The 54304-nt window shown below is 40.9% G+C and carries 69 protein-coding genes, 2 tRNA genes and 1 pseudogene (1 of these 72 cut by a window edge); 23 read left to right on the top strand and 49 right to left on the bottom strand.

The window, feature by feature from the left end; all coding sequences use genetic code 11:
- The 6 genes in view from era to ABWK04_04365 are tightly spaced (at most 13 nt apart) and all read right to left on the bottom strand, a layout consistent with a single transcriptional unit that may run on beyond the window.
- Positions 1-779 carry the 5' portion of a GTPase Era gene (era, locus tag ABWK04_04390; protein ID MEZ0361126.1) on the bottom strand. Its footprint begins 130 nt before the window's first position, so 779 of the gene's 909 nt are visible here — the first part of the coding sequence; its start codon is at positions 777-779; the stop codon falls past the left edge of the window.
- Positions 776-1231 carry a hypothetical protein gene (locus ABWK04_04385; GenBank protein MEZ0361125.1) on the bottom strand — a complete coding sequence of 152 codons (456 nt, stop codon included), beginning with the start codon at positions 1229-1231 and terminating at the stop codon, positions 776-778. Before ABWK04_04385 ends, era begins: the two co-directional genes overlap by 4 nt.
- Positions 1232-1244: 13 nt before the next feature.
- Positions 1245-1544 (bottom strand): hypothetical protein, encoded by a 300-nt coding sequence (locus ABWK04_04380; GenBank protein MEZ0361124.1) that lies wholly within the window; start codon positions 1542-1544, stop codon positions 1245-1247.
- A 2-nt stretch (positions 1545-1546) separates the two neighbouring features.
- Positions 1547-2083 (bottom strand): F0F1 ATP synthase subunit delta, encoded by a 537-nt coding sequence (locus ABWK04_04375; GenBank protein MEZ0361123.1) that lies wholly within the window; start codon positions 2081-2083, stop codon positions 1547-1549.
- Positions 2080-2574 carry an ATP synthase F0 subunit B gene (locus tag ABWK04_04370; GenBank protein ID MEZ0361122.1) on the bottom strand — a complete coding sequence of 165 codons (495 nt, stop codon included), beginning with the start codon at positions 2572-2574 and terminating at the stop codon, positions 2080-2082. The genes ABWK04_04375 and ABWK04_04370 overlap by 4 nt, the downstream gene beginning before the upstream one ends.
- Positions 2571-3011 carry an ATP synthase F0 subunit B gene (locus ABWK04_04365; GenBank protein MEZ0361121.1) on the bottom strand — a complete coding sequence of 147 codons (441 nt, stop codon included), beginning with the start codon at positions 3009-3011 and terminating at the stop codon, positions 2571-2573. Before ABWK04_04365 ends, ABWK04_04370 begins: the two co-directional genes overlap by 4 nt.
- An 87-nt stretch (positions 3012-3098) precedes the next feature.
- Here ABWK04_04365 and ABWK04_04360 point away from each other — a divergent pair, with 87 nt between their 5' ends.
- Genes ABWK04_04360 through ABWK04_04345 form a run of 4 tightly spaced genes read left to right on the top strand, consistent with a single transcriptional unit; the run spans position 3099 to position 7530 of the window.
- Positions 3099-4241, top strand: a complete 1143-nt coding sequence (locus tag ABWK04_04360) for an O-antigen ligase family protein (protein ID MEZ0361120.1) — start codon at positions 3099-3101, stop codon at positions 4239-4241.
- Positions 4242-4274: 33 nt separating this feature from the next.
- Entirely contained in the window at positions 4275-5930 is a 1656-nt protein-coding gene (gene argS, locus ABWK04_04355; protein MEZ0361119.1) for an arginine--tRNA ligase, read from the top strand.
- An 11-nt stretch (positions 5931-5941) separates the two neighbouring features.
- Positions 5942-6469 carry an SPOR domain-containing protein gene (locus ABWK04_04350; protein MEZ0361118.1) on the top strand — a complete coding sequence of 176 codons (528 nt, stop codon included), beginning with the start codon at positions 5942-5944 and terminating at the stop codon, positions 6467-6469.
- Positions 6466-7530, top strand: coding sequence for a tetratricopeptide repeat protein (locus ABWK04_04345; protein ID MEZ0361117.1), 1065 nt, complete (start codon positions 6466-6468; stop codon positions 7528-7530). Before ABWK04_04350 ends, ABWK04_04345 begins: the two co-directional genes overlap by 4 nt.
- Here the strand turns inward: ABWK04_04345 and ABWK04_04340 are convergent, their stop codons facing one another.
- Genes ABWK04_04340 through tilS form a run of 4 tightly spaced genes read right to left on the bottom strand, consistent with a single transcriptional unit; the run spans position 7531 to position 12165 of the window.
- The gene (locus ABWK04_04340; GenBank protein ID MEZ0361116.1) at positions 7531-7986 is read right to left on the bottom strand and encodes a Mut7-C RNAse domain-containing protein; all 456 of its coding nucleotides are present in this window, start codon (positions 7984-7986) and stop codon (positions 7531-7533) included.
- Positions 7970-9256 carry a 3-isopropylmalate dehydratase large subunit gene (gene leuC / locus ABWK04_04335; protein MEZ0361115.1) on the bottom strand — a complete coding sequence of 429 codons (1287 nt, stop codon included), beginning with the start codon at positions 9254-9256 and terminating at the stop codon, positions 7970-7972. The genes ABWK04_04340 and leuC overlap by 17 nt, the downstream gene beginning before the upstream one ends.
- A 31-nt stretch (positions 9257-9287) precedes the next feature.
- Positions 9288-11168: an ATP-dependent zinc metalloprotease FtsH gene (ftsH, locus tag ABWK04_04330; protein MEZ0361114.1), complete on the bottom strand. Its 1881-nt coding sequence runs from the start codon at positions 11166-11168 to the stop codon at positions 9288-9290.
- Between the two features lie 40 nt (positions 11169-11208).
- Positions 11209-12165 (bottom strand): tRNA lysidine(34) synthetase TilS, encoded by a 957-nt coding sequence (tilS, locus tag ABWK04_04325; protein ID MEZ0361113.1) that lies wholly within the window; start codon positions 12163-12165, stop codon positions 11209-11211.
- A gap of 45 nt (positions 12166-12210) precedes the next feature.
- Here tilS and ABWK04_04320 point away from each other — a divergent pair.
- A tRNA-Ile gene (locus ABWK04_04320) sits at positions 12211-12282 on the top strand.
- Here ABWK04_04320 and ABWK04_04315 read toward each other — a convergent pair.
- From ABWK04_04315 to sucC, 7 genes are all read right to left on the bottom strand, one after another.
- A complete protein-coding gene (locus ABWK04_04315) occupies positions 12283-12759 on the bottom strand; it encodes a VTT domain-containing protein (GenBank protein ID MEZ0361112.1) in 477 nt (158 codons plus the stop codon).
- Positions 12756-13514 (bottom strand): MBL fold metallo-hydrolase, encoded by a 759-nt coding sequence (locus tag ABWK04_04310; protein MEZ0361111.1) that lies wholly within the window; start codon positions 13512-13514, stop codon positions 12756-12758. The genes ABWK04_04315 and ABWK04_04310 overlap by 4 nt, the downstream gene beginning before the upstream one ends.
- Positions 13507-13710 (bottom strand): ferredoxin, encoded by a 204-nt coding sequence (locus tag ABWK04_04305; protein ID MEZ0361110.1) that lies wholly within the window; start codon positions 13708-13710, stop codon positions 13507-13509. Before ABWK04_04305 ends, ABWK04_04310 begins: the two co-directional genes overlap by 8 nt.
- Positions 13707-13925, bottom strand: a complete 219-nt coding sequence (locus ABWK04_04300; protein ID MEZ0361109.1) for a ferredoxin — start codon at positions 13923-13925, stop codon at positions 13707-13709. Before ABWK04_04300 ends, ABWK04_04305 begins: the two co-directional genes overlap by 4 nt.
- A gap of 73 nt (positions 13926-13998) precedes the next feature.
- A complete protein-coding gene (sucD, locus tag ABWK04_04295; GenBank protein MEZ0361108.1) occupies positions 13999-14880 on the bottom strand; it encodes a succinate--CoA ligase subunit alpha in 882 nt (293 codons plus the stop codon).
- A 2-nt stretch (positions 14881-14882) separates the two neighbouring features.
- Complete coding sequence (locus ABWK04_04290; protein MEZ0361107.1) at positions 14883-15806, bottom strand: restriction endonuclease; 924 nt, start codon at positions 15804-15806, stop codon at positions 14883-14885.
- Positions 15807-15832: 26 nt separating this feature from the next.
- Entirely contained in the window at positions 15833-16990 is a 1158-nt protein-coding gene (gene sucC, locus ABWK04_04285) for an ADP-forming succinate--CoA ligase subunit beta (GenBank protein ID MEZ0361106.1), read from the bottom strand.
- A gap of 66 nt (positions 16991-17056) precedes the next feature.
- Between sucC and ABWK04_04280 the strand changes: the two genes are divergently transcribed.
- Positions 17057-18691, top strand: coding sequence for an AarF/ABC1/UbiB kinase family protein (locus ABWK04_04280; GenBank protein ID MEZ0361105.1), 1635 nt, complete (start codon positions 17057-17059; stop codon positions 18689-18691).
- A gap of 72 nt (positions 18692-18763) precedes the next feature.
- Here ABWK04_04280 and ABWK04_04275 read toward each other — a convergent pair whose 3' ends face one another.
- The 6 genes from ABWK04_04275 to ABWK04_04250 form a co-directional block, all read right to left on the bottom strand.
- Positions 18764-18910, bottom strand: a complete 147-nt coding sequence (locus ABWK04_04275; GenBank protein MEZ0361104.1) for a hypothetical protein — start codon at positions 18908-18910, stop codon at positions 18764-18766.
- A 42-nt stretch (positions 18911-18952) separates the two neighbouring features.
- The gene (locus ABWK04_04270) at positions 18953-20566 is read right to left on the bottom strand and encodes a cbb3-type cytochrome c oxidase subunit I (protein MEZ0361103.1); all 1614 of its coding nucleotides are present in this window, start codon (positions 20564-20566) and stop codon (positions 18953-18955) included.
- On the bottom strand, positions 20566-21270 hold the full coding sequence (gene coxB, locus ABWK04_04265; protein MEZ0361102.1) for a cytochrome c oxidase subunit II: 705 nt from the start codon (positions 21268-21270) through the stop codon (positions 20566-20568). Before coxB ends, ABWK04_04270 begins: the two co-directional genes overlap by 1 nt.
- 2 nt (positions 21271-21272) lie before the next feature.
- Entirely contained in the window at positions 21273-22037 is a 765-nt protein-coding gene (locus ABWK04_04260; GenBank protein ID MEZ0361101.1) for an SCO family protein, read from the bottom strand.
- Positions 22034-22810, bottom strand: a complete 777-nt coding sequence (locus tag ABWK04_04255) for a heme-copper oxidase subunit III (protein ID MEZ0361100.1) — start codon at positions 22808-22810, stop codon at positions 22034-22036. The genes ABWK04_04260 and ABWK04_04255 overlap by 4 nt, the downstream gene beginning before the upstream one ends.
- Before the next feature lie 97 nt (positions 22811-22907).
- Positions 22908-23927, bottom strand: a complete 1020-nt coding sequence (locus tag ABWK04_04250; GenBank protein ID MEZ0361099.1) for an OmpA family protein — start codon at positions 23925-23927, stop codon at positions 22908-22910.
- Between the two features lie 41 nt (positions 23928-23968).
- Between ABWK04_04250 and dtd the strand changes: the two genes are divergently transcribed.
- From dtd to ABWK04_04210, 8 genes are read left to right on the top strand one after another with little or no spacing between them, the layout of a single operon-like run.
- Positions 23969-24412 (top strand): D-aminoacyl-tRNA deacylase, encoded by a 444-nt coding sequence (gene dtd, locus ABWK04_04245; GenBank protein MEZ0361098.1) that lies wholly within the window; start codon positions 23969-23971, stop codon positions 24410-24412.
- A 1-nt stretch (position 24413) separates the two neighbouring features.
- A complete protein-coding gene (locus ABWK04_04240) occupies positions 24414-24971 on the top strand; it encodes a bifunctional precorrin-2 dehydrogenase/sirohydrochlorin ferrochelatase (GenBank protein MEZ0361097.1) in 558 nt (185 codons plus the stop codon).
- Positions 24972-24980: 9 nt separating this feature from the next.
- Positions 24981-25925, top strand: a complete 945-nt coding sequence (cysM, locus tag ABWK04_04235) for a cysteine synthase B (GenBank protein ID MEZ0361096.1) — start codon at positions 24981-24983, stop codon at positions 25923-25925.
- Positions 25926-25950: 25 nt separating this feature from the next.
- Positions 25951-27378 carry an NADPH-dependent glutamate synthase gene (gene gltA / locus ABWK04_04230; GenBank protein ID MEZ0361095.1) on the top strand — a complete coding sequence of 476 codons (1428 nt, stop codon included), beginning with the start codon at positions 25951-25953 and terminating at the stop codon, positions 27376-27378.
- The gene (locus ABWK04_04225) at positions 27375-27803 is read left to right on the top strand and encodes a DUF4878 domain-containing protein (protein ID MEZ0361094.1); all 429 of its coding nucleotides are present in this window, start codon (positions 27375-27377) and stop codon (positions 27801-27803) included. Before gltA ends, ABWK04_04225 begins: the two co-directional genes overlap by 4 nt.
- On the top strand, positions 27800-28750 hold the full coding sequence (locus ABWK04_04220; protein MEZ0361093.1) for a glycosyltransferase family 9 protein: 951 nt from the start codon (positions 27800-27802) through the stop codon (positions 28748-28750). Before ABWK04_04225 ends, ABWK04_04220 begins: the two co-directional genes overlap by 4 nt.
- On the top strand, positions 28750-29613 hold the full coding sequence (rsmH, locus tag ABWK04_04215; protein ID MEZ0361092.1) for a 16S rRNA (cytosine(1402)-N(4))-methyltransferase RsmH: 864 nt from the start codon (positions 28750-28752) through the stop codon (positions 29611-29613). The genes ABWK04_04220 and rsmH overlap by 1 nt, the downstream gene beginning before the upstream one ends.
- Complete coding sequence (locus tag ABWK04_04210) at positions 29610-29873, top strand: hypothetical protein (GenBank protein MEZ0361091.1); 264 nt, start codon at positions 29610-29612, stop codon at positions 29871-29873. The genes rsmH and ABWK04_04210 overlap by 4 nt, the downstream gene beginning before the upstream one ends.
- Here the strand turns inward: ABWK04_04210 and ABWK04_04205 are convergent.
- Complete coding sequence (locus ABWK04_04205) at positions 29815-31011, bottom strand: FoF1 ATP synthase subunit gamma (protein MEZ0361090.1); 1197 nt, start codon at positions 31009-31011, stop codon at positions 29815-29817. The two genes, ABWK04_04210 and ABWK04_04205, sit on opposite strands and share 59 nt — an antisense overlap.
- A complete protein-coding gene (tyrS, locus tag ABWK04_04200; protein MEZ0361089.1) occupies positions 31008-32192 on the bottom strand; it encodes a tyrosine--tRNA ligase in 1185 nt (394 codons plus the stop codon). Before tyrS ends, ABWK04_04205 begins: the two co-directional genes overlap by 4 nt.
- A gap of 61 nt (positions 32193-32253) precedes the next feature.
- Between tyrS and ABWK04_04195 the strand changes: the two genes are divergently transcribed.
- Positions 32254-33201, top strand: a complete 948-nt coding sequence (locus ABWK04_04195) for a UDP-glucuronic acid decarboxylase family protein (GenBank protein MEZ0361088.1) — start codon at positions 32254-32256, stop codon at positions 33199-33201.
- Here ABWK04_04195 and ABWK04_04190 read toward each other — a convergent pair.
- The 6 genes from ABWK04_04190 to bcp are packed head-to-tail and all read right to left on the bottom strand — an operon-like array spanning position 33196 to position 37433.
- Complete coding sequence (locus ABWK04_04190; protein ID MEZ0361087.1) at positions 33196-34056, bottom strand: AEC family transporter; 861 nt, start codon at positions 34054-34056, stop codon at positions 33196-33198. The genes ABWK04_04195 and ABWK04_04190 overlap by 6 nt on opposite strands.
- Positions 34049-35011: a DNA double-strand break repair nuclease NurA gene (locus ABWK04_04185; GenBank protein MEZ0361086.1), complete on the bottom strand. Its 963-nt coding sequence runs from the start codon at positions 35009-35011 to the stop codon at positions 34049-34051. The genes ABWK04_04190 and ABWK04_04185 overlap by 8 nt, the downstream gene beginning before the upstream one ends.
- Positions 34995-35714: a hypothetical protein gene (locus tag ABWK04_04180; protein MEZ0361085.1), complete on the bottom strand. Its 720-nt coding sequence runs from the start codon at positions 35712-35714 to the stop codon at positions 34995-34997. Before ABWK04_04180 ends, ABWK04_04185 begins: the two co-directional genes overlap by 17 nt.
- Positions 35715-35722: 8 nt before the next feature.
- Entirely contained in the window at positions 35723-36409 is a 687-nt protein-coding gene (locus ABWK04_04175) for a YggS family pyridoxal phosphate-dependent enzyme (protein ID MEZ0361084.1), read from the bottom strand.
- A gap of 49 nt (positions 36410-36458) precedes the next feature.
- Entirely contained in the window at positions 36459-36938 is a 480-nt protein-coding gene (locus ABWK04_04170; GenBank protein ID MEZ0361083.1) for a TlpA disulfide reductase family protein, read from the bottom strand.
- A gap of 15 nt (positions 36939-36953) precedes the next feature.
- Positions 36954-37433 (bottom strand): thioredoxin-dependent thiol peroxidase, encoded by a 480-nt coding sequence (bcp, locus tag ABWK04_04165; GenBank protein ID MEZ0361082.1) that lies wholly within the window; start codon positions 37431-37433, stop codon positions 36954-36956.
- 143 nt (positions 37434-37576) lie between these two features.
- On the opposite strand from bcp, the gene ABWK04_04160 reads away from it, so the two are divergent.
- The 5 genes from ABWK04_04160 (at position 37577) to nfi (ending at position 40635) form a co-directional block, all read left to right on the top strand.
- Complete coding sequence (locus ABWK04_04160; protein ID MEZ0361081.1) at positions 37577-39163, top strand: S1 RNA-binding domain-containing protein; 1587 nt, start codon at positions 37577-37579, stop codon at positions 39161-39163.
- A 1-nt stretch (position 39164) separates the two neighbouring features.
- Entirely contained in the window at positions 39165-39461 is a 297-nt protein-coding gene (locus ABWK04_04155; protein ID MEZ0361080.1) for an HU family DNA-binding protein, read from the top strand.
- A gap of 7 nt (positions 39462-39468) precedes the next feature.
- Positions 39469-39541: transfer RNA gene (locus ABWK04_04150), tRNA-Pro, on the top strand.
- Positions 39542-39617: 76 nt separating this feature from the next.
- Entirely contained in the window at positions 39618-39995 is a 378-nt protein-coding gene (locus tag ABWK04_04145) for a hypothetical protein (protein ID MEZ0361079.1), read from the top strand.
- Positions 39985-40635 carry a deoxyribonuclease V gene (gene nfi, locus ABWK04_04140; GenBank protein MEZ0361078.1) on the top strand — a complete coding sequence of 217 codons (651 nt, stop codon included), beginning with the start codon at positions 39985-39987 and terminating at the stop codon, positions 40633-40635. Before ABWK04_04145 ends, nfi begins: the two co-directional genes overlap by 11 nt.
- 99 nt (positions 40636-40734) lie before the next feature.
- Here the strand turns inward: nfi and ABWK04_04135 are convergent, their stop codons facing one another.
- Positions 40735-41412, bottom strand: a complete 678-nt coding sequence (locus ABWK04_04135) for a gamma-glutamyl-gamma-aminobutyrate hydrolase family protein (GenBank protein MEZ0361077.1) — start codon at positions 41410-41412, stop codon at positions 40735-40737.
- 44 nt (positions 41413-41456) lie between these two features.
- Between ABWK04_04135 and ABWK04_04130 the strand changes: the two genes are divergently transcribed.
- Positions 41457-42554 (top strand): RNA ligase, encoded by a 1098-nt coding sequence (locus ABWK04_04130; GenBank protein ID MEZ0361076.1) that lies wholly within the window; start codon positions 41457-41459, stop codon positions 42552-42554.
- 1 nt (position 42555) lies between these two features.
- On the opposite strand, the gene ABWK04_04125 is transcribed toward ABWK04_04130, so the two are convergent.
- The 12 genes from ABWK04_04125 to ABWK04_04070 form a co-directional block, all read right to left on the bottom strand.
- Positions 42556-43140, bottom strand: coding sequence for an RNA ligase partner protein (locus tag ABWK04_04125; GenBank protein MEZ0361075.1), 585 nt, complete (start codon positions 43138-43140; stop codon positions 42556-42558).
- A 4-nt stretch (positions 43141-43144) separates the two neighbouring features.
- Positions 43145-43957 (bottom strand): shikimate dehydrogenase, encoded by an 813-nt coding sequence (aroE, locus tag ABWK04_04120; GenBank protein ID MEZ0361074.1) that lies wholly within the window; start codon positions 43955-43957, stop codon positions 43145-43147.
- Positions 43954-44205 (bottom strand): NifU family protein, encoded by a 252-nt coding sequence (locus tag ABWK04_04115; protein MEZ0361073.1) that lies wholly within the window; start codon positions 44203-44205, stop codon positions 43954-43956. The genes aroE and ABWK04_04115 overlap by 4 nt, the downstream gene beginning before the upstream one ends.
- A gap of 2 nt (positions 44206-44207) precedes the next feature.
- A complete protein-coding gene (locus ABWK04_04110; protein MEZ0361072.1) occupies positions 44208-44444 on the bottom strand; it encodes a DUF1858 domain-containing protein in 237 nt (78 codons plus the stop codon).
- Complete coding sequence (locus tag ABWK04_04105; GenBank protein MEZ0361071.1) at positions 44441-44692, bottom strand: sulfurtransferase TusA family protein; 252 nt, start codon at positions 44690-44692, stop codon at positions 44441-44443. The genes ABWK04_04110 and ABWK04_04105 overlap by 4 nt, the downstream gene beginning before the upstream one ends.
- A complete protein-coding gene (locus tag ABWK04_04100; GenBank protein MEZ0361070.1) occupies positions 44689-45732 on the bottom strand; it encodes a hypothetical protein in 1044 nt (347 codons plus the stop codon). The genes ABWK04_04105 and ABWK04_04100 overlap by 4 nt, the downstream gene beginning before the upstream one ends.
- Positions 45729-46190 (bottom strand): iron-sulfur cluster assembly scaffold protein, encoded by a 462-nt coding sequence (locus ABWK04_04095; protein ID MEZ0361069.1) that lies wholly within the window; start codon positions 46188-46190, stop codon positions 45729-45731. Before ABWK04_04095 ends, ABWK04_04100 begins: the two co-directional genes overlap by 4 nt.
- A 72-nt stretch (positions 46191-46262) precedes the next feature.
- The gene (locus tag ABWK04_04090; GenBank protein ID MEZ0361068.1) at positions 46263-46967 is read right to left on the bottom strand and encodes an alpha/beta hydrolase; all 705 of its coding nucleotides are present in this window, start codon (positions 46965-46967) and stop codon (positions 46263-46265) included.
- A gap of 14 nt (positions 46968-46981) precedes the next feature.
- Positions 46982-48112 carry a tRNA guanosine(34) transglycosylase Tgt gene (gene tgt / locus ABWK04_04085; GenBank protein ID MEZ0361067.1) on the bottom strand — a complete coding sequence of 377 codons (1131 nt, stop codon included), beginning with the start codon at positions 48110-48112 and terminating at the stop codon, positions 46982-46984.
- An 11-nt stretch (positions 48113-48123) separates the two neighbouring features.
- Entirely contained in the window at positions 48124-48642 is a 519-nt protein-coding gene (locus ABWK04_04080) for a phosphatase PAP2 family protein (GenBank protein ID MEZ0361066.1), read from the bottom strand.
- The gene (locus ABWK04_04075) at positions 48643-49068 is read right to left on the bottom strand and encodes a hypothetical protein (protein MEZ0361065.1); all 426 of its coding nucleotides are present in this window, start codon (positions 49066-49068) and stop codon (positions 48643-48645) included.
- Positions 49069-49153: 85 nt separating this feature from the next.
- Positions 49154-50518: a YchF/TatD family DNA exonuclease gene (locus ABWK04_04070; protein MEZ0361064.1), complete on the bottom strand. Its 1365-nt coding sequence runs from the start codon at positions 50516-50518 to the stop codon at positions 49154-49156.
- Positions 50519-50742: 224 nt separating this feature from the next.
- Between ABWK04_04070 and ABWK04_04065 the strand changes: the two are divergent.
- Positions 50743-51000 (top strand): annotated as a pseudogene (locus ABWK04_04065) (RpiB/LacA/LacB family sugar-phosphate isomerase).
- Here ABWK04_04065 and ABWK04_04060 read toward each other — a convergent pair.
- The 5 genes from ABWK04_04060 to ABWK04_04040 are packed head-to-tail and all read right to left on the bottom strand — an operon-like array spanning position 50989 to position 53736.
- Positions 50989-52113: a hypothetical protein gene (locus tag ABWK04_04060; protein ID MEZ0361063.1), complete on the bottom strand. Its 1125-nt coding sequence runs from the start codon at positions 52111-52113 to the stop codon at positions 50989-50991. The pseudogene ABWK04_04065 and the gene ABWK04_04060 overlap by 12 nt on opposite strands.
- Positions 52110-52586 carry a DUF1858 domain-containing protein gene (locus tag ABWK04_04055; GenBank protein MEZ0361062.1) on the bottom strand — a complete coding sequence of 159 codons (477 nt, stop codon included), beginning with the start codon at positions 52584-52586 and terminating at the stop codon, positions 52110-52112. Before ABWK04_04055 ends, ABWK04_04060 begins: the two co-directional genes overlap by 4 nt.
- Entirely contained in the window at positions 52576-52830 is a 255-nt protein-coding gene (locus tag ABWK04_04050) for an iron-sulfur cluster assembly protein (GenBank protein ID MEZ0361061.1), read from the bottom strand. Before ABWK04_04050 ends, ABWK04_04055 begins: the two co-directional genes overlap by 11 nt.
- A 1-nt stretch (position 52831) precedes the next feature.
- Positions 52832-53245, bottom strand: coding sequence for a hypothetical protein (locus ABWK04_04045; protein MEZ0361060.1), 414 nt, complete (start codon positions 53243-53245; stop codon positions 52832-52834).
- Positions 53242-53736 carry a DUF2249 domain-containing protein gene (locus tag ABWK04_04040; protein ID MEZ0361059.1) on the bottom strand — a complete coding sequence of 165 codons (495 nt, stop codon included), beginning with the start codon at positions 53734-53736 and terminating at the stop codon, positions 53242-53244. The genes ABWK04_04045 and ABWK04_04040 overlap by 4 nt, the downstream gene beginning before the upstream one ends.
- A 244-nt stretch (positions 53737-53980) precedes the next feature.
- On the opposite strand from ABWK04_04040, the gene ABWK04_04035 reads away from it, so the two are divergent.
- On the top strand, positions 53981-54304 hold a 324-nt coding region (locus tag ABWK04_04035), incomplete at its 3' end, for a transposase (GenBank protein MEZ0361058.1).

The following is a 54304-nucleotide window of genomic DNA, read 5'->3' as shown; positions in this document are numbered from 1 at the left end:
CCTATAACTTTTAGCCTTTGCCCACCCCTGCCTATAATTATGGGTTTATAATTTTCCCTGTCCACCACTATCTCACCCTTTATCACAAGAACCGAAGGATCATGTTTCCCTTCGGAGATCTCATTAATCACAACTGCAACACCCTGAGGTATCTCTTGATGTACTTTCATAAGCACTTTTTCCCTGACTATTTCAGCTGCTAAAAGACGGAGGGGAAGGTCGGTCAACATATCCTGAGGGAATAGAGGTTCACCTTCGGGAAGGTACTTAAGGATTGTTTTTAAAAGCTCATCCGTGTTGTACCCTTTCAGAGCGCTCACAGGTATCACTTCCTTAAATTCACCGTGCTTCTTGGTGATATTTCCAGCTAATGGAAGAACCTCACTTACGTGTCCTATCTTATCCACTTTATTTATAACTAAAAATACATGCTTTTGGTTTGCCAAAGGTTTTATATAGTTGTTAAATACAAGTTCGTCATCCTCCTTCCATCCATCCTCTGCGTCTATCATAAAAAGTATTATGTCCGCATCATCTAAGGAGGCACTTGCCACTTCTACCATAGCCTCTCCTAAGGCGTCCCTCGGTCTATATATGCCGGGTGTGTCAAGAAAAACTATCTGTGCTTGATCGGGTATATTTTTAACACCAAGCACCCTTATACGTGTGGTACCGGGTTTTGGAGAAACTATGGAAACCTTCGTACCTATTATCTGATTGAGAAGGGTGGACTTACCCACATTTGGTTTCCCAACTATAGCTACGTAGCCAAACTTCATCCCATACCTAAAAGTTTCTTTATGCGTTTTATTAGTCCTGATCTTCTTCTCATTTCGTAGCTTAACCTTTCCAGAGTATCTCCTATCCTACCTGATACTGCCGAAAGACTCCCTTTGTCTTTTATCCTGTCTTCGTAAAGGAACTCTTTAAGTACTTCGTTAGTCTGCTCTAATACTTTTGTGGCTCTCTCTAACTCCTTTTCGTTTTCAAGGTTTAGCTTATTAATAGCGTCTTCCAATGCCTTCCATGTAGCTTCCACTGCGCTATTAAAACTCTTGCTACCAGTTTCGTAATCTCCAGCAAACTGACTCAATATTTGAGTAAGTTTGGACTTAAGACTGAACCTATATTGGGAAAGCTCCATATAAAAAGGTTCCTTTTTATCTATATCTTTAAAGAAGTTCTCTACTATACTGACCAAACTATCTTCTATACTTGGAACTCTGTCCATGATTTTACCTCCACTACTCTCCTTCAAAGGACTGAAGCTCTTCCATAAGTGATTTTACCTGGTGCATAACTGCACCTTTTAACTGCTCTACGCTTGATCCCCAATAAGCTTCGTTAAAAACGATTTTCTTTTCCGGACCTTCTTCACCAAAGCTTCCCGTATAACGTACTATCACCGTAGGATAAGCGGCGTTTTCCTCACAATCATCCTCTTCAATACCGGGAAAGCAGATGAGTAGTTCTATCTCAGGTGGTATAGCCATGCTTTTTAACTCTTTTGCAAGATTTATAAAAATTTCCCTTGGATATTCCATTTTTAGCTCCTTAGGACATCTTGCAAGCTCTTTTTCACAGACGCATCAAGTAAAAAGCCGTAAGTTTTTACAACAAATCCCCCTATAAGGGAAGCATCTTCAGTAACTTCAAACTCCAGCTCTCTTCCAAGCAATTTACCAATAACCTCCCTTATCCTTTCAAGCACCGATCCGTCAGTTTTTTTTGCCAGTATTAAAAATGCTTTGGAAAACCTCAATGTCTTCTCAACTTCGTGATCATATAGCCTTTTTATTTCGGATATTAGAGGAAAGGCGTTTAGCTCAATTATGTAAGATAAGATTGTATCTATCTCCTTAAGTATGTTCAGCCTTTCCCTAATAGCTTTCAGATAAGATAGCTTAGCATCTGAAGGTACTAAAGGATTTATCATAAAATCTCTAAAGCTCTTTTCTTTCCTGTAAAGTTCAGACAGCAAGCCCAAAAAGTCTGATACTGCAAGTAATGTTTTTTTCTCTTTAGGTAACGAACTTATAAGCATCTTGGATAACTTTCTTGCAAGATCCACGTTCTTTATCATGTTTCCTCCAAAAACTTGAGGGATCTTTCTATGTATCTCTTTTGTATCTGCGGATCTTCAAAAGCTTTTTGAAGCATTTCTGTAGCCAGCTCTTTAGCTTTCTCCATGCCAAAGTGTAAAAGTTCTTCTTTTGCTCTCTTTGTTTCTATCTGTATGGCTTCCTCAGCTTTTTCCCTAATTCTTCCCGCTATTTGCTGTGCCTTCTTAAGCTCCTCTTCCTTCACGTATTCGGCAGTTTCTTGAGCCAGCTTTATCTGTTCTTTATACCTCCTTTGTGCATCCTCATAACTTTCTTTGGCTCTGTTTAGCTCCTCCTTTGCAAGCTTTAGCTCCTCTTCCGAAGCGTTAAGCTTCTCTGTGAGACTCTTAAAGAAGTTACCGAAAGCTTCGGATATTGGCTTGCGACCAAAGTAGTAAACTATTCCCAAAAATAAGATTATGTTAAAGCCTTTCCAGAAAAGCTCCAGAGCGCTATGTCCGTTTTCCGTCATGCAGCTTCCTCCAGAAGTTTATCCCTTATGAGCTTAGCTATTTCTACTATTCTTTCCTCAAGTTTTCTCTTTTCTTCCTCAAGGGATCTCCTTATTTCTTCAACAGCCTTTAATATTTCCTCCTGAGTTTCCCGCTCTACTCTTTGCAGGATCTCAACTTTCAATTTTTCGGCTTCCTTTCTGGATCTATCAAGTATAGCGTTAGATTCCCTTCTACCTTCCTCCAATATTTTTGTGGCTTCAGACAAAAGTTTTGTAGCTTCCTCTCTGATTTTCTTCGCTTCTTCCAGATTTTTTTCCGTTACGCTTTCCCTCTCTAATATTACCCGGGTGTAAGGTCTTACGAGTATGTAGTTTACAAGTAGCATAAATATCAAAAATAACCCCGCCTGCAACAAAAGTGTAAAATTAGGGTAAAGCGCCTGCTGTATATCCATTATTCAGCCTCCACCTAACCTATTATAACCTCAAAAACTACAAAAGGCAATCAAGCTCTCCTTTTTATTTTATCATATTAAGCAAGAATGAAAAAAGGTATAAACTTGGTCATTTTTCTGATCTCCCTTTCAGCCTTTATATCAATAACCTTATTTGAAGCTTTCCTCGTGATACTGCTCATTTACTATACTCTTTATTTGCTGAAAAATAGGGAACTACCAAAAGGTATTTTATTCAAGCCTCTTGTGATGTACGCTGTTCCGACTTTTTTATCTGCCCTTTTTTATACGCCCTGGTACATCAATAAGGGTATTGAAAGGAGCTTCTTCATGTTCATTTACCCAATCGGTGGATACGCGAGAAGATCCGAGAAGTTTTTCTATAGGCTTAACATGATGCTTCTCTCTATAGGGTATATCCTAATTCCAGTAGTTATATACAGATTTTACAAAACTGGACAGCCCGCTCCTGTCTGGGGAGGGTGGTTTGAAGTTGGTATATTTTACTCTATATTTTCGCTATCCGCTTTATCCCTTTTTATAAAGGATAAGAAGTACGTCTATCTTGTGAGCTTCTTTCTTTTCGTGTGCTTTGTGCTTTTGAGTATGAGAAGATCAGCCATACTCTCTCTCGTAATTTCGCTTTTCATATTCGCATTCCTTATGAGAAAGCACCTATCTTTTAGGTCTGTAGTGATCTCTTCTTTGATGCTCCTCAGCATGGTAGGATTTTCTTTTTACATACTTATTAAAAAGGACGAGAGGTTCAGCACCCTTTATCAGGTTATTACGGGACAAAAGCCCTTAAATGAAGAGACATTAAACAAAATATCAAGTCTCAGGTGGCAAAATTTCAAAGCCGGTGTTGAGGTAATAAAGAGAGATTTATCTGAAAGGAATTTTCTTCCGCTACTCATAGGACACGGCGTAAACCCAGGATTTGAGCTTGAACCGAAATCTCAGATTAGCGGAGCATACGAGTCAGTGCTCTTTATATCAGTACTTATAGAAAATGGCATTTTAGGACTTTCAGGTATAGCGTACCTTTACGCTAAATACTACACCTTTGTAATGAGATTTCGCCTAAGCAGAGAGAATATATTTGTTGTGCCTTTCTTACTTACACCATCCCTTATATTTGTCGGATCTATCTTTACAGGCTTTTGGGATGCCCTTTTACCTCTTTATCTTGTTTGGTTTAGGATAGTAGAGGAAGAGCAAAAAGCTTGACTGTAGCTTGTTTTTATCGTAGTATTTTTACGTGTGAGAGAGATAGTAGAAGCTAACATAAAAGGGATAATAAAGGAGCTTTATGGACTGCATATAGAGGGCTTTGTTATAGACAAACCCAAAGACGAAAAACTGGGTGATTTAGCTACAAATGTTGCCTTTCTCTTATCAAAAGAGCTAAAGCTGGATCCTAAGCAAGTAGCACAAGAGCTTGCAAAAAAATTGAGTGATGAAAATGTATCTGCAAAAGCTACGGGCGGTTTTATAAACTTTACTTTTTCGGAGATGTATCTCAAGGAGGAATTTGAAAGACTCGTTCTGGAGGGAGAAGCATACTTTGTGGAAAACTTAGGCTGTGGAGAAAAAGTGCAGGTGGAATTTGTGAGCGCAAACCCCACGGGTCCTCTTCATTTAGGTCACGGAAGAGGCGCTGTAGTAGGGGATGTACTTGCTAACCTTTTAGAAACCTTTGGCTACAATGTTACCAGAGAATACTACATTAACGATGCGGGCTATCAGGTTTACCTTCTGGGACTTTCCATACTTTATAGATACAAAGATCTTTTGAATCAGCATGATGAGGAGCTTAAGGAGATTTATGAAAGAGAGGGATATAAAGGTGGCTACATTGTACAGCTTGCCAAAGATGCAAAAGCCTTTTACGGCGATACTCTCCTCAAGGAGGATAAAGAAAAAGCTATAGATCTGCTTAAGGATTACGGAGTAAAAAGGCTCTTAGAGGAAATTAAAAGCACTTTAGAACTGTTGAATATAAGATTTGACGTTTGGTATAGCGAAAGAACCCTTTACCAAGGAGGTAAAGTCCAAGAGGTCATAAATGCGCTCACGGAGAAAGGTTATACATACGAAAAGGATGGGGCTTTGTGGTTCAGATCAACTCAATTTGGGGATGATAAAGATAGGGTACTGAGAAGATCTGATGGGACATATACTTACTTTGCCAGTGACGTAGCTTATCACTGGGAAAAATATAAGAGAGGTTTCACTCGTGTGATAAACATCTGGGGAGCTGACCATCACGGATACCTTCCCAGACTAAAAGGAGCGCTTTTGGCTTTAGGTGTACCTCCCGATTGGTTGAGCGTACAGTTCGTTCAGATGGTTAGACTCTTCAGCCAAGGTCAGGAGATGAGGATGTCCAAAAGAACTGGGGAGTTCATAACACTTAAGGAACTTGTAGAAGAAGCTGGACCCGACGCGGTCAGGTTTATCTTTTTGACAAAGAGAAGCGATACACCTCTGGATTTTGATATAGACCTTCTAAAAAAGAAAAGCTCTGAAAATCCAGTTTTTTACGTCCAATACATGCATGCGAGGATAAGAGGAGTTTTCAGGGAAGTACTTTCCAGATTCGGCATAGATGCGGATACGGAAAGGCTTGAAAATCATGTTTATTCTTTAAAAGAAGAACAGGAGATCAAGCTTATAAAAAGGGTGGTATTTCTAAAGGATCAGATAAAGGAAGCTGTTGTTAAGATGCATCCTCATATAATAACTTATGAGCTTATAGAACTCGCAAAAGACTTTCATAATTACTACAATCACTATCGCATTATGGTTGAAAATAGGAGCGTGATGCTTTCCCGCCTTGCTTTACTCAAAGGAATTGAAAGATCCGTAAAATTTGCGCTAAAATTAATGGGGGTAACAGCACCAGACAGTATGTAAAGGAGGAGAAAATGAAGAGGGAAAGGCTCGTAATCCTTCTTGGATTGCTCGTAGCTACAGTTTTTTTCTATCTTGGACTGAATGCCTGGCTTAAAAACAAGGAGGAGAAGGTTGTACCTCCACCTGTAGTCATACAACCCAAACCTAAGGAAGCTACACCTCAAACTCAAACTGCGCAACCTCCAACACCACCTGCTGAAAAGACACCACCTTCAGAAGAAAAACCTCATGAGGAAAAGAAGGAGAGAGAAGTACAAAAAGTTAAAGAGGAGCCTATAGCGCAAAAGATAAAAGAGGAAAAGAAGACGGTAAAAAAAGAGGAGCATAAAAAGAAGACCTACACAGTACAAATAGGAGCCTTTTCTAACGCCGAAAATGCGCGAAAAGCCCTCAAGAAGGCAGAAGAATTGGGATACAAAGGTAGCATAGTGCAGGAGGAAGGTCTTTATAAAGTGAGGCTGAAGGTTGCTACTGCTGATATAAAAAAGGACGTGAGCAGGTTAAAGAGCCATTTTGGAAGTGTTCTTCTTAAGCGATGAAAAGGGTCTTACTTTTGATATTCTTAGCTCTAGTTTCATGTGCAGTCAAAGATCAAAAAGAGACAAAAGAGTGGCAGTATTATTACGATCTTGGTATGTCTTCTTACGTTGCTAAAAACTACTCTGACGCTATAGCAAATTTTTTTAGATCAGCACAGATAGCACCGAAAGAACCGAAAGTGTGGAATGCCTTAGGACTCGCCTATATGGAAGCAAAAGAGTTCCAAAAGGCGGAAAATTCCTTTCGGAAAGCGCTGGAGGTTGACCCTACATACACAGAAGCTAAGATGAATCTTGGCATACTGTACTACAACATTAAGGATTACGAAAAAGCAAAAAGTACCTTGGAAGATACACTCAAGGATGAGACTTTTTCTCAAAAGCATATGGCTTATTACTATCTTGCGAAAGTTTATAAAGCTCTGGGTGAGGATCAAATGTATATAGATAGCTTAGAAAAGGCTACAGCTTATAATCCTATGTTTTTAGAAGCTCAGATGGAGCTTGCGCAAGAATATGAAAGGAGGGGTGATTACGAGAAGGCCAAGGATATTTACAGTGCGTTGCTTAATAATAACGTGGATAATCCTGTAGTTCTTCTCGGTCTTGCAAGAGTAAATTTCCAGCTCGGCAATTACGAAGCCTCAAAGGATATAATAAGGAGCATCCTTGAGAAAAAGGAAAGTGATAATCTAATCAGGAGTCAGGCTTACGAACTTCTAAACAAGGTACTTATAAAGGAACAAGAGAAATATATACGTAGCCTACACAGAGGAGAAAAACCTGAAGAGGTACCTTCTTCAGCGCAGACAAAAAAAGAAGAGCAGCTTCAAATAAAAGAAAAAACGTATGCCATACAGTTGGGGAGCTTTTCCTCTTATGAAAGAGCAGATGCTTTCAAGAAAAAGTTAGAAGGATCTCTCAAAGACGTCAGAGTGATAGAACAATCTGGAATATACAAAGTTATGTATGGAAGATTTACCAGCAAAGAAGAAGCTGAAAAAGAGCGGAAGAATCTTTTAAAAAACTTTAACATCCTTGGTTTTATAGTAGAACAGTGACTAACATCTCTTGAGAGCATCCTTGAGCATACTTTTCATTCTTATAAAGTGAGTACCTTTCCAGAAGATGCTGGCGCATTTTGGGCATTGCGTAAAGTCGTATCCAAATTCGTAAACGATAAGTGGCAGTTTGTCCTTTATTCGGTCCTTGTTTACTTTCTTAAGTTCCGTGTTGCAGTAAGGACATCTGTTTAACAAAAGTTTAGGCTTTATCCGGAAATGTTTTACTATAAGGCATAGCTGAACTTCCCAGTCATCCTTTGGTATAATGATATAAGAAATACCCCAGCTTATAAAATGCCTTTCCCATTTTCTTGAAGTAGTTACAAAAATCCTGTTTGCGTGGCTAACTATATCCTTCTTGTTTATAGCCCCCTTCAATACCTGTACATCTTGACCCAGGAATCTCAACCACTTAGCTAACTTTTCAAGGTCAGATTCAAGTAGAAACTTCAAGTTCCTCCATACTGATAACTTCCTCGGGATGCGCTATTCTCCCAAGTACCGCACTTGCTGCAACAACTGCAGGATTTGCCAAATAAGCTTCACTCTTGGGATGCCCCATTCTTCCCGGAAAGTTTCTGTTGGATGTGGAAATACACCTCTCACCTTCAGCCAAAATACCCATATGCCCACCCAAACATGGACCGCAGGTGGAAACGGAAACTATGCATCCTGCCTCTGTAAAGATGTCTATCAGTCCTTCGTGAAGGGCTTGATGGTAAACAGCCTTTGATGCTGGTATCACTATACAGCGTACGTAAGGATGTACCCTTTTACCTTTCAAGATTCTCGCAGCGATCCTGAGGTCTTCTATCTTTCCATTGGTACAAGAACCTATGAAAGCTTGATCTATGGTTATGTGCGTGGATTCACTTACAGGATGTACGTTAGATGGGAGGTAAGGCCATGCAACGAGCGGTTCTATTTTACCCGCATCCCATTCGTAAACTTCCACATAATTTGCATCCGGATCACTGGTGTATACCTTCCAAGGTTTCTTTGCCCTCTTTGATACATACTCCACAGTCTTTTCGTCAGGCGCTATTATACCATTTTTACCTCCAGCTTCTATAGCCATGTTCGCTATGGTAAGTCTTTGTTCAACGGACAGATCACTTATGGCTTCACCTTCAAATTCCATAGCTCTGTACAGCGCTCCATCAACACCGATTTGACCTATAGTGTAAAGGATAAGATCTTTGCCAGTTACCCAAGGTTTTGTCTTTCCATAGAAAATAAATTTCATAGATTCCGGCACTTTCAACCAGATCTCACCGGTAGCTAAGGCGTAAGCCAAATCAGTAGAACCGACACCTGTAGCAAAAGCTCCTATACCTCCATAGGTACATGTATGGGAATCTGCACCTATAACGAGATCTCCTGGCACTACTATACCCTGCTCTGGAAGTATGGTATGTTCTATCCCCTCACCTTCCTGGAAAAACCACTTTACATTATGTTTTCTCGCGAACTGTCTCACGATCTTTGCCTGCTCGGCGGACTTTATATCTTTAGCAGGAACAAAGTGAGACAGTACCAAAGCAACCTTGTTTGGATCAAATATCTTATCTATACAGTACTTCTCTAAAGTTTTTATGGCAAGTGGTGCGGTCACATCGTTAGCCATAGCAAGATCAATCTTCGCAGTGATCAACTCTCCAGAAAACACTTCCTTTTTTCCCGCGTGCTGTGCAAGTATCTTCTCAGTTATAGTCATACCCATACTTTACCTCCTTCTCGGTTTTTGCTCTCACTCACACCATCCCTCCAACGGGTTCCTCTTGTGTCTTTTTATCAAGATTTATCTCTTCCTTTTTGCACTCATTCTTTATCTCAACACCATATAACTTTAGAACCTCAACAAATTCTTCGCAAGATATGGTTTCCTTCTCAAGCAACTTCTTTACAACAGCTTTAAGAGGTTCTTTGTGCGTCTCTATAGTTTTTCTTGTCTCTTCGTATGCCCAAGTGAGTATGTTCTTCACTTCCTGATCTATTTCCTTCCTCAAATCCTCGCTTATATCCACAGATGTGGTCATGCCCCCTAAGAAGGGATTTACGGTTTTTCTGACAGCAAGGGGTCCTACCCTATCACTCATTCCCCACATGGAAACCATCCTGTAGGCAAGTTCTGTTGCCCTCTGAAGATCATTCTCCGCACCGGTAGTTATACCCTCCTTCCCGTAAAAAACTTCCTCGGCTGCGCGCCCACCCATAAGGGTGAGTATCTTTCCCATAAGGTCCTCTTTATCATACATGTGCTTGTCATCTATAGGGAGCTGTTGAGTCACACCAAGAGCCATACCTCTTGGTATTATGGATACTTTGTGAAGCGCATCTGACCCTGGTACCATAAGGCTCATAAGTGCATGACCTGCCTCATGATACGCTATCTTTTCCTTCTCCTTGGGTGATATGACCATCCCTTTCCTCTCAAGACCCATAGTTACCCTGTCTATAGCTTCCTCTATGTCTTCCATTTCCACATAGTCTTTACCCTTTCTCGCTGCAAGAAGCGCCGCTTCGTTAAGTACATTCTCAAGATCCGCGCCGGTAAAACCCGGAGTAGCTCTTGCAACTATTTCCAAATCAACATTCGGAGCGAGCTTTTTGTCTTTAGCATGAACTTTGAGTATTTCGTATCTACCTCTTACATCAGGTCTTGGAATGAACACCTGCCTGTCAAACCTTCCCGGTCTCAAAAGAGCAGGGTCAAGTATGTCCGGTCTGTTGGTTGCAGCGATGACTATGATACCTTCTGATGTGTCAAAACCATCCATCTCTACAAGGAGTTGATTAAGTGTTTGTTCCCTTTCGTCATGTCCTCCTCCGAGATTCACGACCCCTCTGGATCTGCCTACTGCATCTATCTCGTCTATGAATATGATGCACGGAGCGTGCCTCTTTGCGGTATCAAATAGATCCCTCACCCTTGCAGCCCCGACCCCTACAAACATCTCAACAAAATCAGAACCTGATACGGATATGAAAGGTACGTGGGCTTCACCTGCTATCGCTTTTGCAAGGAGCGTTTTACCTACGCCGGGTTCACCATAAAAGAGAACGCCTTTAGGAGGTCTCCCTCCAAGCCTTTGAAATTTCACAGGATCTTTAAGATACTCTATTATCTCTTTTACTTCTTCTTTAACTTCCTCCATGCCTGCCACGTGATTGAGTGTCACCTTAGGTTTTTCATCTATGTAAACCTTTGCCCTACTCTTTCCAAAGCTAAAAGCTCTAGAATTGGGATTCCCCCCTCCGCTTACCTGCCTCATCATATAAATCCATATACCTATAAAGAGGAGAATGGGAAGCCAAGATACCAAAAAGCTTACAAACCATCCGTTGTGTTCAGGGACAGAAACCTCAACTTTAACACCCTTGTCTATGAGCTTCCCTACTATATCTGATCCCTGAGGTATACCAGTCTCTATCCTTTGACCGTCGGTTGTAACACCTACTATGACGTTGTCCTTGACTTTTACTTCCTTGAGCTTACCTTCATCAGCAAGCTGTAGCACTGTATTTAAAGGGGTTTTTACCACCGTCTCTTTACTCCCTTCAAAGAGGTTAAAGGCGAGTATCATAAAGCCAAGTATAAGTATCCAGACAAAAAGATTCTTTGCCCACTGCATTCGCTAACCTCCTAATAAGGATTAAACATAATCAACCTTCCTATCTTTGCAAGTATAAGTAGTCTCCTTCTACTTTCAGCCTTATGCCTTCACCTAAATCCATACTTCCCCCCCTGATTATGAGGTGCATGGCTTGTTCTATCTTCCTCATATCTTTCACGCCAAGCCATAGAGAAAGCACCCTCCTTTGAAGAGCAGGGTGTAGGGATTTTAATACTCTTCTGCGCAAAGCTTGTCCTTTTGTACATCTTTCTAAAGCTTTGAGGGACTGCTCCCTGATAAAGTCTTCTTCTTCTTTAAGTATGTTTCTCAGCCTAAGCACGGAAGCCTCAAGGTCAGGATTTATCTTTTTTAGTTCTGGCAATACCCTATGCCTTATTCTGTTCCTTGCGTACTTAACATCGTAATTTGTAATGTCCTCCACCCACAACTCCTTTCTTGAGATCACAAATTCCCTTATCTCTTCCTTCGTTACCCAGTAAAGCGGTCTTACAATATCATCTAACTTTTCATCAAAACCCGTAAGCCCATCAAGTCCGCTTCCCCTTACAAGCCAAAGTATTATGGTTTCCACAAGGTCGTTAAGGTGATGCGCAGTAGCTATCAAATCAAAGCCTTTTCTATTTTTTATATCCCTCAAAGCTCTGTACCTTACTTCCCTTGCTAAAGCTTCTAGATTCTCACCGCTATCTTTTGCCATCTCTTTCACTTTAAATTTCTCAACAAATACTTCTAAGCCCTTTCTTTTGGCGAATTCCAAAGCGAACTCTTCATCATTTTCTGAATTTTCTCTTATGCCGTGATTTATATGTGCTAAAGCGAGTCTTTTAAGTCTAAAAAAATCCTTGAGTTCCAGCATAGCCAAGGTTAGAGCCACGGAATCTATGCCTCCTGAGAAGGCTATAAGCACAGAAGCTTCTTCAGGTATGAGTTTTTTTTGCCTCTGAAGTGTAATAACCTTCCTGAGCAGTGTTGAGCGGGTTACTAACTTTTTCATCTTGACATATTTCACCTCAAATGTTTTATAATTTAATACGATAAAGGGCGCGTAGCTCAATGGCAGAGCGGGCGGCTCATAACCGCCCGGTTGGGGGTTCGAGTCCTCCCGCGCCCATTAATTTATAAGTTTTTCTAAGAAATTGCCGAAAAAGACAAAAGCGCCTATTCTTATCCCTCTCGCTATTAAGCTTGCCACGAGAAAGGACAAAAGGGGCATCTTAAAGATACCAGAAAGCCAACAGACGAGTTTATACGGCTCACCTATCAAAACAGCGAAAAATCCATATTTATTAAATACGCTCTCTCCTTTCAGATACATTCTCTCACCAAGAAGACGTTTTACAAAAGCCTCACCAAGAAAACTCGCCATGTAATACGCTACCAAGGCACCGAGCATATTCCCTAAAAGGGCTACAGCGCCAGCTATGTAAGTGCTGAGTTTAAAAAGTGGTGCACCCACAATAAATGGATAAGGTGGTATGGGTTGGATCAGAGACTCTGTAAAGGATATAAGAAATATAGCTGTATAACCGTAACTTGCAACAAAGTTCTGCGCATAACTTTTAAGTTCTGGAAAAAACTGCTCTATCAATGAAGGTAAACCTCCATACCATCAAAAGCAGCGATAGTTTCAACTTGTGTGATAATGCTAACCTGCTTTGCAACCTCTTGGGGATCATAGTGCTTTAAAAATTCGTACCCAAAATGGGTGAGTACAGCCCTTTTAGGCTTTAAACCATTTATAAGTTTAATAGCATCATCTACACAAAGATGCTCTATATACGTCCTTTTACTGTAAAGAGTGGTATTTATGATCATGATATCCACATTTTTAGGGTAAACCTCCAACATCTTCTCTTCAAAAAGTGCGCACGTTACGTAAAGAATTCTATCGTTAAAGAGCAAAGCGTAAGTTTCCGCATTGTGATGCCTGTGTTTCATAACCGCTTTCACTTTTACATCCATATACTTTATAATTTTTCCCTCTTCAAAAAATGCTTCGTAGGCTAACCTTTTTCTCAAATAGGGTAAAAGTATCCTATCTTCTCCCTCAAAGACAGAGCGCGGTGCAAGCAAAGCTGTATGATACCTTTTCCCACCATCCGTTGCGGACTCTAAGATGGAGTTTACATCAGCGGAATGATCAAGATGTACATGGGAGAGTACGACAAGATCAAGATCTCTCGGATCAAAATCCATCTGGTGAAGGTAAACAAAAGCTCCCGGACCAGGATCAACGTGAATCCACCTCCCTGATAGGTTAAGCAAAAAGCCACCCGATCTCCTAAGAAGCCTAAAAGTACTTGCTCTGCCTCCTGCTGTTCCCAAAAACAGTATCTTATCCAACTTCTTCCATTTGTATAGAACCACTAGGACAGCTTTCCATCACCTCTCGTACAGCCCATTTAAGATGATCATCATATCCCTTTTTTATAGGTAACACTAATGGTATACCATCACCTCTATCGGCAAACACCTTGGGAAGCGTATCATAACATAGCCTGCAGGCTGTACATGTATCTATATCAATTAAGATCCTCATTCTTCCTCTGTTATGATAGAACCACTGGGGCATTCATCTGTAACTTCCTTCACTTCTTGCTCAAGCTCTGCAGGCACGAGCATCCAGCCGTCGGGTCCGGGGCTTACCACCTCGGCTATGCCGTCTCCTCTGTTTTTGTAAACCTCTGGAACTCTATCATAACAAAGCTCACAGGAAGTGCAGGTATCAGGATCAACCTTAGTTCTAAGTGCCATACTACTTACCTCCTTAGCAAAGTATTAGGCTATTAAAATATAACACATCTTTAAGTTATCAATATATTCTAAATCATCCTCTTACCAAAAGTTCTTGTACCGTACTCCCGATAAAGGCGGGGTTTTCTATGACATGCACACCTGCTTCTCTCAGAGCTTGCATCTTAGCCTGTGCTGTTCCTTTACCTCCTGTTATTATGGCTCCTGCGTGTCCCATACGTCTGCCGGGTGGTGCGGTAATGCCAGCAATATAGGCAAAAACAGGCTTTCTTACATGAGCCTTTATATATTCAGCTGCTTCTTCTTCCGCGGTACCGCCTATCTCACCAATCATCAGAATGGCTTCCGTTTCTGGGTCTTCGTTAAACATGGCTATTACATCCTTGTGAGAAAGCCCATGCACTGGGTCTCCTCCTATACCTACCGCAGTAGATTGTCCAAGCCCATACTGAGTAAGCTGGAAGGAAGCCTCGTAGGTGAGCGTTCCGCTCCTTGAGGCGATACCTATGCTTCCGCGTCTAAAGATGTGTCCAGGCATTATGCCTACTTTTGCCTCTCCGGGAGTTATTACACCCGGGCAGTTTGGACCTATAAGCTTCGCCTTTGGATAATTTTTGAGCATATAGTGTTTTACCATAAGCATGTCTTTGACAGGTATGCCCTCTGTTATGCAAACAATAAGCTCTATGCCTGCATCAAGAGCTTCCACTATTGCATCTCCTGCAAAGGCTGGAGGGACGAATATGAGGGAACAGTTAGCACCTGTCTCCTTTACCGCCTCTTCCACCGTATTGAAAACGGGTATATCTTCCACCTTCTGACCACCTTTGCCGGGAGTGACTCCTGCTACTACCTTAGTGCCGTAAGCTTTACACTGAAGGGCATGAAAAGACCCTTCCTTTCCAGTTATACCCTGAACTACTACCCTTGTGTCTTTGTTGACGAGTATGGACATCATTAATCCTCCTCAAAGAAGTTTTCGTCAATGTCCTTTATTTCATAGACACTTTTAACATAGACACCTACATTATGCTCTATCATGAGCGTTGCCAATTTATCTCCGTTAATAAGAACTATCTTCTTACCACTTGCCTTAGCCTCCTCAACTGTCCTAAATGCATCCGGAGTAAAATCAGAAGTTGTTATAAGAATACCCACGCTTGCACCTTTTCTTGTAAGGACACCAATAAATTCGTTTACTACCCTTGCACCCACTTTATTATCAGACCATCTTTTAGCCTGAATATATATCTCATCAAGACCTAATTTATCGGACTTCACAATACCATCTACCCCATCATCACGGGTTTGAGGAGTTTCTTTCGGTTCACCGTAGCCCAATTCTCTAAAGAGTTTGAGTATTAGCCCTTCAAAATTCTGCGGACTTATATTTTTTAACTTTTCAAGTAATTTCTGTTTCAGCTCATCCTGTAGTCTTTCATACGCATCTTCTATAGCTTCTTCAGGAGAAATAAGAATTAGACTCTCACCAGTTTTACCTCTATCTTTTACCTCGCTATATGAAGATTTTCCTCCTATCCATTCTTTGTAGTTACGATAGTTCGCCTTTAGGTAATTTATATCTACTTTGATACCAGCTCCTAATACCTTTTTCCCCTCATCAGTAATTCTATAGACACCTCTCCTAACATTTTCAATAAGCCCAGCTTTATTTAAGTGTGATATGGCCCACTCAATAACTTTTGGTATGCGTGGATACCCGCTCTTTAACCTATCCTGTAAATCCCTTTCAGATATGATGCCCTCTTTTAAAAGCTTTTCTATAACAGTTGATTTTATATGCTTTCTATCCGCTCCCGTTTCAGGTTTATCTACAGTAGCAGAAAGCACATGATTAAGAACTTCATTAACGGATAGCATAGTCATCTCCCAAAAACATATCGTAATTACTTGAAAACACTTGCCAGCTCCACAGCCTTTTTTGCTCCATCCCACATATCTTCTGCCGTGATGAAGTTAAGACCTGATTCTTTTAGGAGTTTTTTACCTTCTTCCACATTCGTGCCTTCCATCCTGACTACCACAGGTACCTTTATATCTACCATCTTTGCCGCCTCTATGAGACCCTGAGCCAGCCTGTCGCATCTGAGGATGCCACCAAAGATATTTATGAAAACCGCCTTGACATTTTTATCCGCCATAAGGATTCTAAAGGCATTGGCTATTTGTTCCACATTGGCACCACCACCCACATCAAGGAAGTTGGCAGGATTACCTCCAGCAAGCTTTATTATGTCCATGGTGGTCATGGCAAGTCCCGCACCATTTACCATACAGCCAATGTTTCCATCCAGTTTTATGTAGTTAAGGTTGTAGCGTTTTGCTTCTACCTCAAGAGGGTCAAGCTGGGTGAGGTCTTCCAGCTCTTCAAGATCCTTGTGCCTTATAAGGGCATTGTCGTCCAGCTCCACCTTTGCATCTAAAAGCACGAGATTTCCTTCCTTTGTAAGCACAAGCGGGTTTATCTCCACAAGGCTTGCATCCAAATCCATATATGCTTTGTAGAGAGCCAGAGCTATCTTTACAAATTCATTTATTGGAAGTCCCAGTCTGAAGGCTATTCTCCTTGCCTGAGAAGGCATGAGGCCAAGGGCTGGGTCTATGTGGAACATGATTATGGCTTCTGGCTTTTCTTTTGCTACCTCTTCTATTTCCATACCACCTTCCGCGGAGGCCATCAAGATAGGCTTTGAGACAGACCTGTCAAGGGTTATGGAGAGGTAATACTCCTTTTCAATATTCGTTGCCTTCTCTATCCATACTCTACTTACAGGCTTTCCATCAGGACATTGGAAAGTCTTTAAAACCTTTCCCAGCATTCCCTCCACTGCCTGCTGTAGCTCTTCCATGTTTTTCACAAGCTTTACACCACCAGCCTTTCCTCTACCTCCACAATGCACCTGAGCCTTTACCACGAGGGGAAATTCACCAAGCTCCTCTGCTACTTGACAGGCTTCTTGAAGGCTAAAGGCTACTCTACCCTCTGGTACAGGAAGGCCATACTTTTTTAGAATTTCTTTTGACTGATGCTCGTGCAGTTTCATGCCTGCCTCCAAAAAGGTTTCAAAAGATTATAGCAAAAGTCATAGGCTTTCGTTATGCTTATTCTTATGGGTCATATAAAGAGAAAAGCCCAGATGGCAAAGGTTATGGCAAAGCACGGCTTTGGGCTTTTACTTTTCAGGCTTGGGCTTGGACACCTTGTGCCTTTTCATTGGGGTCTTTTTGGACACAGAAAAAAAGAAAAACCTTACAGACCGGAAGAACATCTAAGGCTTGCCTTTGAAGAGCTTGGTCCCACCTTTATAAAGCTTGGGCAAATACTAAGTGTAAGACCAGACCTGCTACCCGAGGAGTATATTGATGAGCTTTCTAAACTACAGGATAGAGTGCCACCCTCCGATACAGCGTCTATAAAAAAGGTTATGGAAGAGGAGCTCGGTAAAAGTGTAGAAGAGCTCTTTGAATACTTTGAGGAAACACCGATAGCTTCAGCCTCTATAGGTCAAGTGCATAGAGCAATTCTCAAGAGTGGGGAGAAGGTTGTCCTAAAAGTTCAAAAGCCAGAGGTGGAAAAACAGATAATGGAAGACCTTGAAGTTTTTGAAGAACTGATAGAAACAGTTACAAGAAGCGAGCTGGGAAGAAGATGGGATTTAAGATCCCTTTTTGAGGAATTCTCCTACACGATAAAAAATGAGCTTGATTACATAAGGGAAGGTAGGAACTGCGACACCTTTAGAAAGAACTTTAAGGGAGACCCTGACATATACATACCAAAGGTCTTTTGGGAATATACGACAAGGAAAGTCTTATGCCTTGAATATGTGGGAGGAATAAAGATAAACAGCCTTGAAGAGCTTAAAAGGGAGGGACATGACCTTAAAAGGCTTGCAAGGAAAGGCACAGGTATGTATTTGAAGATGATATTCAGAGATGGCTTTTTCCATGCAGACCCGCATCCGGGAAACCTTCTTGTTATGAAAGATGGAAGGATAGCCCTCCTTGACCATGGTATGGTGGGAACCATAGACAGCATGGGAAGGCTAAACCTATTCCAGTTAATGTATGGCATAGTTAAGGGGGATACGGACCTTGTAATGGATGCGGTCTATGACCTTGGCGTGCAGACAAAGAGGGGAAGCGATCAGTTTTTAAAGAGGGAGCTTGAAATCCTATTTTCCTACTACTTTATGCAACCCATAAGGGAAATTAAGCTTTCAAAGATAGTAAATGATACGCTTAAGCTTTCTTATAAATATGGCATGAAGATACCCTCCGACCTTTACCTGCTTTTAAAGACCTTAGCCCTTGCAGAAGGCACAGGCATACAACTTGACCCAAACTTTAGGCTTATTGAAAAGATTGAGCCTGTTGTTAAAAGAGGCTTTAGACAGATGATTCTGCCTATGCTCACTAAGAGAGAAGTTTTAAGAAATACACTAATGGCTACAAAGTTGGGACTACAGGCTGTTTCAAAAACAAAGAAATTCCTGAGAGATTTGGAAAGGGGAGAGGTAAGGGTTTCCGTTGATTACACAGGTGAGGAAAGGCTCATAGAAGACCTCAGGAAGGATATAAACAGGCTTGCCATGAGTGTAATAACCCTCGGCTTCCTTCTTATGACAACCCTTATAGTCCTTTTTGTTGCACCTTACATAATAAAGGAGTATATAGTCTATGCAATTCTCATACTGACCCTCTTCATGCTCATATACGGCTTTATGAAGCTAAAAGCCACATGATTCGATGCCTATAACCTCACTCATAACCTGTGCTTTTAATACAATGAAGATGGAGTAATTCACAGAAAGCTTTCACGACCTGTTTAGATGATACTCCCTTCTAAACTCTTCCCACTTTTTTTGCCTCGCCTCTTTTGAAGAAAAGGCAAGAACACCGAGCAGATAAGATACAGCTATAATCAATATAAAAACCAAAAGAATGATAGTATTTTTGTTCATGTTTTTCTCCCTTTAACCAAAGGGGGCAAAGCCCCCGAGATATCAAGAGTGTTGAGGTTTATGATTATAATCGTAAGGATCCCAGTCAGAAGGTAGTTCGGGAATACGATCAAAGTTGTGAGGAGGTGGTGGTGAAGGTATCTGCCATTCTAAGGAGTTGGAACCCCATGGATTTGAACCGGCTTCTTTACCTTTTACAGCTGAGATTATCCAGTTTATGAGGCTAAGGAAAATACCAAAGGCAAGGATAAAAGCTCCTATCGTCTGTATGTGCTGAAGCTCTATGAATTCGGGTATAGGCGGGTAGTCTGCGTATCTTCTGGGCATACCTTCAAGACCTATGATGAACTGGAAGAAGTAAAAGAGGTTTGATCCTATCATAATTATCCAGAAGCTGATCTTTCCGAGCTTTTCATTGTACATTCTACCGGTAAGCTTAGGAAACCAATAATATATCCCACTAAAGGCTCCAAGGGTTGTAGCCATTCCAAGGACATAATGGAAATGTGCCACAACGAATTGAGAGTCCTGAGCGTTTATGTCAAAGGATGGGAGTGCAAGAGGTATACCGGTAAGACCTCCTATGAGAAACATGAATATACCGCCTAAGGTAAATAGCATCGGTGTAGTGTACCTTATAGAGCCTTTGTGAAGGGTTGCGACCCAGTTAAAGATCTTTATACCTGTTGGAACACCTATGAGAACCGTCGTGTAAGAGAAAACGATCCTCACCCAATCCGGTATCCCTGAGGTAAAGAGGTGATGCACCCAGACCATGAATCCCAGAAGGGCTATCGCCCATATGGCAAATACCATCGTAACTTGTCCGAAGATAGGTTTTCTTGAAAAGGTTGCTATGACTTCCGAAAAAACGCCAAAGGCTGGTAATATCATCACGTAAACCGCCGGATGCGAGTAAAACCAAAATACGTTTTCGTATATGAGGGGATCTCCACCAAGATTCGGATTGAAGAAGTTGGTCCCAAGGTACTTGTCAAGAAAGAGCATGGTAACCGCACCTGCAAAGGAAGGCACGCCTAACAGCTGTATAACGTTGGCAGCCATTATACCGTGAAGTATCAAGTTCATATTTTTGAGTGTTACTCCCGGCGCTCTCATTCTTAGAGTGGTAGTAATAAAGTTAACCGCACCCATAATAGAAGACGCACCTACGAGATGAACTATGAAAACGTAGAGGGCTGTGGTACCTGCATCATCATTCAACGAGTAAGGTGGGTATCCTGTCCACATCATCCTTATGTGATTGGAAGGTATGAGAGTCAAAAGCACAAGTACACTTGCTGCGAAGAATGTCCACCAGCTAAGGGCATTGAGCCTAGGGAAAGCAACATCTCTAGCTCCTATCATTAGAGGGATTAAGAAATTGGCAAAAGCGCTCCACACACCTATCGCCCACCATAAAAGCATAACAACACCATGTCCGGTAAGAAGGTAATTGTATGTTTCTGGAGACATAAACTGAAGTCCAGGTTGCCAAAGCTCCAGTCTTATACCGAGAGCCATCAAGCCCGCAACTATAAAGAAAAGCAGGGTAGTTACGCCGTAAAAAACGGCTATCTTCTTGTGATCAGTTGTAAAGATCCATTCCCTGATACCTGCACTGTACCAGGGTCTGTAAACGCCTACAGCTGCCATCACTGCACCTCCTTTGCGTTACTTGCTAACTCAAGACTACTTGCCGATTGAGTTACACCAGCTCTTACCCACTTATCAAACTCTTCCTGAGGGACCACTTTTATTATAGCAACCATATGCGAGTGTTGTGTACCACAGTACTCTCTACAGAAAGCCCAATATTCACCAGGTTTGTTTATTTGAAACCACAGATGCGTTATCCTTCCAGGCACAGCATCCTCCATAACCTTAGCAGGACGCACATAAAAGGAGTGTATCACATCCCTTGAGGTGAGAAGCACTTTGATTGGTTTGCCAGCGGGAAGGACTATCTTCTGTTCTTCAGGTATCTTGTAGTCGGGACTGAAGAAAGCAAAAACCTTTTTTCCTGTAGGGTAATCCACTTCCCATCCCCACATAAACCCTGTCACTTTAATTTCCATAGCACCCTGCGGTGCGTTCCTTTGCTGTCTGTAGAAAACGAAACTCTGTGTAGCTAAGTATATGACTATGAGGAGAGGTATAACTGTCCACGTAACTTCAAGGGCGTTATTTCCCTCAATATGCTCACCTTCTTCGTTCTTTCCGGGTTTGTATCTGTACTTTATCATAAAGTAAAGCATGGGTATGGCAACTACAAGATAGATCACAATCGCTATAAATAGCCAGATATCGTATATTCTGTCCCACAGATTTGCAGGATAAGCGAGTGGCTCAATGCTCATTTTTATACCTCCTGAACTTTCTTAAAAGTCAAAGTTAATAAGCCTGTAACACCTAAAAGGCTAAAACCCATTACCGCAAAAATCACGAGCGGATCTATGACGTACTTGCTCCTGCTCGGATCGTACCTGTAACAAGCGAGCAGAGCGAGATCCACTATATTGTTGATGGTAGGTTTGTCCCTTTGGGCATCAATAAGCGCAAGTTTTATATCCTTAGTTTTCGGAAAAGTTCCAAAAAGGTATCTCATGACTTTTGCATCAGGAGAGAGAAATATAAGAGTATTCGGATGGATAAAAGTCCTGTCCCTTTCTGAGAAAAAGAACCTGAATCCTACACTCTTTGTAAGATCTTTGATATCCTCCTCCTGTAAAATACCGAAAGTCCAGTTTTGTGGAACTCTCCCAAGCTTTTCCTTAAAAGCCTTCAAAGTATCCATGCTGTCCCTTTTGTCAAAGGAAAGGACAAGCACATTGAAACCATTGCCATCAAGATCCTTCACCGCTTTGAGCAGATTTTCTGTAAGTATGGGGCAGGATGCGTCACACGTATAATAGGCAAGCTGAAGTATGGTGGGTTTTTTATCTACCACCTTGTAAAGACTTGACCACCCTTTGTCTGTAAGTATGGTGTAATCTTTCAATTTCTTGCCTAAATATAGGTCTTGCTGAATCTCCAATACCGAAGGATCAAAGTAAGAGTTTTTGGGAAGTTTGTCGTAAGAGAATGATAAGCTCACAAGGAGAAGGATGAAGAAAAGCCCTTTCACACGAGACCTCCTATGATGTATGCACTGCTTGCAACGAGAAGCCACATGAGGTCTACAAAATGCCAGTATATACTTACAGCTTTGAACATGGTCGTTCTGTGAGAGGACATTCTGCCAGAAAGTAGTAGCCAAAGAACGTAGAGCTGGGATATGAGACCTACGATTACGTGGGATGTGTGTATACCGGTAAGAGCATAAAAACCTGTACCATACATGTTTGAACTTAGTGTAAATCCTTCATGCCACAGGTGTTGCCATTCATTAAAGTGTATGACTACGAAGGCTATGCCTAAAAAAAGTGTAGCTATGAGCCAGAGTATAGACGATCCCCTTTTGCCTCCTTCGGCTGATTTTTCAGAGATTAGTATGGTAAAGCTGGAAGCCCAAAGTATGAGGGTCAGTATGGCAGGTATGACGAAGTTCATATGCGGTACCCAACTGTGCCATATGTCCGCATGCGTAACTCTCGCTGTCCAAAAGGCGGCAAACATAGTACCGAAGATGATCACTTCCGTTGCTATAAAGAGCGTAATGGCAAGGCTACCAAGCCCTTCTTCATGACCTTTCTTAAAAAATTCGTCAGCCCAGCCTATGAGTCCAAAAACCATAAGCAGGACTGATACACCTCCAAGTACGAGTCCAAGTATAGGTTGGTGCCACGCAAAGTAGGAAGTTAGAGCTATGGGTAGCAGAAGGACACCTATACCCACAGGTAGGGGCCAGAAACTCGTTTCGTGTGCCCCAAGGTGATGATGCACCTCGTGTTGTGCCATGAGTTTTACCTCCGCTGATTTTTTTGAAGTATACCACTGCTTATCTTTCTTGGCAATTAAAAATACTTATTATATGTATAAGCCTATCTTATGGAATTTACTGAGAAGAAAGTCTCAAAATGATGAAGTCAGCCCTTCTGTTTGTAAATCTCCCAATGGATGTTCTGTTTTCGGCTATATACCTTTCCTTTCCAAAACCTACCGTATCTATTCTACTTTCTTCTATTCCGTGCTTAACCAGATAATCCTTTACAGCTTTCGCCCTTTTCAAAGCGAGTTTGTCATTGTATGCTTTAGTCCCTATGTTGTCAGTATAACCTTCAATCCTTACCCTTACGTTGGGATTTTCTTTGAGGGTTTTTACCACTTCGTTAAGAAGTGGTATGTAATCCCTCTTTATGTTATACCTATCAAAGTCAAAGTGAATTCTTGCGGTTACCATAAGAGGTTCTTCCTTAGGAGCTTTCTCTTTGGGTCTCTCTTCCTCCTTGGTTGTCTGATATTCTTTTTGTAGTTCAGCTTTTGGCACTTCAACTTTACCTGTATAACACTCTAATTTGTTATCTATTGCGGATCTCAGCTTTTCCTGAGCGATCAAACTGCTATTTACCGCATCATTGTAAAACTTCATAAACGCTATCTGATTTATCTTTTCCTTTTTAATTTCGTATACGAGTGCGTCATAAGCAACTTCTGCCCGCGCAAGCTCTTGAGGTGCGCAATTATCCCCCTTATTTTCCCTCAAATAACGGAGTCTTTCGTTTATTTCCCTTAGGCTCAATCCGCTTGCCTTTTCAAGTTCTTTATTTTCCACAATATCCAGATTATCCAACCCCTTTAGTCCCCCCAGAGCTTTTGATGCGGAACTCATGCTCTTTATAGCAAACATTTTTGAGCCTATACCGTCCTGTTCAGAAGCTAAATATACGGAAACATCGCTGTAAGCTCTTGCCTTCTCAAAATGATACCTATCTTTTTCTTCTGCACCTGATTTGTAGGCTACTTCCACGATTCTAAGAGCTTCGTTTATGCCGTCCATAATGTTGAAACTGTATTCTTGAGCGTATACAACTGCAGAAAATATACATACCAGATATACCATCAGAATTTTTTTCATCTTTCCTCCTCCTTTTGTGTTAATTATAATGTAGTTTAATCGTGAGAGCTATTCTTCAGAGGGTAAAGTCTTCGTGGGTTTTGGTAAATGGAACGGAAGTTGGGAGGATAGGTATAGGTGTAAATGTGCTTCTCGGCGTGGGAAAAACTGATGAAGAAGATGATGCCAGAAAGTTGGCTGACAAGATCCTCAACTTGAGAATTTTTGAAGATGAGAAGGGAAAATTCCAGTACTCTCTCCTTGATGTAAAGGGTTCAGCTCTGATAATTCCCCAATTTACCCTCTATGCGAATGTGAGAAAAGGCAGAAGACCCAGTTTTGAAGAAGCTGAAAATCCCAAAAGGGCTGAGGAGTTATACAACCACTTTGTGGAAATCATGTCCACAAAAGTTCCAGTAAGCACGGGTAAATTTGGAGCTATGATGGAGGTTTACATACTAAATTGGGGTCCTGTGACCATTTTTCTGGACAGTAAGGAGCTTTAATATGCCTCACTTTCCAGCTTTTGTGAATCTTGAGGGTAAACAGATAGTTGTGGTGGGCGGAGGAAAGGTTGCGGAGAGAAAGATAGAAAAACTCCTTCCCTTTAAACCATGTATAAAGGTAGTCTCTCCGAAAGTCACCGAAAATATAGAGAGACTTAGTAAAGAAGGAAAGCTTCACCTTGTGAAGAGAAAATTCCTCTTACCTGACATAAGAAAAGCCTTTATGGTTATAGTAGCTGTTGACGATGTGAATCTTCAGAAGAGAATTTACAATTATTGTAGGAGGAAACATATCTTTTGCAACGCTGTTGATAGTCCTGAGTTTTGTACCTTTATATTTCCTGCACTCATAACGAGAGGTGATGTGATAATAGGTGTATCCACTTCTGGAAAGGTTCCGGCACTTTCGCGCACTCTCAGAGAGTATTTACAAAGGATACTACCTGAGGATCTTGAAAGTATAGAAAAAAAATTAGAAAAGGTAAGGAAAGGACTTCCAAAAGGTAGAGAAAGACAGCAAATTATGATAAGGCTTTCTCGGAAACTTCTTAATTTATAATGTTTCTAAATGTGGGTTTTGGGTCAGCACGACGAACCTTACAAAAAGCATAGAAACTCAATACTCAATCTCGTAGGAAATACACCTTTGGTGAAGATAAGGAAGATGATTCCTAAGGAAATATCTCCTAAGGTGGAAATATACGCAAAGCTTGAGAGTTTCAATCCTGGTGGTTCAGTAAAAGATAGACCCGCTTTGAGTATGTTTCTGTCAGCTGTGCAGGAAGGCATCTTAAAAGAAGGTAAGGTTGTAATAGATGCCACGTCGGGAAATACAGGTATAGCATTGGCTATGGTAGGTGCTGCCTTTGGTGTACCTGTGGAGCTTGCCATGCCAGCAAATGTCAGCGAAGAGAGGAAGAGAATAATAAGGGCTTACGGAGCTAAGGTTTACTTCACGGATCCTCTGGAAGGTACTGATGGAGCCATACTTTTTGTTAGAGAGAAGGTGGCAAAGGAACCAGAAAGGTACGTTTATTTGGATCAGTACAACAATCCCGCTAACTGGAAGGCTCACTTTTACTCCACAGGTATAGAGATATGGTATCAAACGAGCGGGCGTATAACTCACCTTGTTGCAGGTATAGGAACTGGAGGTACTATAATGGGAACAGGAAGAAGATTAAAAGTTTATAATCCTCAAGTACAGGTAGTGGGGGTACAACCTGCATACCCCTTTCACGGCATAGAAGGTCTAAAGCATATAGAAAGTTCCATAAAGCCCGGTATCTTTGATGAGACGTTTTTAGACAGAACGATATTTGTAGAGACAGAACACGCGTACGAAATGACAAAAAGACTGGCAGTTGAAGAAGCTATTTTTGCAGGACAATCTTCTGGTGCAGCCCTTCATGCAGCTTTTGAACTTGCGAAAGATCTTGATGAAGGTGTCATAGTGGTCATCTTTCCCGATGGAGGAGAAAAATATTTGACTACATCACCTTTTAAAGAATAAATATATTAAAATATGGTGAAGAAAGATGGGTAAGAGCATAAGGTACACAGACAGAAACCATGAACCTATGCTTCCCCCTCAGGAAAGGAACAAAACCTTCAGAGAATACGCTCTTGGATTTTCTGTAAGCATAGCGCTTGATGAAGCAAAAAGATGTCTCTTTTGCAAAGATGCTGATAAAAGGTGTATAAAGGGTTGCCCTGTAAACGTGGATATACCAGGATTTATCAGGAAGATAACCGAGGGTGATCTGATAGGTGCTTATAGGAAGATAATAGAAACGGATCCGTTCCCTTCCATATGCGGAAGGGTGTGCCCTCAGGAAAGACAGTGTGAAGGTTCGTGCATACTTTACTACGATACTGTGAGGGGGAAAAAAAATAAAGGATTACCTGTAAGCATAGGTGCTCTTGAAAAGTTTGTAGGTGATTTTGTGCGCGTATCTGGTATAGAAATATATGAAGAGCTAAAAGAACCTACTGGTAAAAAGGTAGCAATTATAGGTGCAGGTCCTGCAGGTCTTGCATGTGCCTATGATCTTCTCAAATGGGGACACGAAGTTCATATCTATGAGGCGCTTCAAAAAGCTGGAGGTGTAATGCTTTACGGTATTCCACCTGCAAGGCTTGATAGGGAAGTGCTTGAGTGGGAGATCAGCAGATTAGAGAAAATGGGTGTAAAGTTCTTTTTTGGGTATGTGGTGGGAAGAACAATTAGTCTAAAGGAGCTTTTGGAAAGTTACGATGCTGTGTTTTTGAGTGTAGGGGCAGGGAGAGGATCTCTTGGCATAAAGGGGGATCATTTAGTAGGTGTTTATTCAGCTATAGAGGTACTTACACGTACAAACCTTATGCGTGCATGGGATTTCCCGCAGGTTTCCACACCTGTAAATTTAGGAAGAAGGACGGTCATAATAGGTGGGGGTTTTACCGCTGTTGATTGCGCAATAACAGCATTACGTTTAGGCATTGAAACGCACATAGTATACAGAAGAACGAGAGAGACGTCCTCAGCCAGAGACGAAGAGTGGGATCACATAAAGGAGGAAGGTGCCGTGATACACTGGCTTACTCAACCTATTGAGATAATTGGCGATGAAGGGGGAAGGGTAACAGGAGTAAAATGCATAAAAATGCAACTGGGTGAGCCTGATGAAAGTGGAAGACCAAAACCCGTACCAGTACCCAATTCGGAACATATCATAGAGTGTGACTCGGTGATATTCGCCATAGGTCAAAAACCTAATCCTATAGCTTACGATGGCTTTGAAGGACTTGAACTGACAAAGTGGGGTACTGTTAAAGTGAATGAACAGTTCAGAACGAGCATTCCAGGACTTTTTGCAGGCGGCGATGTAGTAAACGGTGGAGACACAGTTGTGAGAGCTGTATCTCACGGTAGAAAAGCTGCAAAGGCGATAGATGAATACCTTATGAAGGAGGTGAGAAGATGAAGAAAGTAGCTATCGGCATAGCCCTTGTGCTACTTGCATTCTTCGTGGTAAGATCTTGTAAAGAATCTCCCCAGGATGAGGCAAAACAGACAGTTAAAGAGTTCGTATCAGCCATAAAAGACAGAGATGGGGAAAAAGCTGTAAAGCTTCTTTATCCACCCTTCAGAGATGCCCTCGTACAAAACGTAAAACTACCTATAGAGATCACGGAGATGAAACCTTCAGAACTTCTCGCCTGTATACTCTCAAGTATGGGAAAAAATATAAAGAGTGTCAAGTATCTTGATACAAAGAAGATAGATGACCAACACGTTGAAGTGCTTGTCAAGGTTATAGATAAGGAAGGGATAGAAAAGCTCTTCAGTTTCATACTGATAAAGGATGAAAAGAGGTGGAGAATAGCGAGCATAGCTTCTTTAAGATGAGGATCCTCATATGGCAGACCGCTTATTTAGGGGATGTTATCCTGACTACACCCTTGATAAGAACCTTGCGGGAGAATATTCCCGATGCTAAAATAAGCTTTGTAGGAAGACCCTTCATAATGGAGCTTTTGAAAGGTTACGATGTGAACCTTTTCCCTTTCAACAAAGGTTATCTTGAATCCCTCTACATTACTGAAAAGATAGCTTCGCATAATGTAGTTTTGTCACCCCACATATCAGCAAGATCGGCTTTTATCCTCTTCTTTTCACGCATACCGATGCGTGTTGGCTTTGACAGATCGGAACTTTCCTGGCTATACACTCACAAAGTAAAACATTCATGGAATAAGCATGAAGTTGAAAGGAACTTAGAACTCCTCAAGCCTTTGGGTATAAAAGAGGGTAGATGGGTAAGGGAAACTAAGCTCTTCGTTTTTGATCAAGAGGTGAAAGCCGTGAGTGAAAAGTTCAGCTTACCAAAGGAATACATAGTTCTGGCACCTTTTTCCAATTTTCCCTTAAAAGAGTGGTATACTGACGGTTGGATCGAGGTAGCCCGTTCACTCAAGGGTTATAAAGTGCTTATAGGAACCGAAAAAGACACACAAAAAGCTCTGGAGATAGAAAAGAAGGGCAAGGTTATAAATCTGACTGGTAAGACATCACTCAGAGATCTCATGGCTATACTTTCAAGAGCAAAGCTTATCATATCTGCAGATTCTTCACCTGTCCACATAGCAAACGCTTTGGGTGTGCCAGCAATATCCGTATACACATCCACCTCGCCGGTCTATGGTTTCTATCCGAGAATAGGCACCTTTCTATTGCCGGAAACTTCTTGCTCTCCTTGTTCCCCCAATCCTAAAAAATGCAGAACTGGAAGCTATGCCTGTCTGAGAGCTGTAAAGCCGGAAGAAGTTGTGGAGAAAGCTCTTAACTTCTTTTGATGCATATACCTGTACTTTTGAAAGAGAGTTTGGATCTTCTCATAAAAGAAGAAGGGGGTATTTATGTAGACTGCACAGTAGGTCTGGGAGGGCATGCCAAAGGGATACTTGAAAAGGACAGATACGCTTATATAGTAGGCATAGACAAAGATCCTCAAGCTCTAAAAATGGCTGAGGAGAATCTCAGAAAGTTTGAAGGCAGATACTCCTTATATCATGCAGATTTTAGTGACTTAGATAAAGTGCTGTATAAAGAAGGTATAAGAGAGGTAGATGGTTTCCTCTTTGATCTGGGCGTGTCCATGCTACAGCTAAAAAGCCCGCGAGGTTTCTCCTTTCAGAGGGACGAACCTCTTGATATGAGGATGAATCCTCAAGATAAAAAAACCGCCTATCAGGTAGTGAATACATACAGTGAAAGAGAACTTACGAGAATATTTAAAGAGTATGGAGAAGAACCTTATGCGGAGAAAATAGCAAAAGCTATAGTGATACAGAGATCGAAAGAACCCGTAAAGACAACTGGTGAACTTATCAAGATAATACTTTCCGTTACACCCAAAAGAAGAGGAAAGATACATCCCGCAACGAGGGTGTTCCAAGCCATAAGAATAGAGGTGAACGAGGAGTTAAAATCTCTTGAGATCGCTCTTGAAAAAACGCCGAAGTTCTTAAAGAAAGGGGGTAGACTTGTAGTCATATCCTTTCACTCTCTTGAAGACAGGATAGTGAAGAACTTCTTCAGAAGGCACATAGACACCTTTAAGATCTTGACAAAAAAGCCTATAAGACCTACTATGGAAGAGTTAAGAAAGAACCCTTCAAGCAGGAGTGCTAAACTCAGAGCGGGGGAGAGAATATGAGGTATATAGTAATATCGCTGGTACTTGTAGTAGCTAACCTACTTTACTCTGCCTACGCCTTAAAAACTTCTAAGGATTACGCTAAGAAACTTGCCCAGCTTAGGGCACAAATGGAGAGACAACTTAAACTCCGTGCTGAGATAGAAAAGCTGGTCAATTACGCAACCGCAAAAAACTATGCAAAAGCGGATGGTTTTATACCTATAGATTGGGGTAAGGTAAAGATCCTAAAAGATGTGCAAAAAAGCCTTCCAAAGTAAAATCATACATTTTTTTATTGGATAAAACCCTAAAACCTAACATATTTTTCTTTTTTCTTATACCTTTTATATTCAGCTTCCTTCTGAGACTATCAAAAAGTAAGTTTATAAACCTATCTTCAAAATTATCATCAACCTCAAGCACATAAGTATCTTCAACTATATCTTTGAACAATCTTCCCTCCATTGATATACAGGTGTTTATTATGTCAAGGAGTTCCCTATTTATTCTCTCCTGCCTCAATCTGTTCCTTTTCAGACTCAACTCCATTCTTTTGCTGTCTATGTTTTTCATTATTTCCCTCGTTTTTATAAACCTCGCAGAAAGCTCAGCAGTAAAATGCTCCAAAAATAGTTCCCTGAAAAGAAAGTTAAGGTAAAGTCTGAGGATCTGTTCAAGTATATATTCTTCGTCTCCTTCAAAATTTACAACACTCTCCCCGGTGTAAACACCTTTTATCTCTGGAGGAATGAACTTTACTATCTGGGGCTGGTAAGAGGCTATGCGTCCGAGAGCTATTGGTAGGGTGACGGGAGCTTTCTTAAAGAGTTCGTAGAATGTATAGGTTAACTCTATTCTCTCCCTTTTTATCTGTACTCTCTCCTTTTCTTCCTTTGTTAAAATATCCCTAATTAGTGGTCTATTGAAAGCTATATAAACTGAGTCGTAAAGTTTGGTCATATAGCCTTCCACGATGCTATGAAAAGCCTCCTGAGCAACTTGCCAATCTATATCTTTCCTAAAGACATCCGTGTATGTCTCTGTCCTTTCGTCTTTTCCTAAAAGCTCAGCACCCCTCTTGCCGATAACTATCAACTTTCTTACCTTGAGAGGAGGATTTTCAAGAAATGCGTGAACCTTTTCAAGAAGATGTTCGTTAAACTTTCCAACAAAACCTCTATCCGTAGTAAAAACAACCAGACAAAGAGTTTTTTCTTTCCTTCCAAGCACTCCACCCTTGTAAAGGTGGGTAAGCATTCCGAGAACTTCCTCCAGTCTGAGAAAGTACACGTGTTGAGCGCTTACTTCCGCATAATACTTTCTGTATCTATTCAGGGATAAGAGGTTCATAGCGTTTATGTACTTCTTTATAGAATTAAGATAGTTTACCTTATCGTCTAAATCCTTAACCCTCATGAATGGGGTACTATTCTGTAAAAACGCTTTTTACCAACCTGAATTTTCAACTCCTCATTTACTTCTATCTCTTCATTTTCGTCAGTTATTTTTCTGAAGTTTATCTTCAGACCTCCACCCTGGATAATACGCCTTGCTGAGTTTTTTGTAGCTTCTATGCCAAGTTCGTAAAGAAGTTCATACGCCTTCTTTTTCAACCCCTTTTTTACCTCTATAACTATAGCATCTTCTGGAAACTCTCTTTTGGAAAATGTCTTTTCAAAGTGTTCAAGAGCGATGTCTGCTTCTTTTTTTGAGTGGTACCTACTGACTATATAGTGTGCCAGCCTCTTTTTTGCTTCCATGGGATGGACTTCCCTTTTTATACGCTCAATTTCTTCCTCCGTATAGTCTGTAAGTAAAGCATAGTAGTCCCACATGAGTTGATCGGATATAGACATGATCTTGCCAAACATAGTTGTTGCCTCTTCTGTTATGCCTACGTAGTTTCCATAAGACTTGGACATTTTTCTAATTCCGTCAAGTCCTACAAGCAAAGGCAGTGTTATACATACCTGCGGTTCCTGCCCAGCATCTCTTTGAAGATCCCTTCCTACAAGTAGATTAAACTTCTGATCAGTTCCACCAAGTTCCACATCAGCTTTCAAAAATACCGAATCATACCCTTGAAGTAGTGGGTAGAGAAACTCGTGTATGTATATAGGAATACCTTCTTTGAATCTCTTTGAAAAGTCATCCCTCTCAAGCATTCTCGCAACAGTGTATTTACCGGCAAGTCTTATGATACCGTCAGATCCAAGTTCAGAAAGCCACGTACTGTTAAAAACTATATTGGTTTTTCCCGGATCAAGCACCTTAAAAACCTGATGTTCGTAAGTTTTTGCGTTTTCAAGCACCTGCTCTTTGGTTAATGGAGGTCTCGTCTCTAATCTACCCGTCGGATCACCTATCATAGCGGTAAAGTCACCTATAACAAAGTAAACCTCATGCCCGAGTTGCTGGAAGGTTCTGAGTTTTTGCAACAAAACGGTGTGTCCAAGATGTAAATCAGGTGCTGTGGGATCAAAACCCGCCTTTATTTTTAACCTTCTCCTACTTGTGAGTTTTCTAAGAAGCTCTTCTTCTTCAATGATCTCAGCAGTTCCCTTTTTAATCAGTTTGAACTGTTCTTCAGGTGTCATAATCAACATTTTAAGCCGATCCGAGCTTTAAAGGATCAATACCAGTATAATTATAAATTCCATGCGTGTACTTATTACCGGTGCTGCGGGATTTATAGGCTCTCATCTGTGCGAGAGATTTTTGAAAGAAGGCTTTGAGGTTATAGGCATGGATAACTTTATCACGGGTTCACCTGATAACATAGCACACCTTTTTGGTCACCCTAAGTTTAAATTTCTGCATTACAACGTAATAAATTACATATACGTAGAGGGTTCCATCGATATAGTGCTTCACTTTGCCTGTCCCGCTTCACCTGTCGATTATATGTCTAACCCTATACATACTATGAAGGTTGACTCTCTCGGAACTTTAAACACTCTTGGGCTTGCTAAGTTAAAGAAGGCAAGATACATTTTTGCCTCAACATCGGAAGTTTACGGTGATCCCTTCGTACACCCACAGCCAGAGACTTATTGGGGTTACGTAAATCCCGTAGGACCAAGGAGTGTTTACGATGAAGCAAAGCGATTTTCGGAAGCGATGTGTATGGCTTACTACAGAGAACACGGTATTGATGTGAGGATACTCAGGATATTCAACACTTACGGACCCCGTATGAGGACAAAGGATGGTAGAGTTATACCCAATTTTATAACCCAGGCGCTAAGCGGTGAACCCATCACGGTTTATGGAAAAGGAGAGCAAACGAGAAGCTTTTGCTATATCGATGACCTTGTGGAAGGTATTCTTAGGGCATCCCTAAAAGATGGTCTTTCGGGCGAAGTTATAAATCTTGGAAACCCGGAGGAGGTAAAGATAATAAATCTGGCAATGCTCATTGTTGAGTTGACAAAAAGTTCCTCCGAAATCATTTTTACCCCACAGCCACCGGATGATCCCAAAAGGAGATGCCCCGATATAACAAAGGCTAAAGAACTCTTATCTTGGGAACCCAAATTTAGTTTAAGGGAAGGGCTTGAGAACACAATAAGCTGGTTTAAGAAGAAGCTGAGAAAAAACCTATAAAAGGTGCAAAAGAACCGGTACAGTAAAAAAACTCAAAAGTATACCAAAACCTATACTTGCAAAGGCAAGTTCATAATTCAACCCGTATTTGAGAGCTAAGATGCCCGCCATCATCATACTCGGCATGCCAGCTTCAAGAAGAGAAACCTCAAGTATTGGACTTTCAACACTCAGAAGCTTAGATATACTATAAGTTATCAAAACTGAAAGTATCATCTTTATAAAGAGAGCAGCGAGGCTCAACTTTAAATATCTTCTTATGCCAGAAAGGCTGAGGGATAAACCTAAAGCAAAAAGCACAACCGGTGAAAGCGAAGAAGCTATAGTATTCAAAAATTCCACTATAAAAGGTTCAAGAGTATAGCCCTTTAGTGTAAAACCGAGCATGAGACCTAAAAAGGGTGGAAAGGTAAAAAGCTCTTTGAAAGCCACATTACCTTTTGATATCAAAAAGCCTACGGTGGATATAAGTAAAAAGGAGCCAAGACTGTCATATATTACGGCGTACTTGAGACCTTCCTCACCGAAGAAAGAGAGTGTGTAAGGATATCCTAAAAAGGCTGTATTTCCGAAGGAAGATACAAGCACGAAAGTTTTCAGGTCACCACTTCTGAGTTTGATTATCCTGCCTAAAATATAAGAAATTAGTATGCAAACGCTAATGCCCGTCCAGGAAAGTATAACTACGGTGACAGTATTTTTTCCAAGTCCAAGGCTGTGTGCGGATTTAAAGCTCACAGCAGGTAGTGCCACGTATACAACGTAATCAATAAAAACTTTTGCGTCTTCCCTTTTGAATACTCTTGACTTTCTCAGAAAATACCCTAAGGCAATTATGAGAAAGACTTTAAGCATAAATGAGTTTTTCTATCTCCCTTCTAACTATGGAGTAAGACCCCAAATGCCTCCTCAGAAAATTCTCAAGGCTTTTTATAGGAAGAAGGTTTTGTGGGGATCTCCTGTCTTGAAAGGTGCTGCTTACAAGTCTGGGGAGAATACCTGCCGTTAAGTCCGCGATATGCTTAGTAATTTCCAAACCTACTTTTTCAAAGACCTCCAGTCTCGCAAGAGATCCTATCCCTTCACCTTCCGTGAGCTTAACGTACCACGTGTATTTTTCAACTTTCTCTTTCTCTTCCTGTCCACGCTGATAATGAACTTTTATTATAGGTGTCCTCTGCCCACATCTTAGCTCATTTAACATATATGCATCTTCCCTTCTTATAAAGAGCTTTTTTATGGTCTTTACGTAGCCTACACATAATGTTCCTCTCAACCTATTGCTCAGTGTTCCATCGCATATCAAAAGTGTGGGTTTTAATTCTTTTGCTACCTTCCTTGCCACACTGACTTCAAGCTCCTCCCTCATTACCCTATTGATCTCTTTGGAAACATCATCCTGAGTTGTGCGCATTTCAAATACACCTTGATACTGCATATCTTCAAATATTCCTTTCACAACCAAGTACCTTTTTATTATGGGATAAATCATAGATTCTCTTACTGAGTTGAGCTTTCCAAGTTCAACTATTATAGCTCCAGCGCCAAGAGATGCAAAAGCACCTTCATAACTTGAACCGTTATCATCTATCAGGTATAAGGCATACTCTGTCCTTCTCACCCCATCTACGAAAGCAACGGTTATGCGCCCACCGGGAAATGTCCCTTCGTAGGGTTTTGGTTCTTCAGCCAAATCTACAAATTGCTCTGATTCTTCGTATTCCAAAAGGCTCACATCTGGAATCTCCCAAGGTCTTAGGGCTATCTTATACTTACCCCACACACCTATTCCCTCACAAACCAAAAACAACTGGTTTACCGCTACCTGTTGCCTTCAAAGGTGTTCTATGCCTGAGTAGATTGAGAGAAAAAGCTAAATTATCGTAAAGGTCTATGGAGTAATTGTCCCAGAAAACGCAAGTTCCGGCAAGGCAAAAGTATCCACCGCTTGTGGGCGCTATCTGTTCAGCTATTAGAAGGGTATAATTGTCCTCACTGGATTTTGCTGTATCTTCAGCACGGGCTACAACTTTTATATCAGGCATAAGTGGTCTTATAGAAGCTGTACAAGGAAGGAGTATTTTTCTGACAACTACTTCGTTCTTTTCGTTCTTTGTGTATCTTCTCAACTTAGATGTTACGACAAAGTACATATCGCCTTGATGATTGTTTACCCCATCAGTTACTTCATCTCCGTTTAGCTCCATACCGAAACGCCTTGCGAGGGTATTGCATGTGTCAGCTATGCGATCCTCATTTTTATAGTATCCCAAAAGGATAACCTTTTTACCATCTTCCCATACGAGTCTTTCTATATCTTGGGATTCTTTTTCCGTGAAGGGTATCTCTGGGTAATTAAAAACTATTGTATCATACTCTTTCAATCTTTCCCAATTATCAACTTCATCAATGACAATTCCAACCTTTTGTGCCTCCTTACTGAGCTTAGAAAAATAGTAGTAATCGGTTACAGTAAACTCCTGATGAGTTATGCTCCAAGCTACCCTTGTCATGGTCTTTATTATACTCCTCTTCTCTCCCCAAAAAGTAAAGTACCTATTCTCACTATGGTAGCGCCTTCTTCAATAGCAACTTCAAAGTCATGAGACATACCCATGGAAAGATGGGCAAGCCTTGTAGAAAACTCAAGCTCCAACTTCTCCTTTAATTTTCTGAGCTTTTCAAAGTAAGGTCTCACCTCTTGGGGGTCTTTCCTGTAAGGTGGGATACACATGAGACCAACAACCTTAAGATTTTTATACCTCAACAAGCATTCATAAAAGCTAAGGATACTTTCCACCTTTATACCACCTTTCGTTTCCTCATCACCTACGTTCACCTCTATGAGAACCTCCTGCACTTTGCCCAAACTTTGAGCTCTTTTGTTTATTTCTTGCGCCAAGCTCTCTCTGTCAAGGGAGTGTATAAGACTTACCTTTTCCAGAATGTACTTTACCTTATTGCTCTGAAGCTTACCTATAAAGTGCCAGTCTATGGCAAGATCCTTTAGCTCTTCATATTTTCTTAAGAATTCCTGAACTCTGTTTTCTCCATAGGTGAAAAGGCCGCAACTGTAAAACTCCCTGATCTTTGCGGGAGGTACACTTTTTGAAGCGCCAAGCAAAATGACCTGAGACCTTTCCCTCCCTGCTTTCTTGCATGCCTTTTGAATTCTGTCTTCTACTTCTTTTAAACTCTCGCAAGCCATCTTATCCTTACTGTACTATGGCGTTAAACTAACGCCTGCTTCTTGATCCTCAGCCAGGTTTAAAAGCTGGAACCTCCGCATCCGCAAATACATCCATGTGTTCCTTTCCTGCCAAAGAAGAGATCTTTGTATTTAGTTCCTCTATCTCCTTTTTAACAAAGGAGTAACTTACAAACTCCACTATTTTTTCCGGATTTATGAGATACAAAGTAGGCACGACCTCTACACTGTACTTTTGGGAAACTTCGTAAGCGGGATGATCCACGAGTTGAGGGAATGTAAGGTTATACTTAGTGATAAACTTACCTATGTCCCTTTCGCTATCCTGCACTATTCCCCAGAAGGTGATTTTGTCACCGTAAAGTCTATACATTCTTTCTACAAAGGGCAGCGTAAGCTGACATGTAGGGCAGGTAACTTTATAAAAGGTAAGCAGTGCGTACCTTGAAGTTTCATAAAGTGAACACCTTTCACCTTTGTATGAAGCGAGTAAGAAATCCGGTGCTTTATCCCCCACTTTTAATGGCATAACTTCACCTCCTTGTTAAGTTCCAATATCTTTCAGACTTCTCAACACATTCTCTACATGCCCTTTTGCTTTCACATTGTACCAAGCCTTCTTTATCCTTCCCGCTTCGTCTATCAGAAAGGTGCTTCTTATTATGCCTTCAGTCTCTTTACCGTACATCTTCTTCTTACCGTATGCAAAATAGAGTTTTGCAACTTCTTTTGAGGGATCACTCAAAAGAGTAAAGTTAAGCCCGTATTTTTCTCTGAATTTCCTGTGGGAATTTAGATCATCCGGACTTATGCCTATTACCTTCACTCCAAGAGAGTAGAGCATCGACATGCTATCCCTGAAGTCACACGCTTCTTGAGTACATCCGGGTGTGTCATCTTTCGGATAAAAGTATAGAATAAATGACTTTCCGAGAAAGTCCTTAAGGCAGAACTTTCCCTCTTTCCCATCCTCACCTATGCCATCAAGACAAAAATCGGGTGCTTTATCTCCCTCTTTCAACATGCCACTAATTATAAAAAAATCCTCTGGATCTTCTGATGTGATTTATATCATATTCTTTATCTGGCAGTGTTTTTTTGATACTTTTGTTGCGCCTTCTTACAAAAAAATTTTTGGTATTATAATATAAACTTCTGGAGGATCTTATGGGTGAATTTGAGAGACTGCTTGAAAAAAGTCTTGAAGAAGCAAGGGATATAAAGAGGGGGGAGGTCATACGATGTAAAGTTATAAAAGTGGACGATAGAAACATATATGTGGATATAGGTTACAAGGTGGAGGGTATAATCCCGAGAGAGGAAATACCAAACGCAAAGGAGGGAGATGAGATAAAGGCTGTGGTAACTAAAATATCAAGGGGGGGCTCTCCAATTCTCTCTTACAGAAGATACATGGAAGAAAAATACGTTCACTTTCTGCGTTCAGCCTATGAAAGGGGAAGGTTTCTCACTGGAAAAGTGAGAGGAAAAACTGATGAGGGTTACATAGTTGATATAAACGGTATCCCTGCCTTCATGCCTTTTAGTGAAGCGGGTAGAAAAATCAGAGAAGGCTCAAGGGTGGTTGTAAAAGTAATAGAATTTCAAAGTACTAAGGAAGGTATAAAGCTAAAAGTATCTCAAAGGGCTTATTTGGTACAGCAGGAAAAGAGAAAAAAGGAAAGACTGTTAGGAAAGCTGAAAGTTGGTGACGTTGTTGAAGGAAGGGTAATAAAGATAGATCCTGAAAAAGGTATAACTCTCCTCATTCAAGGAGTTCTGAGAGCCTTTCTACCAAAAGAGGAGCTCTCATGGGGTAGAGACAAAAACCCATACAACTATGCGGAAATAGATGAAAAACTCAGAGTTAAGGTAAAACGCATTCCAAAGGATGGAGAGTTCATATTTGTGAGCCTTAGGGATATGAAGGAGAACCCATGGGAGAAAGTGAAAGAAAAAATAAACAGAGGGGATCTACTGTCAGCCAGAATAGTAGAGTTTTCGGACAGAGGGATCATCGTAGAGGTGCAAGAGGGTGTGGAAGGTTTTGTACCCAAAGAGGAAATATCTTACGATAAAAGCCCCAACTATAAGAAGGGTTCTGAGGTAAAGGTGAAGGTTCTTGAGTTTGAACCGTCACGTAAAAGGCTCATCCTGAGTATAAAGAGAGCGTTACCAAAACCGTGGGAAGAATTTTTCAAAGAGCATCCCTCAGGGAGCAAGGTAAAGGGTAAAGTTGAGCGTATAGAGGGGGCAAAAGCTTTGGTAGATCTGGGGAACGGTGTAAAAGGTTTGATACACAGAAGCGATCTTTCATGGATAAAGCCCGGTAGAGTTGAGGATGTGCTGAAAGAGGGAGAGGAGCGTGAATTTGCAGTTCTTGCCTTAGAGGGTAGATTTATAAAGTTAGGATTAAAACAGTTGACGCCAAATCCTTGGGAATTAATAAAGCAAAAGTACAGTGTAGGACAGAAGGTGATGTTGAAAGTGAAGTCATCACATCCTTTCGGTGTTTTTCTTGAGTTTCCCGAGGGTGCAGACGGTCTTTTACCTTTATCAGAAATACCAAAGGGTGTGGAACTAAAGGAAGGAATGCAGGTAGAAGCAAAGATCCTTGAGATATCTCCAGAGGAAGGGAGAATAACACTCAGTATGAAAGAAGAGAAAGAGGAGAGGAGGGAAGAGGCGATTACCACAGGATCGGAGAGTGGCTTCACCTTAGGTGACATACTCAAGAAAAAAATGAAACTCTAAGATGACAAGAAAAAGTATAGTAAACGATCTTTGGAAGGGTGGTGATCTCTCCAAAAAAACTCTGTACAGCATACTAAATTATATCTTTGATGCAATAAGCCAGGCTCTCATGGAAAGCCAGGAGGTAAAACTCTCGGGATTTGGAACGTTCAAAGTTAGGTATACAAAAGAAAGAAGGGGAAGAAATCCGAGGACGGGTGAGATTAAAATAATACGCTCCAAACGTACTGTTCAGTTCAAACCGAGTAAAAAACTCACGATGAAGTTGAATATATTTGCCAAAAGAGGTAAAATTTAGTTATCAACGGGGTGTGGCGCAGGTGGAAGCGCGCTGGCATGGGGGGCCAGAGGTCACGGGTTCAAGTCCCGTCACCCCGATATTGAGAAACACACTGCTTTATTTTAAGTATATAAAGGATTGACAAAAAAAGAGGTATCGTAAGATAATTATTACATGATTTACGCATTGATGTTAATAATATTTTTGGTAGGTTCTTCAAAAGGTGATGACATAGAAAGGATAATGAGTAAAGATGTCTTTCCTACCCTTTTTCAGGGTGGAAAAACCAATCAAAAACAGTTACTTGGTTATGTAAAGGTAGGTAAAAAAGGATATGTCTTTTACCAAGAGCAAGGTAAAATAAAGCGAGAACCTTTCGGTAACATACTGGATATAAGAAGGGGGAAAATGTACATGGTGGAAGGTGGAAAGATAAAAATTGAAGAATTTAAATTCCTAAAGATAGGAACTTCTGAAAAATCTGAAGTACCTAAAAATCTGCCACCTTTAAGAGAGCTTTTAGAAGGAGGTAAATCAGGTAGTGGACATTGAAGAGTTGAAAAAAATACAGTTAGAATGTGCAAAGAAAGTGTTGAAAAAGGATGATTTTGAAAGCATAAAAACAGTTGGCGGTATAGACCTTACCTTTGAAGATATAAAAGAAAACCCTACAAAAGCGTGGGCGGGTATAGTAGTACTTGATATGAAAACGTTAAAACCTGTGTATGAGGATGTTATAGAGGGAGTAGTTGATTTCCCTTACATACCAACTTTTTTAGCCTTCAGAGAATTACCCCTTATGCTAAAACTCTACGAAAATCTTAAGCTAAAACCCGATGTTTATTTTATAGATGGTCAAGGCGTAGCGCATCCAAGAGGCTGTGGTATAGCATCTCACTTTGGTATAGTTACAAACAGTGTAAGTGTAGGTGTTGCCAAAACAAGACTCTTTGGTTATCACAAAGAACTGGAAGGGAAAAGGGGAAGCTATGCATACCTAACTTATAAAGGCAATATAGTAGGTGCGGTACTCAGAACGAGGGATAACACAGATCCTATTTATGTATCCGTAGGACACAGAATAAGCTTAGAAACTGCGGTTGATCTTGTACTTAAAGTTTCGCTGTATCGCATTCCCGAACCTACGAGATTAGCTCACAACCTTCTGCAAAAGGTTAGAAAAAACCGCTAATACATAGTAATCTAAACATTAATGTTGAAAATGTGTAGCCTCCAAAAAGGGGCGAGTTTTTTATGCCCTTCTTGTCCTTCTTGTAGTCACACCTTTTTGTCATACTGTATATAGAAATCTTCTTAGGAAGATATCAAGTAGATTTTTATTTTCAGCCCCTTCGCAACTCAAAAGTTCTTTCGGATTTATTCCTTCCTTCTCAAGCTCATCTTTGTATATCTTCATCCAATCCTTTATCATGTTTTTGTCTACCTCAATGTGAAACTGCAAACCTACAGCTCTTTTATAAACAAAGGCTTGGTTTTCGTACTTCTCCGAAGAATACACTCTCACCGCCCCCGACGGCAGGTCAAAAGTATCTCCGTGCCACTGGAATACCTTGAGTCTCTGCGGAAATTCTTCAAAGTATATATGATCATTCCTCTTATAAACCTCAAACCATCCTATCTCTTTACCCTTTTCCCCTCTGTAAACTTTTGCACCAAGCACCTTAGCTAACATTTGACTTCCCAAACATATACCTATCAAAGGGACATCAAGCTTTAAGGCTTCTTCTATTAGTCTAAATTCGTAAGAGAGGAAGGGATAGAGATATTCCTCGTATGCACCCATGTATCCTCCTAAAACAACGATGAGAGAATAATCTTCCAGAGATCTTTTTAGTCTTTCCCCTTGGGCTGTATCCATGTAATCCAATTCAAAACCCATATCCTTCAATATTGGTTCCAAAAGCCCAAGGTGTTCTACATGTACGTGTCTTATAGCCAGAACCCTCATCTTTACTATTGTAATATTCTTTCCTGCTATAATGATGTTAACACATGGTAGATGCGCAAATCGTCAGAGAGGCTTTGAGAAAAAACAAGGTAAAGACAGAAAACTTTAAGGGAATTGAGTACCTCAGGTTTACCGACGACTTTAAAGATATACCTAGGGGGACTGCGCTTTTTAAAGACTTTGTGGTGTGGGGGTACCCACATATAGGGAGAATATTTCAGTTATCCGTTGGTCTTCCCGAACAGTTTAATGCACCGGTGTGGGTAGAGGAGAAGGTAGATGGATATAATACGAGGATATTTCTTTACAAAGATGAGATTTATGCTCTCACCAGAGGCGGATACATATGCGCCTTCACCACAGATAGAGTCAGGGAATTTATAAAAGAGGATTTTTTTGAAGAAAACCCAGATTTGGTGCTGTGTGCAGAGGTTGCCGGTCCTGAAAACCCATATGTGGAAGAATCACCTCCTTACATTAAGGAGGACATAGCTTTCTTTGTCTTTGACATAATGAAAAAGGGAGAACAAGGTTTTTTAGCATACAGGGAAAAGCTCAAAATCATAGAGAAGTATGGATTACCTCACGTGGAGATATTTGGAAGGTTTGAGCTAACACAGATAAGTGATATAAAACGTATACTCAAAAAGCTTAATGACGAAAAGAAGGAAGGTGTGGTGTTCAAAGAAGACTCGGAACGTGACAAGAGAGTAAAGTACATAACGAGTTTTGCCAACATAAATGATATAAGGATTACATCTTTAAACATACTGGGTTTGCCTGCCGATTACTACACAAACAGGCTTTTGAGATTGGCTCTATTTATAGAGGAAGAGCAGATCTCAAAGGATGAGAGGCTCTATACGGAGATAGGTAAGGCTTTTCTGGAAGGTATATTCAGGGCGTGTGAAATGGTGAGGTCAGAAGATAAAGTATACAGAACTTTCAGGTGCAGATTCAATAAGAAGGAAAATGCCCTTTTCTTCATTGAACAAATAAAGCATGCATCCGCACACATACAGATCATAGAAAGACGTTTAGAAAAAGATGGGAAGCATTATCTACTTGAGTTTGATAAAGTCTATCTCAACATGACGGGTCTTTTGGGACATCTCTTAAAGGGTGGATCAGTTATAGATTAATTCACTTCCCTACCTTGGCGAGGCTCTCCATTATATATCTGAGATTTCTGGGATCTATGAGCTTTATACCCACCTTATCAGCCCACTTCCTTAGACCTTCATCACCGGAAACTAATATGGCATCAAGTTCGTAAGAAAGAAGCAGAACATCAACATCCTCTTTACTATCTATTATACCTGCCCTGAGCGCTTCTCTGTATTTATCTCTGAGTTTGTTTATTACTCTTCCCACCTCTTCTTCCGCAAGCTTTCCCGCTTCCTTCGTATGTTCTTCAGCTATCCTCAAGCCCTTGTTTATTCTCTGTCTCACATCCTCTATAAACTCGTAGAGGAATTCTGCAGGTACCATGAGTCCCCACTTCCTGGGAGATCTTATTCTTACCACAAGCTCAAACTTGGGGGTTATATCTCCCAAATTGACCATCTTAGTAAGTTCGTAATATACGGATGTAGGCATAAAAAAACTGGCATTGGTGTGAGAGGCAAGAGAAATAAAGTTTTCTATGGCTCCGAGCTGATCAGATTCAAACTGGTTATATACGTCCGGGTTTGTAAATACGCTCGTATCAAGAACGAAAGTATCCATACCTTTATGATAACACAGAAGCGGGTAAGCTTTCTTTCACTATACTGATGGGTACTTCCAGACCAGTCCATATCTTAAAGCTCTCTACGCCTTGATAAATTAACATCCCAAGACCATTTTGGACCTTAGCACCTTTCTCAGAAGCCTTTCTCAAAAGGTACGTGTTTTTGTATATTACATCAAAAACCGTATGCTTCTCCTTTATTTTGTCATAGTCAAAAAGGGGAGGTTCATCTTCCGATAGACCTACGGATGTTGTGTTTACTATTATATCCACACTATCAAGTGCATCTTCAGGTTTTGCTACTAACTCTGCAGGGAACTTTTTGGTAAGCTCAAGGGCTTTTTCACGCGTCCTATTCCATAGGAATATGTAGCAATCTTCCTTGCTCAAAGCATAAAGTACAGCCTTTGAGGTACCGCCTGCACCCAAAACGAGCACCTTTTTACCTTTTATACTTCCTTCCGTATCCTTCAGAGCCTTCAAAAAACCTATCCAGTCAGTATTGTACCCCTCAATTTTATCTGCGAACTTCACAGTGTTTACAGCTCCTATAAGGGCAGAATGCTCATCCGAAAAATCACAAAATTCAAAGGCTTTTTCCTTAAATGGTACGGTGATATTTACGCCCTTTACCCCAAGAGCTTTGAGACCGAAAAAAGCCTCCCTGAAATTCTCCGGTTTTACTTCAAAGGGTACATAAACTCCATCTACACAAAAGTACTCAAAAGAAGCGTTCTGAAAGATGGGTGACAGAGAATGTTTTACAGGATAGCCTACTATACCGTAAACTTCCGTCCTTCCGGATAATTTCATCCAATGTGAAGTCTCGGCTGAAGTATCTCCACCTTTTTGACCCACCTGAGGTTTCCACGTATAGCCATATCAACTACATCTTTCACGCTCGCATCAACTATGGGACATTCGGTACAACCACCTTCAAACTGTAAATAGACATTCCCTTCCTTGATGTCAACTACTTTTAGGTCCCCATGATGATCCTTAAGGGCTGGTCTTATCTTCTTTAAAATATCTTCCACCTGTTTGTACTCCTTTTCCATCATTTTTAATCCTCCGCTTCTCTGTATAAATTTTGTATCTTTTCCCATAAAATTCCCTGAGCTTCGTCATCCAGATCCATCATGCGGAAGAATCCTTTAAGTGTCAACTTATCAAGAACTACATCGGTTATGTCATCCTCTTCAAGTTTTCTCAGTCCATAATCATAAAGGAGGTCTCTTATCCTGGGTTGTTCCTCAATAAGTTGTCTGAGATTTGTGTCAAAGGTTATTCTATCTCTCATAGTTCCTTTACTTTTCTTACAAATAGATGATACTCACCATCCTCCTCGTACATGCCGAGAAATTCCTGTCCTGTTGCGTTGCACCATGCAGGTATGTCCTCAATAACACCAGGGTCGTCAGCTATAAGCTCAAGTACTTCGCCCAGCTTCATGCCTTTCATAACTTTTGATGTTTCGGCTATAGGTACTGGACAGAAAGTGCCTACAACGTCATGCACCACATCCGGTTTTATATCCTCTAAGTTCATCCTTCTACTCTCTCCTTATTGTATATTTTAAAACTGTCAAGCGATGTTTCGTCAAGCGGTTCTCCCAGTATTTCCAGTTCTTTTCCCTTTATACTTAGCGTCACATAACAAGATTCTCTCTTTGAGTATCTTGATACTATATCAGCCACAAGCTTGTACTCCTCTTCTGGTAGATCTCCCTTGATGAGGACAAAAGTACCTTTACCGTCTTTTCTGTAGGCATGATCGTAACGATTTTTAAAAGTTTTTAAGAACTTTGCCTCTCCTTCGTTTCTTGCCACTATGAGCTTTGCCTTAGAAGGTAGTCTCAGGTGCCTACCTACAGAAAAGAGGAAGAGATCTTCCCGGGTAATAAACTTATCAACCGATAGAGCTTCTCTGAACTTTACCGCGTAGTTCTCATCGGTAAGATAACAACAACCACCTGCAGGCTGTTCGTACTCAAGACCATACTCTTTAGCCAGCTTTATCTGTCTGTTCCTACTTCTTCCCTTTATATCAAGCAGTTTCTCTCTATCTATCCATCCGAGTTTTTCTGGAACGGTAATAGGGAGGAGTTTTGCGGAAAGAGGTCTCACTACATAACCTTCAAGCCCAGCTTCTTTTTCTATAAGCTTCAGTCTGTTCATCGTTTGGCTCATGGGTCTCTGACCGAGAACCTCACCCGTTATCACGAAAGAGTAATCTTCCTTTTCCATGATCTCTTTTGCTTTCTTGAGCATGAGCGATCTACAATCTATGCATGGATTGACGTTTTTGCCATATCCATACTTGGGATTTATAACCACATGAAAGTACTCTTCAGAAATGTCTATCACATCAATGGGAACTTTAAGTTGGGCTGCCGCCCTAAAGGCAGGATTGACATACTGCTGTCCATCTCTCTTCTTAAGTCCAAGGCGTCTCTTATATTCCGTGATACAAAAACCCGTGTAAAAGTAAAGAGCTTTCACTTCAACGCCTTGGTCCTTAAGAAGGCGGACAGCTAAAGTACTATCAAGCCCTCCAGAGAGAAGAGCAACAGCCCTAACCTTACTCATGTAGAAAGAAACTCAAACTCCTTACTTTCTTCCTCCTCCTCTTCGTAACATCCAGGTATTTTTTCAGCTTCTTCTATCCTTCCCTGTTTGAGAAGGTAATCCTTTATGGCAACATGGAGGGTCTCAAGTCCCAGGTTTGTACAGTGTATCTTCTGAGGGGGAAGTCCTCCAAGCTCATCGAAGATATCCTTATAAGTTAGGTTCAGAGCGTAGCTTATGGGTTTACCCTTTATCATCTCGGTTAGCTGTGAGGAAACTGCTATGGCAGAACCACATCCAAAGGTCTTAAACCTTACATCTTCTATCACATCGTTTTCAGGATTCACCTTGAGTGTAAAAAGCATAGCGTCACCACAGGCAGGGTTACCGCACTGACCTATGGCGTTGGCATTTTCTAATACACCCACATTTCTGGGGTTTAAAAAGTGATCAAGTACCTTCTCGCTGTATTCAAACATAACGTTCACCTCCTTTCAGCTTAATACAATTTATAACTATAAACTTTTGCATGCATGTTGTTATGATAAGTATCAATCAAAAATCTCAAGGAGCTTATCCTGAGCTAAGATCTTGTAAAAGCTTTTGCTTAGCCTATGATCATCTTCTAACTCTATATACCTTTTAATCTTTACCTTCTGTGTGAAAACTCTTGAGTACGATACGGATACTATCCTGTCCTGAGTTCCGTGCAGGATAACTATATCAATGGCAGGATCTTTCGGAAAGCGCACTTCATCACCTACTATTATTTCGTAACCTTTATCCAGTATATCTCTGGCAAAGTCTTTGTGTATCACAAGCTCTGTACCAGTTTCACATTCAGATATCCTCAATTCTTCTTCACCTCTGAGCCACTTTTTACACTTGTCAATACCTTCCTGATCCAAAGTCAGCTGTAGTGTGGAATAAGAAGGAGCAAAGAGAAGGACTCCTTTCAGAAGCTCTTCTGTGTAAAATCTTAGGTAGTTGAGAACTACGTATGCACCGTGAGAGCTTCCCGAAAGAAAGAGTTCCTTATACTTGTTTTTAAAGCCTTTTAGGAGTATGTCAAGAATCTCAAGTGACCTGCTTGTGGTTGTAGTGTGATACTCCATATCCATAGCGAAAAAGGAAAAACTTCCCGTGCTAACTGCGTAATCTCTAAGCGCTTGCACCTTTGAGCTTTTTACATTTGATGCAAAACCGTGAAGGTGTAAAAGCAGTCTATCAGAATTTACAGGCTCGTAAATAAACATAGTTATATGATATATCACCTTTTGCTGTTGTACCTTTCCATCCATGACCTTCTAAAACTTTCAAAACTTCCCAATTCTATAGCTTTTCTTATTTCTTCCATAAGCCGGTGGTAAAAGCTCAAGTTGTGTATAGTTCCTAATACGTAAGCCGATATCTCCTCAGCTTTGTAAAGGTGTCTCAGATAAGCCCTCGTAAAGTTTTTGCAGGTATAACAATCGCAGTTTTCGTCTAAAGGTGAAAAGTCCTTCCTGTAGATCTCACCGGTTATATTTATCTTCCCGTAAGATGTAAAGAGTGTTCCTGTCCTTGCCATTCTGGTTGGTGCAACACAGTCAAACATGTCTATACCTCTTGCGACGCATTCCACGAGATCTTCCGGCATGCCAACCCCCATTAAGTATCTTGGCTTTTGCCACGGTAAATACTCGCATACTACTTCAACCATGGAGTACATCAAGTCCTTTGGCTCCCCTACAGACAAGCCACCTATAGCGTAACCGAAAAGATCCCTTTCAACTGTAGAAAGAGCTGACACCTTCCTGAGATCTTCAAAGAAAGCCCCTTGGACTATACCAAAGAGCGCCTGGTCTTCTCTCCTTTTGTGTTTTATACTTCTGTCCAACCACCTGAGTGTTCTTTGAACAGAGGATTCTGCATAGGCATAAGTAGTAGGGTACTCAACGCACTCGTCTAAGGGCATTATGAAATCAGATCCAAAAACTTCCTGCAGTTGTATAACTTTTTCTGGAGTAAAAAAGTGCATAGAGCCAGACAGATGGTCCTTGAACTCCACGCCTTCTTCAAAGACCCTCACTCCAGATCTGTTATCTTTAGTTCTCTTTCTTGATAGGGAGAAGATCTGATAACCTCCGCTATCTGTAAGAAGCGGTTTTCTCCATCCAGTAAAAGAGTGAAGTCCTCCAGCAAGCTTGATCACCTCAATGCCTGGTCTAAGATAAAGATGATAAGTGTTGGCAAGCATGATCTGTACACCTATATCATCTAAAAGTTTGTGTATCATGGCTTTGACAGTTCCTTGAGTTCCAACAGGCATGAAAACAGGAGTTTCAATAATACCGTGAGGTGTAATCAGTCTTCCCCTTCTTGCATCACTTTCAGAGGCTATAATTTCAAAGGAAAACATGCGAAAAAATACTACAACATGACCTTTCTGCGATCAAGCTTATACAAACTATAATAGGATGTCACACCCACGATAGCACCCACAAGTACGTCAATGGGAAAATGAACTCCCATATACATCCTGCCGTAAGCTATCAAAAGGGCATAGCTCCAAAGTATAACCTTCAGTAGAGCTGGCGATTCCGAAGAAAAGAAAGATGCTAAGAAGAAAGCCATAGCAGTATCTCCAGACGGAAAGGACTTGTGATAAAGAGGCTCTAAAAGGTAAATGTTCGTTAACATGTTTGCAGGTCTTGGGGCGTTGAAGACCACCTTCAAGATGTGTACACTCAAGCTTTCAAGCGCAAGTGAAAGTATAAAAAGCTTTAGCCTTTCCCTTTTGAACAACAGGACAAAAAGCAAGGCAGGTATAAGGACGTATCCCTTCCCGAGAAGGTAAAAGTATCCAAAAAAAGCATCAAGAAGCTCATTTCTGGTATGGTTCACGAGATAAAAAAGTTCTACATTCAGAGGGAAATTTTCCACATTCATTCAGGTTTGCTTATAAAGTATTTTACCCCTTTCTACGCTTTCAGGGATCAAGGTCACCTTTTCGTCACTCATAAAGGATACAAAACCCTCTATAAGACCCGCAAAGAAATATATTACGGGAGACTCTATCAGATCGCCGTTAGTTATAGCGTCGGTAAATATGTCTTCCTCTATCTTCACTTCTCCATTGACTTTTTCTATCTTTTTGGCAAAACCCAGATCCTCAAGTATTATGCATGCCCTCCTTAAAGCTTCTTCCTTTGTTAGAGTTTCAGGAAAGTGTCCTATAAGGCTCTCCAAGAGCTTTGGACCAGATTGCCTCCCCGCATCTCTCAGAACCGCCTTCGCTCCTTTGTCACCTATGAGGTTTTTAACCCCCTCAGCCATATTTACTATGGCAAGCAGTAGTATGTCGGGATCTACCATAATAACTACCCTCCAGTTTCCAATTTTACCTACCCACGTACGTGTTAAATATAAGAATTCTTTATAAGCGGATAAGAGAATTTTATTATCCTACCACTTCGTAAGGTCTGTGTCTCCATTTGGCACCCAAAGATTCTGCAAGTCTTTTAGTTTTTTCAATATCAACGCCTTCGTAATCTACGGCGGTAGCTATAACCTCAAAGCCTTCCTGAAGGGCTTTCTTTATAAAGCGTATAACCTTTTCAAAGGCATCGGACTGGGCAGGCTTGCATACCTTGTTATAAGTATTTTCATCTTGAGCGTTCAGACTAACCGACCACACATCCACAAGTCCCTTCAGTTCGGAAAGTTTATCCTCGGGGAGGTAAGTGAACATCAAACCATTTGTGTCAACCCGAACCTTCCCACCTTTTGCTTTTATGTATCTTGCTATCTCCTTGAGTGCTGAAAATCTAAGTGTAGGTTCACCGTATCCGCAGAAAACCACCTCATCGTACCTTGCAGGATCTGCTATCTCTTTTATAACTTCCTCAACGCTCGGATCCCTTGATGTCCAAACCCAGTAGCCTTTTATCATAAAATTCCTCTCCCTTTCTCTTTGGCAAAAGGAGCAGTGAAGGTTACACTTGTTTGTCAGATTTATGTATAGCTTATTGTTTATTACGTAAGTTATCGTGTCTTTCTTTCCGTTGTTGTCTATGTTAAAAAGAAGTTTGGCATTTTCGGAGGTCATACGGTCCACATCCTCAATGGAGGAATTGGGAATAAGCTGAGCCATCACATTTGCAGTATGCCATATGTAAGGAGGTTTGTTAGGCTTGCCTCTCGCAGGCTGAGGTGTCAAAAAGGGACTGTCCGTCTCTAATAAAATTCTTGCGGTAGGTGTCCTTTTTACCACTTCTCTAAGCGTTTCCGCATTTTTGTATGTTATTATTCCCGAGTAAGATATGTAAAAGCCAAGATCTACACACTTCCTCATAAACTCGTAGCTTCCTGTAAAACAGTGCATTACACCTCCTACTTCGTAAGCCTTCTCTTCTTTAAGAACTTCTATGGTTTTATCTTCAGCATTCCTGCTGTGTATCACTAAAGGAAGCCCCAGCTCTATAGCTATGCCTATTTGCTTTCTGAAAATGTCTTCCTGTTTTTTTCTATCAGAGTAGTCTTTATAAAAGTCAAGACCTATCTCGCCCAAGGCTCTCACCTTAAGGTGTTTTTTCGCAACGTCTTTAAGCCAAAGAAGATCCTCATCACCGATTTTGTCAGCTTCGTGAGGATGAAACCCTATAGCACAAAAGACGTGCCTGTTTTCTTCAGCAAGCTTTATAGCGTTTTCAATGGTTTTTCTGTCATAGCCTATGGTAATAAGATACTCAATAGAAGTATCTTTAAGGCTTTCTTTGAGATCTTCTTCTTTGAGAAGATCAAGATGGCAATGCGTGTCTATCATAGCTTATAAAATATAATCCTATTATACCTTGGATGATAGATAGGTATCCTCACTCTTACACACTTCTACCCACATACACCATACCAGATACCAGAAGTAACTGTTCGTCCACAGAACAACTGTTATAAGATACCCTGCTCGCTTTTGTTAAGTAATAGAAGTGCTATGCGAAAGAGGAATTTCTTACTTGGAGTGAGGTTATGACCCTGGCACTACCTCCACCTATTTTGGTATGTAGAACGGGCATAGGCATGTCTATAACCGCCAATAAGTTTAGAGGTATTAGAGCAGATTTATGCCTTAACGAATACATGGCTCGCATGAGCAGAAAGCACAACGATGCAAACGTGCTATGCCTTGGAGACAGGATGCTGGGTAATTACCTTGCCATAGTGGAAGTTTGGCTAAACACGGACTTTGAAGGCGGAAGGTACGAAAGGAGGGTAAGGCTTATAAGGGAAGTGGAAGAATTACAGCCTTGACACGAGAGGTATTAGTTTAAGGGTATAGTAAAGTAAAACAAGAGAAAAGCCTATAAGAAGGAGGTTTGAAAGGGGTTCATTAAAGGGCTTAAAGACTAAGGAGAGGGTAAAGGTAGGAATGCCAAACAATAGGAAAATCTCTAAGGTTTCGGGCTTTAAAAGCTCCTTTAAAGTAGGTATTTTTTCTTTACCCATCTTTGGTGCATATACCCTCCACCAGAGCATAAAAGGCACTATATGATAGGTAGCACCTACCGTTATAAAGGTTAAAAAGCCGTAAAGCATACCCTCCTTGTGCCAGCTTATAAAGCCAAAGTTTTGACTGCCAGCACTTGAAATTCCTACAGAGAGAAAGAAGGTAAAAAAGAAAAGACCAAGAAGGAGGAACTTTACAGAAATGTCAAGCCCCTTGAGAGGGCTTCTCCTCTGAGAAAGCGTCTTGTATATGATAAGAAAAAGAAGAAGCATAGATATAAGCACGCCGGAGCCTCCGTAGGCTATTAGGGTATAGTTTTTCAAATAAAAGCAGTAAAGGACAAAAAGGGAGGAAAGGTTAAGAAGCAAAAGGTTCAACCACCTTAATTTTGGTCTCCATAGCTCTTCAATTTGAAGCATTGGCACAAAAACATAGTAAGAGCCTGTTATTACATTGAGGAAAAAGCCTGAGGTAATTGCATGCTTTATTAAAAGGGGGTTCTGTTCAAACCACATAAGAAGGCATACAAGCGGTGTGTAAAGGCTACCGACAAACAGGAAGACTACTGAAGGGTCTGAAAGCCTGTGGGTGTTTAGAAGGATAAGGAGGAGAAAGAGAAGGTTATCTGCAGTGTAAAGAAGTTGGTTTATCTCGTAATTCAAAAGAAAGTAAAAAGCATTTAAAATGTTGAGTAAAAAATGAAAGTATATGAGCCTTCCTCCCCTTATTGGCTTTCCTTGAAGGGTAGGGTATAGCTGGAAGAGGCTGCCCTTTATTAGGGAGGGAAAGGCTATAAAGAGTAGCAGGTCTATATAAGGCTTCTTAGCCAGTTCAAGAAGGGGCGATAAGGTTATAAGTATAAGGGAAAGGAGTATATAAAGGGGTGTTAGTCTTACAAAGCCTGCTGGTCTTATCATTGTCCTATAAGGCTTCTTAGCTCTTTGATTAGCTCTTGGAACTTTTCGTCGGACAACCTCCTTATCTTCTTTGCCTGACCGAGCGTTACTGTATGGGGAAGTATCTTCCTAAGTAGAGGGTTTTTGAGGGGTGTAAAGCCATATTTTATTAATATATCAAGAGCTTCTGGCATCCGCTTTAATAGTTCTCCTACATTTGTGTTTTCATCAATGGTAAATTCAAGCTCCTTTGAGCATTCGGTGGTGCCTTCAAGTTTTCCTTCTGTGCCTCTTTTCCATATCTTTAACAGATAACCCTCTTCCGTCTCTTTTAACTCGTAAGTAAAACCAAGTTCTTCAAGCCTTGGTAAAAGGTGTGTAAAGGGTCTTGAACCGAGCACTTCAAGCACCTCACCTTCCTTAAGGCTTTCTAAAGCCCGGGCTATTTTTATCATGGGCTGAGGTGGTTCAAGGTTTCTCACATCAAGCCTCATACCCACCTCCAAAGAGGTATCCCTCAAGTTCTACATGAGCTTTATAACCAAGCTCTTCTACCTTTTCCTTTACAGCCTGTAGCAAAAAGTTACCCACGGGACAGAAGGGGCTTGTAGGCTTTATAACTATCTTAACCTCTCCTTCACCTATGCTTCTTACCTCTTTTACCATGTTCATGCTCACTATGTCAAGTCCTGTATGAGGGTCAATCACTTCTCTTAAGGCTTCAAGTATTTCCTTCATGCTACCTTCCTCTTATTCTGTCCCTAAAAAGCTCATGGCAGGACATACAACCTTGTAGCATATCTGTGTAAGCCTTGAGGGCTTCTTCCTTCTTGCCTTCCTTTATAAACCTTATAACCTCCTCCGCGCTACCATGCACCTGCCTTTCAAAGCTTGGCATAAGCCTTAAAAACTCTTCCCTTCTTGAAGGGTCTATGTATTGAAGGGGTCCTCCCTTTGGCATAGGATGCTCGGCTATCTCCTTGGCACCCTCCATTATGAGAGCGTCGTTGCTTAGCATAAAGCCGTAAAGCATCTTTTGAGCCGATAGGCTCACCATCTGCATGACCTGTTTTAATGTAAGCTCCTGCTCCTTCCCGTGCTCGTGGGCAAAGGAAAAGCCAAGGATGAAAAGTAAAAGTGCAAGCCTTTTCATGATAGCCTCCTTATTCTAATCTTCCAAAATTCGTCACCAAACTCTATATACTCCCAACCAACCCTTTTTGGGAAAGCCATAGCCATCTGGAAATATAAAGGTAGTGGGTCGTGGTCGTTTATTATGTAAAAGCATCCTCCCTCGTCAAGTTCTGAAAACCTTTTCATAACAAGGGGATGCCTAACGCCATGCTCAAGGGGTCTTAGGTCAATAACCTCACCTTCACAGCCTTCTTTATTTCCCATTGCTAACTCATAAAGGTATGCGTTTCCTTCTGGCATAAAGCCAAAAAGTACAGAAGGCTCCACCACAAAGACGCAAGGTGCCAAAGCGTTGCCAAACTTCTGACCTAATATATACCTCCCTGAACCTTCAGAAAGTATGTAAATCCTCTTATAGCTCAAAGCGGAGGGCATAAGGCTTTCACCGATTAAAGAAAACTCAAAACCATTAGCCTTTATCCTTTTACCAGGCTCAAGCTTTTCAACCATTATTTCCTCCTTACTCTAAAGAATTAAGCCTTCCATAAAGTATGTAAATGATTACAATCATAATTTTTAGCATCCCCTTTCTAAAAAAGCTATAGCCAATCAGCTCTTCTTTTAGGATAGGTTGCGGGAAGCCTCTCCTTTTTAAAGGAGAGATGAGAGTGAGCCTAATGTTTATGGTTAAGCATAGAAACAACTTGACATTTTCTAAGAAAGTGTTATACATAGAAAAACAGAGGAAAGGTTCATGAGAGCTGGAAAGCAAGCTAACTACTCCTACAAGTTCAAGCTCTATCCGACAAAGGAGCAAAAACAGTTCTTAAAAAGAGCTGTAGGTTCTGTGAGGTTTGTTTATAACTACATGCTTGCCAGAGCAAAGGAAGAGTATCAGAAGGAAGGCAAAAAGTGGAATGTTTATGAGTATAAAAAACTCTTGCCTTTGCTGAAAGAAGAGTATCCTTTTCTTAAAGAATCTCCTTCTCAATCTTTACAGGAAGCGGTGTTTAACCTTGACAGAGCCTTTAAAAACTTCTTTGCTGGAAGGTCGGATTTTCCAGCCTTTAAAAAGAAA

This window comes from Hydrogenobacter sp. (assembly GCA_041287335.1).
Lineage (GTDB): Bacteria > Aquificota > Aquificia > Aquificales > Aquificaceae > Hydrogenobacter.
This window is presented reverse-complemented; position numbering and strand designations above follow the sequence as displayed.

Coding starts and splice junctions, on each gene's coding strand:
- ABWK04_04275 (MEZ0361104.1), bottom strand. CDS start 18,910: ATGAACAAAAATACTATCATTCTTTTGGTTTTTATATTGATTATAGCT.
- ABWK04_04205 (MEZ0361090.1), bottom strand. CDS start 31,011: ATGAGGGTTAAGGATTTAGACGATAAGGTAAACTATCTTAATTCTATA.
- leuC (MEZ0361115.1), bottom strand. CDS start 9,256: ATGGGTATGACTATAACTGAGAAGATACTTGCACAGCACGCGGGAAAA.
- aroE (MEZ0361074.1), bottom strand. CDS start 43,957: ATGAAATTATCCGGAAGGACGGAAGTTTACGGTATAGTAGGCTATCCT.
- ABWK04_04250 (MEZ0361099.1), bottom strand. CDS start 23,927: ATGAAAAAAATTCTGATGGTATATCTGGTATGTATATTTTCTGCAGTT.
- ABWK04_04090 (MEZ0361068.1), bottom strand. CDS start 46,967: ATGTTTATTTACGAGCCTGTAAATTCTGATAGACTGCTTTTACACCTT.
- ABWK04_04270 (MEZ0361103.1), bottom strand. CDS start 20,566: ATGGCAGCTGTAGGCGTTTACAGACCCTGGTACAGTGCAGGTATCAGG.
- ABWK04_04300 (MEZ0361109.1), bottom strand. CDS start 13,925: ATGGCACTTAGAACTAAGGTTGATCCTGATACCTGCACTTCCTGTGAG.
- ABWK04_04170 (MEZ0361083.1), bottom strand. CDS start 36,938: ATGCCATTAAAAGTGGGGGATAAAGCACCGGATTTCTTACTCGCTTCA.
- ABWK04_04190 (MEZ0361087.1), bottom strand. CDS start 34,056: ATGCTTAAAGTCTTTCTCATAATTGCCTTAGGGTATTTTCTGAGAAAG.
- ABWK04_04045 (MEZ0361060.1), bottom strand. CDS start 53,245: ATGAAAAGGCTTGCACTTTTACTTTTCATCCTTGGCTTTTCCTTTGCC.
- ABWK04_04040 (MEZ0361059.1), bottom strand. CDS start 53,736: ATGGTTGAAAAGCTTGAGCCTGGTAAAAGGATAAAGGCTAATGGTTTT.
- ABWK04_04240 (MEZ0361097.1), top strand. CDS start 24,414: ATGCCTCACTTTCCAGCTTTTGTGAATCTTGAGGGTAAACAGATAGTT.
- ABWK04_04050 (MEZ0361061.1), bottom strand. CDS start 52,830: ATGAAGGAAATACTTGAAGCCTTAAGAGAAGTGATTGACCCTCATACA.
- ABWK04_04350 (MEZ0361118.1), top strand. CDS start 5,942: ATGAAGAGGGAAAGGCTCGTAATCCTTCTTGGATTGCTCGTAGCTACA.
- ABWK04_04070 (MEZ0361064.1), bottom strand. CDS start 50,518: ATGATAGACACGCATTGCCATCTTGATCTTCTCAAAGAAGAAGATCTC.
- ABWK04_04130 (MEZ0361076.1), top strand. CDS start 41,457: ATGGTAGATGCGCAAATCGTCAGAGAGGCTTTGAGAAAAAACAAGGTA.
- ABWK04_04060 (MEZ0361063.1), bottom strand. CDS start 52,113: ATGATAAGACCAGCAGGCTTTGTAAGACTAACACCCCTTTATATACTC.
- bcp (MEZ0361082.1), bottom strand. CDS start 37,433: ATGTTGAAAGAGGGAGATAAAGCACCCGATTTTTGTCTTGATGGCATA.
- ABWK04_04080 (MEZ0361066.1), bottom strand. CDS start 48,642: ATGAATGTGGAAAATTTCCCTCTGAATGTAGAACTTTTTTATCTCGTG.
- ABWK04_04145 (MEZ0361079.1), top strand. CDS start 39,618: ATGATTTACGCATTGATGTTAATAATATTTTTGGTAGGTTCTTCAAAA.
- ABWK04_04195 (MEZ0361088.1), top strand. CDS start 32,254: ATGCGTGTACTTATTACCGGTGCTGCGGGATTTATAGGCTCTCATCTG.
- gltA (MEZ0361095.1), top strand. CDS start 25,951: ATGGGTAAGAGCATAAGGTACACAGACAGAAACCATGAACCTATGCTT.
- sucC (MEZ0361106.1), bottom strand. CDS start 16,990: ATGAAACTGCACGAGCATCAGTCAAAAGAAATTCTAAAAAAGTATGGC.
- ABWK04_04210 (MEZ0361091.1), top strand. CDS start 29,610: ATGAGGTATATAGTAATATCGCTGGTACTTGTAGTAGCTAACCTACTT.
- ABWK04_04370 (MEZ0361122.1), bottom strand. CDS start 2,574: ATGACGGAAAACGGACATAGCGCTCTGGAGCTTTTCTGGAAAGGCTTT.
- ABWK04_04220 (MEZ0361093.1), top strand. CDS start 27,800: ATGAGGATCCTCATATGGCAGACCGCTTATTTAGGGGATGTTATCCTG.
- ABWK04_04345 (MEZ0361117.1), top strand. CDS start 6,466: ATGAAAAGGGTCTTACTTTTGATATTCTTAGCTCTAGTTTCATGTGCA.
- tgt (MEZ0361067.1), bottom strand. CDS start 48,112: ATGTTTTCCTTTGAAATTATAGCCTCTGAAAGTGATGCAAGAAGGGGA.
- sucD (MEZ0361108.1), bottom strand. CDS start 14,880: ATGTCCATACTCGTCAACAAAGACACAAGGGTAGTAGTTCAGGGTATA.
- ABWK04_04305 (MEZ0361110.1), bottom strand. CDS start 13,710: ATGAGGATCTTAATTGATATAGATACATGTACAGCCTGCAGGCTATGT.
- ABWK04_04055 (MEZ0361062.1), bottom strand. CDS start 52,586: ATGAGGCTTGATGTGAGAAACCTTGAACCACCTCAGCCCATGATAAAA.
- ABWK04_04175 (MEZ0361084.1), bottom strand. CDS start 36,409: ATGGCTTGCGAGAGTTTAAAAGAAGTAGAAGACAGAATTCAAAAGGCA.
- ABWK04_04365 (MEZ0361121.1), bottom strand. CDS start 3,011: ATGGATATACAGCAGGCGCTTTACCCTAATTTTACACTTTTGTTGCAG.
- ABWK04_04290 (MEZ0361107.1), bottom strand. CDS start 15,806: ATGCTATCCGTTAATGAAGTTCTTAATCATGTGCTTTCTGCTACTGTA.
- ABWK04_04180 (MEZ0361085.1), bottom strand. CDS start 35,714: ATGACAAGGGTAGCTTGGAGCATAACTCATCAGGAGTTTACTGTAACC.
- ABWK04_04225 (MEZ0361094.1), top strand. CDS start 27,375: ATGAAGAAAGTAGCTATCGGCATAGCCCTTGTGCTACTTGCATTCTTC.
- ABWK04_04375 (MEZ0361123.1), bottom strand. CDS start 2,083: ATGATAAAGAACGTGGATCTTGCAAGAAAGTTATCCAAGATGCTTATA.
- ABWK04_04095 (MEZ0361069.1), bottom strand. CDS start 46,190: ATGTTTGAATACAGCGAGAAGGTACTTGATCACTTTTTAAACCCCAGA.
- tilS (MEZ0361113.1), bottom strand. CDS start 12,165: ATGAAAAAGTTAGTAACCCGCTCAACACTGCTCAGGAAGGTTATTACA.
- ABWK04_04105 (MEZ0361071.1), bottom strand. CDS start 44,692: ATGAACTTAGAGGATATAAAACCGGATGTGGTGCATGACGTTGTAGGC.
- ABWK04_04125 (MEZ0361075.1), bottom strand. CDS start 43,140: ATGGATACTTTCGTTCTTGATACGAGCGTATTTACAAACCCGGACGTA.
- coxB (MEZ0361102.1), bottom strand. CDS start 21,270: ATGAGCATTGAGCCACTCGCTTATCCTGCAAATCTGTGGGACAGAATA.
- ABWK04_04155 (MEZ0361080.1), top strand. CDS start 39,165: ATGACAAGAAAAAGTATAGTAAACGATCTTTGGAAGGGTGGTGATCTC.
- ABWK04_04100 (MEZ0361070.1), bottom strand. CDS start 45,732: ATGAGTAAGGTTAGGGCTGTTGCTCTTCTCTCTGGAGGGCTTGATAGT.
- ABWK04_04075 (MEZ0361065.1), bottom strand. CDS start 49,068: ATGGTAGATCCCGACATACTACTGCTTGCCATAGTAAATATGGCTGAG.
- ABWK04_04160 (MEZ0361081.1), top strand. CDS start 37,577: ATGGGTGAATTTGAGAGACTGCTTGAAAAAAGTCTTGAAGAAGCAAGG.
- ABWK04_04135 (MEZ0361077.1), bottom strand. CDS start 41,412: ATGAGGGTTCTGGCTATAAGACACGTACATGTAGAACACCTTGGGCTT.
- ABWK04_04385 (MEZ0361125.1), bottom strand. CDS start 1,231: ATGGACAGAGTTCCAAGTATAGAAGATAGTTTGGTCAGTATAGTAGAG.
- ABWK04_04360 (MEZ0361120.1), top strand. CDS start 3,099: ATGAAAAAAGGTATAAACTTGGTCATTTTTCTGATCTCCCTTTCAGCC.
- ABWK04_04115 (MEZ0361073.1), bottom strand. CDS start 44,205: ATGATGGAAAAGGAGTACAAACAGGTGGAAGATATTTTAAAGAAGATA.
- ftsH (MEZ0361114.1), bottom strand. CDS start 11,168: ATGCAGTGGGCAAAGAATCTTTTTGTCTGGATACTTATACTTGGCTTT.
- ABWK04_04110 (MEZ0361072.1), bottom strand. CDS start 44,444: ATGAGAGATAGAATAACCTTTGACACAAATCTCAGACAACTTATTGAG.
- rsmH (MEZ0361092.1), top strand. CDS start 28,750: ATGCATATACCTGTACTTTTGAAAGAGAGTTTGGATCTTCTCATAAAA.
- ABWK04_04280 (MEZ0361105.1), top strand. CDS start 17,057: ATGGGTCATATAAAGAGAAAAGCCCAGATGGCAAAGGTTATGGCAAAG.
- cysM (MEZ0361096.1), top strand. CDS start 24,981: ATGTGGGTTTTGGGTCAGCACGACGAACCTTACAAAAAGCATAGAAAC.
- ABWK04_04380 (MEZ0361124.1), bottom strand. CDS start 1,544: ATGGAATATCCAAGGGAAATTTTTATAAATCTTGCAAAAGAGTTAAAA.
- ABWK04_04255 (MEZ0361100.1), bottom strand. CDS start 22,810: ATGGCACAACACGAGGTGCATCATCACCTTGGGGCACACGAAACGAGT.
- tyrS (MEZ0361089.1), bottom strand. CDS start 32,192: ATGACACCTGAAGAACAGTTCAAACTGATTAAAAAGGGAACTGCTGAG.